The organism is Brevibacterium rongguiense, from assembly GCF_009857845.1.
GTDB lineage: Bacteria > Actinomycetota > Actinomycetes > Actinomycetales > Brevibacteriaceae > Brevibacterium > Brevibacterium rongguiense.
Window position 1 is genome coordinate 1 of record NZ_WWEQ01000016.1, and the last position, 54418, is coordinate 54418.

At 73.8% G+C, this 54418-nt stretch carries 38 protein-coding genes, 2 tRNA genes and 1 pseudogene; 16 read left to right on the forward strand and 25 right to left on the reverse strand.

Going from position 1 to position 54418, the window contains the following annotated elements; all coding sequences use genetic code 11:
• From GSY69_RS05355 to guaB1, 11 genes are all read right to left on the reverse strand, one after another.
• A partial coding sequence (locus GSY69_RS05355; protein WP_328698774.1) for a Rho termination factor N-terminal domain-containing protein occupies positions 1 to 224 on the reverse strand: 224 nt, incomplete at its 3' end.
• A 394-nt stretch (positions 225 to 618) separates the two neighbouring features.
• Positions 619 to 1569 carry a homoserine kinase gene (gene thrB / locus GSY69_RS05360; RefSeq protein WP_160952850.1) on the reverse strand — a complete coding sequence of 317 codons (951 nt, stop codon included), beginning with the start codon at positions 1567 to 1569 and terminating at the stop codon, positions 619 to 621.
• Positions 1569 to 2657 (reverse strand): threonine synthase, encoded by a 1089-nt coding sequence (thrC, locus tag GSY69_RS05365; RefSeq protein ID WP_160952851.1) that lies wholly within the window; start codon positions 2655 to 2657, stop codon positions 1569 to 1571. Before thrC ends, thrB begins: the two co-directional genes overlap by 1 nt.
• A 28-nt stretch (positions 2658 to 2685) precedes the next feature.
• Positions 2686 to 3996: a homoserine dehydrogenase gene (locus GSY69_RS05370; protein WP_160952852.1), complete on the reverse strand. Its 1311-nt coding sequence runs from the start codon at positions 3994 to 3996 to the stop codon at positions 2686 to 2688.
• Between the two features lie 41 nt (positions 3997 to 4037).
• Complete coding sequence (lysA, locus tag GSY69_RS05375; RefSeq protein WP_160952853.1) at positions 4038 to 5495, reverse strand: diaminopimelate decarboxylase; 1458 nt, start codon at positions 5493 to 5495, stop codon at positions 4038 to 4040.
• The gene (gene argS, locus GSY69_RS05380) at positions 5495 to 7135 is read right to left on the reverse strand and encodes an arginine--tRNA ligase (protein ID WP_160952854.1); all 1641 of its coding nucleotides are present in this window, start codon (positions 7133 to 7135) and stop codon (positions 5495 to 5497) included. Before argS ends, lysA begins: the two co-directional genes overlap by 1 nt.
• A gap of 109 nt (positions 7136 to 7244) precedes the next feature.
• A tRNA-Arg gene (locus GSY69_RS05385) sits at positions 7245 to 7317 on the reverse strand.
• Positions 7318 to 7393: 76 nt separating this feature from the next.
• Positions 7394 to 8368, reverse strand: a complete 975-nt coding sequence (locus GSY69_RS05390) for a M15 family metallopeptidase (RefSeq protein ID WP_160952855.1) — start codon at positions 8366 to 8368, stop codon at positions 7394 to 7396.
• Positions 8369 to 8538: 170 nt separating this feature from the next.
• On the reverse strand, positions 8539 to 9588 hold the full coding sequence (locus GSY69_RS05395) for a hemolysin family protein (RefSeq protein ID WP_160952856.1): 1050 nt from the start codon (positions 9586 to 9588) through the stop codon (positions 8539 to 8541).
• Positions 9581 to 10918 carry a hemolysin family protein gene (locus GSY69_RS05400; protein ID WP_160952857.1) on the reverse strand — a complete coding sequence of 446 codons (1338 nt, stop codon included), beginning with the start codon at positions 10916 to 10918 and terminating at the stop codon, positions 9581 to 9583. The genes GSY69_RS05395 and GSY69_RS05400 overlap by 8 nt, the downstream gene beginning before the upstream one ends.
• A gap of 179 nt (positions 10919 to 11097) precedes the next feature.
• Positions 11098 to 12552 carry a GMP reductase gene (gene guaB1 / locus GSY69_RS05405; RefSeq protein WP_160952858.1) on the reverse strand — a complete coding sequence of 485 codons (1455 nt, stop codon included), beginning with the start codon at positions 12550 to 12552 and terminating at the stop codon, positions 11098 to 11100.
• Positions 12553 to 12664: 112 nt separating this feature from the next.
• Between guaB1 and GSY69_RS05410 the strand changes: the two genes are divergently transcribed.
• The 3 genes from GSY69_RS05410 (at position 12665) to GSY69_RS15355 (ending at position 17321) form a co-directional block, all read left to right on the forward strand.
• Entirely contained in the window at positions 12665 to 16438 is a 3774-nt protein-coding gene (locus tag GSY69_RS05410) for a multifunctional oxoglutarate decarboxylase/oxoglutarate dehydrogenase thiamine pyrophosphate-binding subunit/dihydrolipoyllysine-residue succinyltransferase subunit (RefSeq protein ID WP_407925007.1), read from the forward strand.
• Positions 16435 to 17049 (forward strand): GDSL-type esterase/lipase family protein, encoded by a 615-nt coding sequence (locus GSY69_RS05415; protein WP_160952860.1) that lies wholly within the window; start codon positions 16435 to 16437, stop codon positions 17047 to 17049. The genes GSY69_RS05410 and GSY69_RS05415 overlap by 4 nt, the downstream gene beginning before the upstream one ends.
• A 197-nt stretch (positions 17050 to 17246) precedes the next feature.
• Positions 17247 to 17321 carry a 50S ribosomal protein bL37 gene (locus GSY69_RS15355; protein WP_407925008.1) on the forward strand — a complete coding sequence of 25 codons (75 nt, stop codon included), beginning with the start codon at positions 17247 to 17249 and terminating at the stop codon, positions 17319 to 17321.
• Positions 17322 to 17495: 174 nt separating this feature from the next.
• On the opposite strand, the gene rsrA is transcribed toward GSY69_RS15355, so the two are convergent.
• Positions 17496 to 17789 (reverse strand): mycothiol system anti-sigma-R factor, encoded by a 294-nt coding sequence (rsrA, locus tag GSY69_RS05420; protein WP_160952861.1) that lies wholly within the window; start codon positions 17787 to 17789, stop codon positions 17496 to 17498.
• A gap of 185 nt (positions 17790 to 17974) precedes the next feature.
• A pseudogene (locus GSY69_RS05425) lies at positions 17975 to 18577 on the reverse strand (sigma-70 family RNA polymerase sigma factor); the annotation flags it as partial.
• Positions 18578 to 18858: 281 nt separating this feature from the next.
• Between GSY69_RS05425 and GSY69_RS05430 the strand changes: the two are divergent.
• From GSY69_RS05430 to GSY69_RS05450, 5 genes are all read left to right on the forward strand, one after another.
• A complete protein-coding gene (locus GSY69_RS05430; protein ID WP_160952863.1) occupies positions 18859 to 19350 on the forward strand; it encodes a DoxX family membrane protein in 492 nt (163 codons plus the stop codon).
• 8 nt (positions 19351 to 19358) lie between these two features.
• The gene (gene aroA / locus GSY69_RS05435; RefSeq protein ID WP_328698776.1) at positions 19359 to 20675 is read left to right on the forward strand and encodes a 3-phosphoshikimate 1-carboxyvinyltransferase; all 1317 of its coding nucleotides are present in this window, start codon (positions 19359 to 19361) and stop codon (positions 20673 to 20675) included.
• Positions 20672 to 21688 carry a ribosome small subunit-dependent GTPase A gene (rsgA, locus tag GSY69_RS05440; RefSeq protein WP_160952864.1) on the forward strand — a complete coding sequence of 339 codons (1017 nt, stop codon included), beginning with the start codon at positions 20672 to 20674 and terminating at the stop codon, positions 21686 to 21688. The genes aroA and rsgA overlap by 4 nt, the downstream gene beginning before the upstream one ends.
• A 244-nt stretch (positions 21689 to 21932) precedes the next feature.
• Positions 21933 to 22697 carry a histidinol-phosphatase gene (hisN, locus tag GSY69_RS05445; protein WP_160952865.1) on the forward strand — a complete coding sequence of 255 codons (765 nt, stop codon included), beginning with the start codon at positions 21933 to 21935 and terminating at the stop codon, positions 22695 to 22697.
• A gap of 3 nt (positions 22698 to 22700) precedes the next feature.
• On the forward strand, positions 22701 to 23969 hold the full coding sequence (locus tag GSY69_RS05450) for an aminotransferase class I/II-fold pyridoxal phosphate-dependent enzyme (protein ID WP_160952866.1): 1269 nt from the start codon (positions 22701 to 22703) through the stop codon (positions 23967 to 23969).
• A 134-nt stretch (positions 23970 to 24103) separates the two neighbouring features.
• Here GSY69_RS05450 and GSY69_RS05455 read toward each other — a convergent pair whose 3' ends face one another.
• Both GSY69_RS05455 and ku read right to left on the reverse strand, forming a co-directional pair.
• Positions 24104 to 24655: a YceI family protein gene (locus tag GSY69_RS05455; RefSeq protein ID WP_160952867.1), complete on the reverse strand. Its 552-nt coding sequence runs from the start codon at positions 24653 to 24655 to the stop codon at positions 24104 to 24106.
• A gap of 164 nt (positions 24656 to 24819) precedes the next feature.
• Positions 24820 to 25953: a non-homologous end joining protein Ku gene (gene ku / locus GSY69_RS05460; RefSeq protein ID WP_407925006.1), complete on the reverse strand. Its 1134-nt coding sequence runs from the start codon at positions 25951 to 25953 to the stop codon at positions 24820 to 24822.
• 138 nt (positions 25954 to 26091) lie between these two features.
• Here ku and GSY69_RS05465 point away from each other — a divergent pair, with 138 nt between their 5' ends.
• Positions 26092 to 28935: an ATP-dependent DNA ligase gene (locus tag GSY69_RS05465; RefSeq protein ID WP_160952869.1), complete on the forward strand. Its 2844-nt coding sequence runs from the start codon at positions 26092 to 26094 to the stop codon at positions 28933 to 28935.
• Between the two features lie 171 nt (positions 28936 to 29106).
• Positions 29107 to 29610 carry a TspO/MBR family protein gene (locus tag GSY69_RS05470; RefSeq protein WP_235936312.1) on the forward strand — a complete coding sequence of 168 codons (504 nt, stop codon included), beginning with the start codon at positions 29107 to 29109 and terminating at the stop codon, positions 29608 to 29610.
• A 378-nt stretch (positions 29611 to 29988) separates the two neighbouring features.
• Here the strand turns inward: GSY69_RS05470 and GSY69_RS05475 are convergent.
• The 4 genes from GSY69_RS05475 to GSY69_RS05485 form a co-directional block, all read right to left on the reverse strand.
• Positions 29989 to 30062 (reverse strand) — tRNA-Met (locus GSY69_RS05475).
• A gap of 281 nt (positions 30063 to 30343) precedes the next feature.
• Positions 30344 to 32740: a UPF0182 family membrane protein gene (locus tag GSY69_RS05480; protein ID WP_328698777.1), complete on the reverse strand. Its 2397-nt coding sequence runs from the start codon at positions 32738 to 32740 to the stop codon at positions 30344 to 30346.
• Positions 32650 to 33264 (reverse strand): UPF0182 family protein, encoded by a 615-nt coding sequence (locus tag GSY69_RS15145; protein WP_328698778.1) that lies wholly within the window; start codon positions 33262 to 33264, stop codon positions 32650 to 32652. Before GSY69_RS15145 ends, GSY69_RS05480 begins: the two co-directional genes overlap by 91 nt.
• 108 nt (positions 33265 to 33372) lie before the next feature.
• Positions 33373 to 34521, reverse strand: coding sequence for a YlbL family protein (locus tag GSY69_RS05485; protein ID WP_328698779.1), 1149 nt, complete (start codon positions 34519 to 34521; stop codon positions 33373 to 33375).
• Between the two features lie 213 nt (positions 34522 to 34734).
• Between GSY69_RS05485 and GSY69_RS05490 the strand changes: the two genes are divergently transcribed.
• Both GSY69_RS05490 and GSY69_RS05495 read left to right on the forward strand, forming a co-directional pair.
• Complete coding sequence (locus GSY69_RS05490) at positions 34735 to 36264, forward strand: zinc-dependent metalloprotease (protein WP_160952871.1); 1530 nt, start codon at positions 34735 to 34737, stop codon at positions 36262 to 36264.
• Between the two features lie 149 nt (positions 36265 to 36413).
• On the forward strand, positions 36414 to 36833 hold the full coding sequence (locus tag GSY69_RS05495) for an NUDIX domain-containing protein (protein WP_160952872.1): 420 nt from the start codon (positions 36414 to 36416) through the stop codon (positions 36831 to 36833).
• Here GSY69_RS05495 and GSY69_RS05500 read toward each other — a convergent pair.
• Positions 36796 to 37338 carry a M48 metallopeptidase family protein gene (locus GSY69_RS05500; protein WP_160952873.1) on the reverse strand — a complete coding sequence of 181 codons (543 nt, stop codon included), beginning with the start codon at positions 37336 to 37338 and terminating at the stop codon, positions 36796 to 36798. The genes GSY69_RS05495 and GSY69_RS05500 overlap by 38 nt on opposite strands.
• 569 nt (positions 37339 to 37907) lie before the next feature.
• Here GSY69_RS05500 and GSY69_RS05505 point away from each other — a divergent pair.
• The gene (locus GSY69_RS05505; RefSeq protein WP_160952874.1) at positions 37908 to 38861 is read left to right on the forward strand and encodes a hypothetical protein; all 954 of its coding nucleotides are present in this window, start codon (positions 37908 to 37910) and stop codon (positions 38859 to 38861) included.
• 107 nt (positions 38862 to 38968) lie between these two features.
• Here the strand turns inward: GSY69_RS05505 and GSY69_RS05510 are convergent, their stop codons facing one another.
• Positions 38969 to 41080: an ATP-dependent DNA helicase UvrD2 gene (locus GSY69_RS05510; protein ID WP_160952875.1), complete on the reverse strand. Its 2112-nt coding sequence runs from the start codon at positions 41078 to 41080 to the stop codon at positions 38969 to 38971.
• Positions 41077 to 42177: an NAD(+) diphosphatase gene (gene nudC / locus GSY69_RS05515; protein ID WP_235936313.1), complete on the reverse strand. Its 1101-nt coding sequence runs from the start codon at positions 42175 to 42177 to the stop codon at positions 41077 to 41079. Before nudC ends, GSY69_RS05510 begins: the two co-directional genes overlap by 4 nt.
• Positions 42178 to 42276: 99 nt before the next feature.
• On the opposite strand from nudC, the gene GSY69_RS05520 reads away from it, so the two are divergent.
• Positions 42277 to 43863 carry a phosphotransferase gene (locus GSY69_RS05520; RefSeq protein WP_160952876.1) on the forward strand — a complete coding sequence of 529 codons (1587 nt, stop codon included), beginning with the start codon at positions 42277 to 42279 and terminating at the stop codon, positions 43861 to 43863.
• Positions 43864 to 43945: 82 nt separating this feature from the next.
• Here the strand turns inward: GSY69_RS05520 and GSY69_RS05525 are convergent, their stop codons facing one another.
• Positions 43946 to 47323 (reverse strand): ATP-dependent helicase, encoded by a 3378-nt coding sequence (locus tag GSY69_RS05525; RefSeq protein WP_160952877.1) that lies wholly within the window; start codon positions 47321 to 47323, stop codon positions 43946 to 43948.
• The gene (locus GSY69_RS05530) at positions 47320 to 50820 is read right to left on the reverse strand and encodes a UrvD/REP family ATP-dependent DNA helicase (protein WP_160952878.1); all 3501 of its coding nucleotides are present in this window, start codon (positions 50818 to 50820) and stop codon (positions 47320 to 47322) included. Before GSY69_RS05530 ends, GSY69_RS05525 begins: the two co-directional genes overlap by 4 nt.
• 836 nt (positions 50821 to 51656) lie before the next feature.
• On the opposite strand from GSY69_RS05530, the gene GSY69_RS05535 reads away from it, so the two are divergent.
• Positions 51657 to 51887 carry a DUF3107 domain-containing protein gene (locus GSY69_RS05535; RefSeq protein ID WP_160952879.1) on the forward strand — a complete coding sequence of 77 codons (231 nt, stop codon included), beginning with the start codon at positions 51657 to 51659 and terminating at the stop codon, positions 51885 to 51887.
• Positions 51888 to 52083: 196 nt separating this feature from the next.
• On the opposite strand, the gene GSY69_RS05540 is transcribed toward GSY69_RS05535, so the two are convergent.
• Positions 52084 to 52707, reverse strand: a complete 624-nt coding sequence (locus GSY69_RS05540) for a ferritin-like fold-containing protein (RefSeq protein WP_160952880.1) — start codon at positions 52705 to 52707, stop codon at positions 52084 to 52086.
• Between the two features lie 69 nt (positions 52708 to 52776).
• On the opposite strand from GSY69_RS05540, the gene GSY69_RS05545 reads away from it, so the two are divergent.
• The coding region (locus GSY69_RS05545) for a DEAD/DEAH box helicase (protein ID WP_202410834.1) at positions 52777 to 54418 on the forward strand (1642 nt) is incomplete at its 3' end.

Below are 54418 nucleotides of genomic sequence, written 5' to 3' on the forward strand. Positions count from 1 at the left end.
GCGGCGGCCTCGGGGGCCGCAGCGGCGGCCGGCGCCTGGCGCTGGGGTGCCGCCGCGGGGGCGGCGCCGGAGCCGGCGGACTGGATGGCGTCGATGAGCTCGCCCTTGCGCAGGCGGCGGTAGCCCTTGATGCCCAGGCCGGCGGCCATCTCCTGCAGCTGGGGCAGGCGGAGGCCGGTCAGGCTTCCCGAGCGCACGGTGTCGGGGGTGGTGGTTTCTGACACGAAGGTTTCCTTCTCCCTCGTTCGGCCGCCGCGCCGGGCCCGAGCGGACTCGGGACGGTGCGCGGCAGCGGACGTGCACGGCTGATGCGTGCTTCGGAATCGGTGTACGGGCGATCCCACTGGGGTTCCCGTACTCGTGATGTTCCCGGTGAGCGGGCGGTCCGCGCGCAGTGAGCGGGGAGCGCCCCGATGCGGCGGCCCCGGAGGGGGCTGAGTGCCGGTGGGAACACGGCCGATTCTACCCCTTCCCGGCGGCGGTTGGGAAATCGCATGGCGGCGATCCGCGCGGAGTCGAGGTGTCGCCACGGCCGCGGGGCCCCCTCACCGCGCAGCCGCCGCCGGCCCGACCCGGACCCGTGGGGCGGCAATGGTCAGATCGCGCGGGGCACGGGGCTCAGACCGCGCCGGGCGCGGGGCTCAGCGCGGTGGTCGTGGCCCCCGCCTCGCTGATCTGCGCGCCGCGCACGCGCGCATCGTCGCCGGGCAGGGCGGCGGCCGTGCGCTCGGCCAGGTCGCCGCCGGTGCCGAGCACGAGCACCGTCGGCCCGGCCCCGGAGACCACGGCGGCCAGTCCGGCCGCGCGCAGGGCGTCGACGCGCGCCAGCGCCTCCGGCATCGCCGGGCGGCGGAATTCCTGGTGGAGGCGGTCGGCGGTGGCATCGAAGAGCAGCTCCGGGGCGCTGCTGATCGCGTGGACGAACAGGCCCGCCACCGCGCTGTTGGCCGCCGCCTGCGCGTGCGGGACCGTCGCGGGGATGAGCGAGCGGGCCACCGCGGTGTCGAGGCGGGCCGAGGGGATGACGAGTGCCGCGCTCACGCGCGGATCGACCGGGATGGAGGCCGACTGCGGGCGGCCCTGCGCATCGGCATAGCTCACGGACACGCCCCCGTAGAGGGCGGGCGCGGCGTTGTCCGGGTGGCCCTCGAAGCGCGTGGCCCAGGCCAGCTTCTCCGCCGCCGGGGGCTCCGGCAGCCCGGCCCCGGCGCTCAGGGCATCGGCGATCGAGATCCCCGCCACCACGGCGGAGGCCGACGAGCCCATGCCGCGGGACTGCGGGATGCGGTTGAGGCAGTGGAGGAGCAGCCGGTCGGCGAGGTCTGCCAGGCCGCGCTCGGCGAGCACGGTCGAAGCGATCCGATGCACGAGGTGCGAGCGGTCGCCCGGCAGGCTCCCCTCCCCCTCCCCCTCGACCTCGACGCAGCGCACCGGGTCGACGGGCTCGACGCACAGCGAGGCGGTCACCTCGTCGCGCAGGTCGAGTGCGAGGCCGAACGAGTCGTAGCCCGCCCCGAGGTTCGCCGAGGTGGCCGGCACCGTGACCTCGAAGGCCGCCGCTGCGGGCATCACCCCTCCTCGAGGCCGAGCTCGCGGGCGGCGGAGACCGCGTCGACGGGCACCCGCGTGGGGGTGAGATCGCTGCCGTCGGCGGTCCGCAGGGCCCACTGGGGATCCTTGAGGCCGTGGCCGGTCACGGTGCACACGAGCGTGGCGCCCGCGGGCACGCGCCCCGCATCGGCCTGCTTGAGCAGGCCGGCGATCGAGGCGGCGGAGCCGGGCTCGACGAAGATGCCCTCCGTGGTCGACAGGAGCCGGTGGGCGGCGAGGATCTGCTCGTCGGTGACGGCGTCGATGAGGCCGCCCGATTCGTCGCGGGCGGCCTCGGCCTGGGTCCACGAGGCCGGGTTGCCGATCCGGATCGCGGTGGCCACGGTGTCCGGGTCGTCCACGGGGTGGCCCAACACGAGGGGCGCGGCGCCGGCGGCCTGGAAGCCCCACATCTGCGGGGCGGTCTCCGCGAGCCCCGCCTCGCGGTACTCGCGGTAGCCCTTCCAGTAGGCGGTGATGTTGCCCGCGTTGCCCACCGGGAGGAGGTGGAAGTCGGGTGCGCGGCCGAGCGCGTCGACGACCTCGAACGCCGCGGTCTTCTGGCCCTCGATGCGGTCCGGGTTGACGGAGTTGACGAGGTGGACGGGGTAGGCCTCGGAGAGCTTGCGGCACAGGGTGAGGCAGTCGTCGAAGTTGCCGTCGACCTCGAGCAGCTGGGCCCCGTGGGCGATGGCCTGGCTCATCTTGCCCACCGCGATCTTCCCGGCGGGCACGAGCACCGCGCAGGCCATCCCCGCCTTCGTCGCGTACGCCGCGGCCGAGGCGGAGGTGTTGCCCGTCGACGCGCAGATGACGGCCTTGGCACCGTGGGCCCGCGCCTGGGTGATGGCCATCGTCATCCCGCGGTCCTTGAACGAGCCGGTCGGGTTCATGCCCTCGTACTTCACGTAGACCTCGGCGCCCACCCGCTGCGAGAGCGCCTCGGCGGCGATGAGGGGCGTGCCGCCCTCGCCGAGCGTCACCGCCCGCGTGGACTCCGCGAGCCCCAGCAGGGGCCGGTATTCCTCGATGACTCCCTGCCACTGGTGGCGGTGCGCTAGGGCCATGGCTGTCCTCAGTCCTTCTTCCGGTCGTTCAGAGTCCCTCGATGCGCAGCACCGAGGTCAGGTCGTTGACTACGGAGAGCGCCGCGATGTCCGCGACGGTCTGGGCGAGCGCCTCGTCCGTGCCGGAGTGGGTGGCCACGACGAGCTTGGCGTGCCGCTCGGCGGCCTCCGAGGCGGGCAGCTGGGTCTGCTGGACGAGCTCGATCGACACACCGTGGGCGGCGAAGACCTCCGTGACGGCGTTGAGCACGCCCGGGCGGTCGAACACGTCGAGCGTGATCTGGTAGCGGGTGGTGATCGCGCTGATCGGCAGGACGGGCAGGGTGGCGGTGCTCGCGTGCTCGTACTGGCCGCGGCCGCCGAGCACCTTGCGGCGGGCCACCGAGACCACGTCGCCGAGCACCGCGGAGGCCGTGGGCGCCCCGCCGGCGCCCTGGCCGTAGAACATGAGCGAGCCCGCGGCCTCCGCCTCGACGAACACGGCGTTGAAGGCGCCGGAGACCTGCGCCAGGACGTGCTCGCGGGGCAGCAGCGCGGGGTAGACGCGCGCGGAGACGCCCGCCCGGCCCTCGCTGACGAGCTTCTCGCAGATCGCCAGCAGCTTGATCGCGAATCCCTGGGCGCGCGCCGTCTCGATCATGTCCGCGGTGACGGACGCGATGCCCTCGACGTGGACGTCGTCGATCGAGACCGGAGTGTGGAACGCGAGCGCGGCGAGGATGGCGGCCTTCGCGGCGGCGTCGTGGCCCCCCACATCGGCGGTTGGATCGGCCTCCGCGAAGCCCAGCTCCTGGGCCGTGGTGAGCGCGCGGTCGAAGTCCCAGCCCTCGCGGTCCATCTGGTCGAGGATGTAGTTCGTCGTGCCGTTGACGATGCCCATGACGCGGGTGATCTCATCGCCGGCCAGGGAGTCGCCCACGGGCCGGATGATGGGGATGGCACCGGCGACCGCGGCCTCGTGCTCGAGGCGCACCGCGGCGGAGTCGGCGGCCGCCATGAGCTCCCCGTAGTGGGCGGCCAGCAGCGCCTTGTTCGCGGTGACGACGGAGGCGCCGGAGTCGAGCGCGGCGAGGATGGCCCGCCGCGGCTCGTCGATGCCCCCCATGAGCTCGATGACGATGTCGGCTCCCGCCATCGCCTGGTCGACGTCGTCGGTGAGGAGCGCGGCGGGGATCCCGGGGCGCTCGCGCTGCGCATCGCGCACGGCGACCGCCGTGAGCTCGAGCGGGGCGCCCACGCGGCGCTCGAAGTCAGCAGCGCGGCCCAGGAGGCGGCGGGCGACCTCGGTGCCGACGACGCCGCCGCCCAGCAGGGCGACCTTGAGGGGTGAGGTTTCCATCGTTTCCTTCTCGTCGGGTGCGCTCAGGCGCACGGGCGGGGTCAGCGCGCGCGGCGCGGGGGCTCGGCGGGCTCGGGGGCCGTGGCGGCGAAGCCGGGATCGGCGGCGAGCATCGCCTCGTGCGTCTCCGGCAGGAGGATCCAGTGCGCGCGGCCGTCTTCGACCGCGACGATGCCGGGGCGGGGCACGAGGTTGTAGTTCGAGGCCAGCGGGCGGCAGTAGGCGCCGGTGCCGGGCACGGCGACGAGGTCGCCGGGGCCGATGTCGGCCGGCAGGTATTCGTCGCGCACGACGATGTCCCCGCTCTCGCAGTGCTTGCCCACGACGCGCACCACCGCCGGCTCGGCCTGCGAGTCCCGGGAGGCCAGCGAGCACGAGTAGTCCGCGTCGTAGAGGGCCGTGCGGATGTTGTCGCTCATCCCCCCGTCCACGGAGACGTAGGTGCGCACGCCCGCACCGGTCTCGACACGCTTGACGGTGCCCACGGTGTAGAGCGTGAACACCGCCGGGCCGATGAGGGCCCGGCCCGGTTCGAAGGACACGAGCGGCAGGGAGGTGCCCGCTTCGCGGCACGCGCGGGCGAGCACCTGCGCCAGTCCCTCGGCCAGCTCGGCGAACGCGGCGGGCGTGTCCTGGGAGGTGTAGCGGATGCCGAACCCGCCGCCCAGGTCGAGCTCCGGGACCTCAATGCCGTGGGCCGCCTGCAGCTGGGCGCGCAGCCCCACGAGGCGGCGCGCGGCGACCTCGAAGCCCTCCGCGTCGAAGATCTGCGAGCCGATGTGGCTGTGCAGGCCCACGAGGTCCAGGTGCTCGGCGGCGACGACCGCATCGGCGGCCGCGCGGGCCTGGCCCGTCGTCAGCGACAGGCCGAACTTCTGGTCCTCGTGCGCCGTGGCGATGAAGTCGTGCGTGTGCGCCTCGACGCCGACGGTGGTCCGCACCATGACCGGTGCGCGCACCCCGCGGGCGGCGGCGGCGGCCTCGAGCCGCTCGATCTCCGGCAGCGAGTCGATCACGATGCGCCCGATCCCCCAGTCGAGGGCGAGGGCGAGCTCGGCATCGGACTTGTTGTTGCCGTGCAGGCCGACGAGGGCGGGATCGACCCCGGCGCGGCGGGCCACGAGGAGCTCGCCCAGGCTGCACGCGTCGATGCCGAGCCCGGCCTCGGCCATCCAGCCGGCGATCGCGGTGGTGAGCAGCGCCTTGCCGGCGTAGAAGGCCCGCGCGCGCCCGCCCACTGCTGCGAATGCGGCGCCGAACGAGGATACGAAGCCCTCCGCCCGGGCGCGCAGGTCGGCCACGTCGAGGACGTAGAGGGGCGAGCCGAACTCGCGCGCCAGCCACGGCGCCGAGCAGCCGCCCACCGTGAGCACCCCGGCGTCGTCCTTGGCCACGCTCGCGCCCCACAGGCTGGGCATGAGCGCGTTGACGTCGGCGGGGTACGGCAGCCAGACCGGCGAGGGCCCGGCGTGCAGCACGCCGGAGACGTGAGCCGGCATTACATGCGCTCCGGCGCGCTCACGCCCATGAGCTCGAGGCCGTTGGCGAGCACCTGGGCGGTGGCGCGGTCGAGGACGAGGCGGGCGGAGTGGGTCGCGGTGACCTCCTCGTCGCCGCGCGGGGAGACGCGGCAGGCGTCGTACCACTTGTGGAACGCGGCCGCCAGCGATTCGAGGTAGCGGGCCACGCGGTGCGGCTCGCGCAGGCGGGCGGCCTGGGCGACCACGCGCGGGTAGTCCGCGAGCGCGGACAGCAGGACTGCCTCCGTGGGGTCGCTCAGCAGGGCGGGGTCGAAGTCCTCGGCCCCGACGCCGGCGGCCCGCGCGTTGCGCTCGACGCCCCGGGCGCGCGCGTGGGCGTACTGGACGTAGTAGACCGGGTTGTCCGCGCTCGCGCTGCGCAGCACCTCCGGGTCCAGGGTGAGCGGCGAGTCCGCGGGGATGCGGGCCAGCGAGTAGCGCAGCGCGTCCGCGCCGAGCCAGTCGATGAGGTCGCGCAGCTCGATGATGTTGCCGGCGCGCTTGGACAGCTTGGCGCCGTTGACCTTGATGAGCTGGCCGATGAGGATCTCGATGTTGGCCTCGGGGTCGTCGCCGGCGGCGGCCGCGATCGCCTTGAGGCGGCCCACGTAGCCGTGGTGATCGGCGCCGAGCAGGTAGACCTTGCGCTCGTAGCCGCGGTCGCGCTTATTGAGGTAGTAGGCGGCGTCCGAGGCGAAGTAGGTGGGGTTGCCATCGGCCCGGATGAGCACGCGGTCCTTGTCGTCGCCGAACGTCGTCGTGCGCAGCCACACCGCGCCGCCCTCGTCGTAGACGTGGCCCTGCTCGCGCAGCCGCTGCACGCTCGTGGCCAGCGCGTTGGAGTCGTAGAGGGACTGCTCGGAGAACCACACGTCGAAGGCGACCCCGAAGTCGTCGAGCGTCGAGCGGATGTCGGCCAGCTGCAGCTCGTAGGCCTCCGCGCGCACCTGAGCGCGGATCTCGTCCTCCGGAGCGTCCGACCACTGCGGGTGGCGCTCGAGCAGCGCCTGGGCGATGTCGGCGATGTACTGGCCCGGGTAGCCGCCCTCGGGGACGTCGCGGCCGTGCATGCGCGCGAGCACGGAATCGGCGAACGTCTCCATCTGGGAGCCGGCATCGTTGATGTAGTACTCGCTGGCGACGCTGCCGCCGGCCGCCCGGAGCACCCGGGCGATCGCATCGCCCAGGGCCGCCCAGCGGGTGTGGCCCAGGTGCAGGGGGCCCGTGGGGTTGGCGGAGACGAACTCCATGTTGATCGTCTCGCCGGCGAGCTCGTCGCTGCGGCCGTAGTCGCGCCCGGCCGCCACGATGTCCGCCGCCACGGCGCCGGCGGCGGCGGCCTCGAGAGTGATGTTGATGAAGCCCGGGCCCGCGACATCGGCGCGGGCGATGCCCTCGCGCGCGCTCAGCAGCGCCGCGAGGTCCGCGCCGAGCTCGCGCGGGCTCAGGCCCGCCCTCTTCGCCGACTGCAGCGCGACATTGGTCGACCAGTCGCCGTGCGCGCGGTTCTTGGGCCGCTCGACGACGAGCGACGCGGGGGCCTCAATGGACAGCCCGCGCTCCTCGTTCAGCTGGGAGATGGCGGCTGCGATGGCGTCTTTGAGTTCTTCCGGAGTCACAACACAAGCCTATTACGACGCGATTGCGGGCCGAAATCCGGGGCGCGGTCCGGTGGGAGGGGGTGTGCGAAGGGCCCCCCGGGCGGTACCGGGGGGCCCTGGCGTGCGGTGCCCGCGACAGGATTCGAACCTACGACCTTCTGCTCCGGAGGCAGACGCTCTATCCGCTGAGCTACGCGGGCGGACAACCGTGTCAGCATAGCACCGGTGGCGCGGCGGTCGAAACCGCCGCCCGCCGAGCCGCCGGCACGGCGGGGCTCAGTGGCCCTTGATCGTCTTGCGGGCGGGGACGTACTCCCAGTGCCAGGGCTCGTACTGGCCCCCCTTGGCCCAGTCCGGGTTCTCCCAGCCGTACTTCGCGGCGTTCTTCACGAGCCAGTCGTACTGGGTGCCGCTGGCCTCGGCGGAACCGCCGGCCATGTCGAGGGCGATGCCCCAGCCGTGCATCGAGGTGCCCGGCTTGGCGGCGAGGCCCGGCTTGCGCCCGGCGACCGAGATCTGCCCGTCGAGCGAGCGGTAGGAGTCCGTGACCGCCATCGAGGAGCCGGTGTCGGCCTTGAACGCCGCGTTCATCTTGGCGAAGGCGACGGCCGCGTCCGCGCGCAGCTTGTGGTCGCCCACGCCGATCTTGCACAGCGAATCGGCCGGGACCTGGCCGTTGGAGAACTCGCCCTTGGGCGGCTTGCCGGAGCAGCCGGGCAGCGCGGTGCGCTGGACGGAGCTGGCGGCCGCGGCCGCCTTCTTGTTGTTCGCGGTGGGCGCGCCGCCCGCGAAGTTGTGGGCGCCCGAGGACTTCGCGTCCTTGTCCGCGCTCGCCGCAGAGCCGTCGACGGCCTCGGGGGCGAGCTCAGCGCGGTCGAGCTCGGTCTGCTGCGCGACGTGGCCCTCGGCGGCCTGGACCTGGTCCCCGCCGCCCATGTTGCCGCCCACGAGCACCGCGGCGATCGCGATGCCGGCCGCGGAGACCGTGGTGAGCGCGGAGATCGTCGCGGTCCTGCGGCGCCGGTGGCGGCGCAGCGCGGAGCCGTCGGAGCCGCGCACCGCGCGGGCGGCCGCGGTCGCGGCGCTGCGCCCGGGACGCTCCGCGGTGGGCGCCGGCTCGGCGTCCGCGGCGGAGCTGAAGGTCCGGCGGTGCAGCGGCGACACGGCGTGGCGATCGGCCCGGCGGGCCGCCTCTTCCTGCTTGCGCAGGTCCCGACGGCGCACGACGGGCTCAAGACCAGACTGATCCACAGAATCTCCAAACAGACGGAAGTCATACTCGCGCGGCACGGCCGCGCGTTCGCATGTCACAGCACTATAACGAGAAATCGCGGGAAAGTCACAGAACTGTGACGCGAGTTTCCGGTCCCGCCATCACCCGAGGTCAGGACGCCGGCTCCCGCGACATTCCGCCCGGGCGCTCAGGGCCGCGGGCTGCGCTGCATCGCGTCGTGGACCTCGCCCACGAGCTCCTCGAGGACGTCCTCGAGGAACAGCACCCCCACCGCCTGCGCGCGGTCGTCGAGCACCCGGCCCACGTGATTGCCCGCGTCCTGCATCTGGGCCAGCGAGTCCTCGATCTCGTCGCCCGCGCGCAGGGTGACGAGCGGCCGGAAGCGCTTCGCCGGCACCGGCGCGCGGTAGTCGGCCTCGGTGTCCGCATAGAGGACATCCTTGATGTGCAGATAGCTCTCCGGCACCCCATCGGAGCCCAGCACGATGTAGCGGGAGTACCCCGTCCTGCCCACGAGGTGCTCGAGCTGGGCCGGCGTGACCTCCGCCGGGATCGTCACCACCTCATCGAGCGGGACCATGACGTCGCCGATCGTCTTGTCCGAGAACTCGAGCGCGCCCTTGAGCAGGCCCGTGTCATCGCTGAGCAGCCCCTCGCGCTGGGACTCGGCGACGATCGACTGGACCTCCTCGACCGTGTACGCGGCATTCACCTCGTCGCGGGGCACGACGCCCAGCAGGCGCAGCACGAGGTTGGCGAACGCGTTGAGCGGGCGGATGGCGAACCCGAACACCCGCGAGAGGAACACGAGCGGGGGCGTGAGCAGCAGCGCCGCCTGGCGGGCGGCCGCCAGCGAGATGTTCTTCGGGATCATCTCCCCCACCACCACGTGGAGGAAGGTCACGATGGCCAGCGCGAGCACGAACGCGATCGGCGCCGACAGCGCCTCGGGCGTTCCCAAGCGGTGCAGCGGCCCCTCGAGCAGGTGGTGGATCGCGGGCTCGGCGACGTTGCCCAGCAGCAGCGAGCACACGGTGATGCCCAGCTGGCAGATCGCGAGCATCGCGGAGACGTGCTCCATGCCGTACAGCGTGGTCTTGGCCGCGCGCGAGCCCTCCTCCGCCGCCGGCTCGATCTGGGAGCGCTTGGCGGAGACGACGCCGAACTCTGCCGCGACGAAGAAGGCATTGCCCAGCAGCAGCACGACGAGCCAGATCAGCCCGAGCCAGTCACTCATGGCGCTCCCCCGCCCCGCCCGGCTGGGCCGGATAGCCCGCGTAGTCCGGGATGAGGCGCAGCCGCTCGATGCGGTGGCCGTGCATCCGCTCGACGACGAGCTCGGCGTCGGCGAGGCGCACGCGCTCCCCGACGACGGGGATCCGCCCGAGCGCCAGCAGCACGCAGCCGGCCACGGTCTCGTAGTCCGGGTCCTCCGGGATCTCGATGCCGGTGACCGCCTCGACCTCATCGGGGCGCAGCCGGCCCGGCACGATCCACGAGCCGTCGCGGGCCGGGCGCACGCTCACGCGCATCCGGTCGTGCTCATCGGCGACCTCGCCCACGAGCTCCTCGACCACGTCCTCGAGCGTCACCACGCCGGCCGTGCCGCCGTACTCGTCGACGACGACGGCCATCTGGTTGCCGCGCTCGCGCAGGACGCGCAGCAGCGGGTCGAGCGGCAGCGTCTCCGGCACCTCGGAGACGTCCGTCATGAGGCCGCCGGCGAACGCGTCGCCGCGGTTGGGCAGGGGCACGGCGAACGCCTGCTTGACGTGGACGACGCCCAGGATCTCATCGCGCGAATCGCCGACGACGGGGAAGCGGGAGAAGCCGGTCTCGCGGGCGAGCTCCATGATCTCCGCCGCCGTCGTGGACTTGCGCACCGTCGACATCCGGGTGCGCGGGCTCATGACGTCCTCGGCGGTGCGCTCGGAGAACGCGAGGGTGCGGGTGAGCAGGTCCGCGGTCTGCTCGTCCATCGTGCCCTCCTCCGCGGAGTGGCGCACGAGGGCGGTGAGCTCATCGGCGGAGCGGCCGGCGGTGCTCTCCTCCTGGGGCTCGATGCCCATCGCCTCGAGGACCTTGTTCGCGGTGCCGTTGAGCACCGCGATGACCGGCTTGAAGGCCAGCGAGAACACGTACTGGATGGGCACCGCGATCCGCGCGGCCGCCAGGGGCGCGGCGATCGCGAGGTTCTTGGGCACGAGCTCGCCGATCACCATGGACAGCACGGTCGAGACGATGAGCGCGGCCGCCAGGGCCACCCCGTCGGCGAGCGCGACGGGCACGGGCAGCAGCTCGAGGACCGGGGCGAGGATCCGCCCGAGCGAGGGCTCCATGAGGTAGCCGGTGAGCAGGGTCGTGATCGTGATGCCCACCTGCGCGGCCGACAGCTGCGTCGACAGGTGGTGCATGCCGCGCTCGATGTAACGCGAGCCGCGCTCGCCGCGGGCCACCGCCTGCTCGACCGTGTGCTTGTCGAGCGTGAGGAGGGAGAACTCGCCGGCGACGAAGACGCCGGTGCCCAGGATGAGCAGGAGCGCGAGCGCGAGGAGCAGCCATTCCATCAGGCGCGGACCACCGCCGGGCGCGGCAGCGGCGGTGCCGGGCGGCGGTGCCGCGCGAACGCGCCCTGCCGGGGGCTGTGGGCCGGGCGGGCCACGGGGGCGTGAAGGGGGCCGGCGCAGCGCCGGCTCGGACTGTCACCGCTCATGGGGCGATCCTAGCCGAGTCGGGCGCCCGCCGATCACCAGCTGCGCTCGACTGGCCGGCCCTCGTCGTAGCCCGCGGCCGACTGCACGCCCACCAGGGCCCGCTGCGCGAACTCGGGCAGGCTCGCCGCGCCGGCGTACGTGCACGACGAGCGGACGCCGGCGGCGATCTGGTCGATGAGGTCCTCGACGCCCGGTCGGGCCGGGTCGACGTACATCCGCCCGCTCGAGATGCCCTCCTCGTAGAGGCCCTTGCGGGCCCGCTCGAAGGCGGAGTCGGTGCGCGTGCGGGCGGCCACGGCGCGCGCCGAGGCCATGCCGAAGCTCTCCTTGTACTGGCGGCCCTCCGGGTCGACGAGGAGGTCCCCCGGGCTCTCGAGGGTGCCGGCGAACCACGAGCCCACCATGACCTGCGAGGCGCCGGCGGCCAGGGCGAGCGCGATGTCGCGCGGGTGGCGCACGCCCCCGTCGGCCCACACGTGGCCCCCGGCCTCGCGCGCGGCCTGGGCGCACTCGACCACGGCGGAGAACTGCGGGCGACCGACGGCGGTCATCATGCGCGTCGTGCACATGGCACCGGGGCCCACCCCCACCTTGACGATGTCCGCGCCCGCCGCGAGGAGGTCCTGGGCGCCCTCGCCCGTGACGACGTTGCCGGCCACCACGGGCACGCCCGGGCCCAGCTGCGCGATCGTCGCCAGCGCTTCGAGCATCTTCTCCTGATGGCCGTGCGCGGTGTCGACGACGAGGACGTCCGCACCCGCCGCGGCGAGCTCCCGGGCGCGCGCCGCTACATCGCCGTTGACGCCGATCGCCGCGGCGACGCGCAGGCGCCCGCGCGCGTCGAGCGCGGGCGCGTAGACGGAGGAGCGCAGCACGGCCTGCGGGGTCAGCGCCCCCACGAGGCGCCCGGCGAAGACGACGGGCGCGAAGTCCACCCGGGCGCCGGCCATGTCGTCGTAGGCCGCCGCCAGCGCCGACCGGTCCGCCCCGGCGAGGTCCGCCGCCTCGAGCACGGTGACCGGCTCGGCCATGACCTCGCGCACCGCGCGGAAGCGGTCGATGCCCTCGAGCGAGCGGCGGGACACGACGCCCAGCACCTCGCGGTCGGGCCCGACGACGACCGCGTGGCCGTGGGCGCGCTTGGGCAGGAGGTGGAGGGCGGAGAGGGCCGTGTCGTCGGGGCCGATGCGCACCGGCGTCTCGTAGACCGGGTCGCGGTCCTTGACCCAGCGGATGGCCTCGCCCGCGACGGCCAGGGGGATGTCCTGCGGCAGCACGGCCAGTCCGCCGCGCCGGGCCAGCGTCTCCGCCATCCGCCGCCCGGAGACGGCGGTCATGTTCGCCGCGACGATCGGCAGCGTCGTGCCGGTGCCGTCGCCGGTGGCCAGGTCGACGTCGAAGCGCGAGGCCAGCGCCGAGCGGCGCGGGACCAGGAACACATCGGAATAGGTCAGGTCGGTGGCCGGGGGGTCGGTGATGAAGCGCATAGGCACATTGTCCACCCACTGGAACACCGCGGACCGAAACGGGCTTAAGCTTGCTAGACGACGTCGAAGCTCCGAGCTGAGGAAGAGGGCGATTCCCGCCGTGTCCGAAACACTGCCGGCCCAGACCGCTGAGGAATTCGGTTCCAACGAGTGGCTGGTCGAAGAACTCTACGAGCAGTACAAGGCCGATAAGAACTCCGTGGACTCCTCGTGGTGGCCATTCTTCGAGAAGTTCGAGGCCGAGGGCGGTGCCGGCGGCGATGCGCCCCAGCCCGCCGCGAAGTCCGCCCAGCAGGCCTCCAAGCCCGCCGCGGAGGCGCCGGCCCCGAATTCGGCGGGCGCCGACAGCGCGCAGCCGCGCGGCGCCTCGGGCCCGGAGCAGGGCAGCGACAAGCGCGCCGAGCCGAAGCCCGCCAAGGGCGTCGAGCCCTCGGTGACGGACTCGGAGACGCCCAAGGCGGAGTCCAAGGGCGTGCCGGAGAAGCAGAACTCCCCCGCGCCCAAGGCCAGCGCGCCGGCCCAGGACGCCGAGGACACCGTGATCAAGCTGCGCGGGCCGGCCAAGCTGCTCGCCCAGAACATGGACGACTCGGTCTCCCTGCCGACCGCCACCTCGGTGCGCGCGATGCCGGCCAAGGCCCTCATCGACAACCGCATCGTCATCAACTCCCACCTCAAGCGCACCCGCGGCGGCAAGGTCTCCTTCACCCACCTCATCGGGTTCGCGGTGATCCGGGCGCTCAAGGCTTTCCCCAGTCAGAACGTCTACTACGACGTCCGCGACGACAAGCCCGTCATGATCCAGCCGGGCCACATCAACTTCGGCCTCGCGATCGACGTGCCCAAGAAGGACGGCAGCCGCTCGCTGCTCGTGCCCAACGTCAAGAAGGCCGAGACGCTGACGTTCCGCGAGTTCGTCGACGCCTACGACGACCTCGTCGCCCGCGCCCGCGACGGCAAGCTCACCGCGGAGGACTTCGCCGGGACCACCGTGTCCCTGACGAACCCGGGCGGCATCGGCACCGTGCACTCGGTGCCGCGCCTGACCCGCGGGCAGGGCTGCATCATCGGCGTCGGCGCGCTCGACTACCCCGCCGAGTTCCAGGGCGCCAGCCAGGAGACGATCAACCGGCTGGCCATCTCCAAGGTCCTCACGATGACGTCGACCTATGACCACCGCGTCATCCAGGGCGCCGGCTCCGGCGAGTTCCTCAAGCTCATCCACGGCTACCTGCTGGGCGAGGACGGGTTCTACGACGAGGTCTTCGAGTCCCTGCGCCTGCCGTACGAGCCCGTGCGCTGGGTGCCCGACGTCGACACGAGCGACCAGGACGATGTGTCGAAGTCCGCGCGGGTCATCGAGCTCATCGACGCCTACCGCACCCGCGGCCACCTCATGGCCAACACGGACCCGCTCGTCTACCGCCAGCGCAGCCACCCCGACCTCGACATCAACTCCCACGGCCTGACGCTGTGGGACCTCGAGCGGGAGTTCCCCACCGGCGGCTTCGGCGGCAAGCCGATGATGTACCTGCGCGACATCCTGGGGCTGCTGCGCGACACGTACTGCCGCACGATCGGCTTCGAGTACATGCACATCGCCTCGCCGGAGCAGCGCCGCTGGTTCCAGGCCAAGCTCGAGGTGCCGATCACCGACCTCAGCCGCGAGGAGCAGGGCCACATCCTGGGCCGCCTCAACGCCGCGGAGGCGTTCGAGACGTTCCTGCAGACGAAGTACATCGGCCAGAAGCGCTTCAGCCTTGAGGGCGGCGAGTCGGCCATCGTCATGCTCGACGAGGTGCTCAACCGCGCCGCGGACAGCCAGATGCACGAGGTCACGATCGGCATGGCCCACCGCGGCCGGCTCAACGTGCTCACGAACATCGCCGGCAAGAGCTACGACCAGGTCTTCCGCGAGTTCGACGGCACGCAGGCCCCGGACAGCTTCCAGGGCTCGGGCGACGTCAAGTACCACCTGGGCACCTCCGGGTCGTTCACCTCGCCGGCGGGCAACACGACCGACGTCTACGTCGCCGCCAACCCGAGCCACCTCGAGACGGTCGACCCGGTCCTCGAGGGCATCGCCCGGGCCAAGCAGGACGTGCTCGACCAGGGCGAGGAGGGCTTCTCCGTCCTCCCCGTGCTCGTCCACGGCGATGCGGCCTTCGCGGGCCAGGGCGTCGTCTACGAGACGCTCAACCTCTCCGAGCTGCGCGGCTACCGCACGGGCGGCACGATCCACCTCGTCATCAACAACCAGGTGGGCTTCACGACGCCGCCGGCCTCGGCCCGGTCCTCGTTCTACAGCACGGACGTGGCGAAGGCGATCAGCGCGCCCATCCTCCACGTCAACGGCGATGACCCGGAGGCCGTCTACCGGGCCGCCCAGCTCGCCTTCGAGTACCGCATGGAGTTCAACCGCGATGTCGTCGTGGACCTCGTGTGCTACCGCCGCCGCGGCCACAACGAGGGCGACGATCCGTCGATGACCCAGCCGGTCATGTACTCGCTCATCGAGAAGAAGGGCTCGGTGCGCAAGCTCTACACCGAGTCGCTCGTGGGCCGCAAGTGCATCACCGACGACGAGGCCGCCGAGGTCGTCAAGGACTTCCAGTCCAAGCTCGAGCAGGCGTTCGCGGAGACGAAGGACGCGGAGTCCCGCGAGGGCTCCTCGACCGGGTTCCCCAAGCCCTACGAGCGCCCCGCCGACCTCGAGGCCGATGCCGACGTCTCGACCGCGGTCAGCCCCGAGGTCATCGAGGCGATCGGCGATTCGATGCTCAAGGTGCCCGAGGGCTTCTCGGTGCACAAGAAGCTGCGCGGCCTGCAGGAGAAGCGCTACGAGATGTCGCGCTCCGGCGGCATCGACTGGGGCTTCGCCGAGCTGCTGGCCTTCGGCTCGCTGCTCATGGAGGGCATCCCGGTGCGCCTGGCCGGCCAGGACTCGCGCCGCGGCACGTTCACCCAGCGCCACTCGGTCCTCATCGACCACGAGAACGGCAACGAGTGGACGCCGCTGTCGAACCTCAGCCCCGAGCAGGCGAAGTTCTGGGTCTACGACTCGCTGCTCAGCGAGTACGCGGCCGTCGGCTTCGAGTACGGCTACGCCGTCGAGCGGGCCGATGCGCTGGTCGCATGGGAGGCCCAGTTCGGCGACTTCGCGCAGGGCGCGCAGTCGATCATCGACGAGTTCATCTCCTCCTCCGAGCAGAAGTGGTCGCAGACCTCGGGCGTGGTCATGCTCCTGCCCCACGGCTATGAGGGCCAGGGTCCGGACCACTCCTCGGCGCGCATCGAGCGCTACCTGCAGATGTGCGCGGAGAACAACATGACGGTGGCCTACCCGTCGAACGGCGCCTCGTACTTCCACCTGCTGCGCCGCCATGCCCACGCGCCGGTCAAGCGCCCGCTCGTGGTGTTCACGCCCAAGTCCATGCTGCGGCTCAAGGCGGCGGCGTGCTCGGTCGACCAGTTCACGCACGGCACCTTCGAGCCGATCATCCCGGACACCGAGGTGGCCGCGGACAAGGTCGACCGGGTCGTGCTGGTCTCCGGCAAGCTGTACTGGGACCTCGTGGCGGCGCGGAAGAAGGCCGGCGACGAGAAGACCGCGATCGTGCGCGTCGAGCAGCTCTACCCGCTCGACGGCGACCTCATGAACGAGGTGCTGGGCCGCTACCCGTCGTCCGCCGAGCTCTACTGGGCCCAGGAGGAGCCGGCGAACCAGGGCGCGTGGCCGTTCATGGCGCTCAACCTCACGCCGCTGCTCGACGGGCGCCAGATGACGCTCGTGTCCCGCGGGGCCTCCGCCTCGCCCGCCACGGGCCTCAAGAAGGTCCACGACGCCGAGCAGTCCGGCCTGGTCGAGCGAGTCTTCGACCGGTGACCGGCACGAAGGACACGGCCATCGTCGTGGCCGGCGACGAGCTCGTCGCCGGCCACGGGGACGGCCGCGGCCTGGGCTGGACCGGGCGCGTGGCCGCGCGCACGCTGCCCGCGCTGCCCACCGCGCGCTTCTACCCACTGGGCGTGCCCGCGGAGGACAGCGCGGCCTTCGCCAAGCGCGCGCTCGCCGAGGCCGGGCTGCGGTTCACTCCGGAGTCGGAGAACCGCCTCGTGCTCGCGCCGGGCTCGCACGACATCGCCTCGGGCCTGTCGACTGCCCGCTCGCGGCTCAACCTCGCCAACGTCTTGGATGCGGCGCTGGCCGCGGAGGTCGCGACGTTCGTCGTGGGCCCCACCCCGGTGCTGCGCGCGGAGGACAACCGCCGGATCGGCGAGCTCAGCCAGGGCTACGCGGACGTGGCGCTGCGCCGCGGCGTGCCCTTCGTCGACGCGTTCACCCCGCTCGACGGGCACCCGGTGTGGCAGCGCGAGCTCGCGGCCTCCGCGGCGGGCCTGCCCTCCCAGGAGGGCTACGGCCTCATCGCGTGGCTCGTGCTCAACCGCGGCTGGTTCGACTGGCTGGGCGTCGAGGACGCGCTGGCCCGCGCCTGAGCGCTCAGCCCTGCAAGCCCCAGCCGCCGGCGCCGGACGCACGGGCGCGCGAGCGCGGGGAACGTGCGCAGGAGCGCTGGTGCCGGGGCCCGCGGGGCGCCGGGCGGTGCAGGATTGGCCCCGGGTGCACCGCCGCGCGTTGGCGGGCCCGCGGGCCGTATGGGAAGATGGTCCGGGTCAATGAGAAGGAGAGAGCTATGAGCAAGCGCGCACGCAAGCGCCGCGACCGCAAGCGCCGCGGCCCCAACCACGGCAAGCGCCCCAACGCATGAGCTGACGCTCTGACGTCGCAGCAGGGCCGAGGCGCCCCGGGATCTCCCGGGGCGCCTCGGCCCTGCTGGCGTCTGCGCTGCTGGTGGGTGCCGTGCTGGCCGGCGCTTGCCGGTGGGTGCCGCGCTGTCGGTGGTCGCTGTGCTGCCGGTGGCTGCTGGGCTGCCCGGAGCCGCTCAGCCGTTCCAGCGCGCGATGATCGTGCGCTGCTCGACGACGATGCGCGCGCGGATGCGCTCGCGCAGGCCGTCGGGCGCCTCGTCGGACTGACACGAGCGGCGCACGAGCTGCTTGAGCATCGCCTCGATCGCGTACTCGCTCTGGCATTCCGGGCACGTGGCCAGGTGGTGTTCGATCTCGCCGAGCTCGGAGGCGTCGAGTTCGCCGTCCAGGTAGTGGTAGATCCGCTCGAGGCTCGAGAGCCGCTCCGGTGAGAAGCGGGCGGTTTCGGGGGTGCGCTCCTCGCTCATCGCTGCTCTCCCTTCTGCGTGCTCGCGGCTTTCCTCTGGGGGCTTGCGGCCTTGCCTGCCGTGGGCTTCTGCCCGGACTTCTTCTGCGGCGCCGTCTGCTGGGCCGCCGGCTTCTTCCCGCCGGGCTTCTTCGCCGGGGCCTTCTTCGCCCCCGCCTGCTGCGGCGCGGCCTGCTGCCCGCCGGAGCGCGCGGCGCTGGGATCCGTGCCGAAGCCGCGGTCGGCCGCGTAGTCGGAGAGCATCTCGCGCAGCTGCCGGCGCCCGCGGTGCAGGCGCGACATCACGGTGCCGATGGGCGTCTCCATGATCTCCGCGATCTCCTTGTAGGGCAGCCCCTCGACGTCCGCGTAGTAGACGACCATGCGGAACTCCTCCGCGAGCCTGCCCAGGGCGTCCTTGACGTCGCTGTCGGGCAGGTGGTCGAGGGCCTCGAGCTCGGCCGAGCGCCCGTCCGAGGACGAGTGGCTGGCCGCCCGCGCGATCTGCCAGTCCTCGATGTTCTCCCCCGAGGACTCCTGGGGCTGGCGCTGCTTCTTGCGGTAGGTGTTGATGAACGTGTTCGTGAGGATGCGGTAGAGCCACGCCTTGAGGTTCGTGCCCGGCGTGTACTGGTGGAAGGCCGCGTAGGCCTTCGCGTAGGACTCCTGGACGAGGTCCTCCGCATCCGCGGGGTTGCGCGTCATCCTCAGCGCCGCCGCATAGAGCTGATTGACATACTCCATGGCGTCGCGCTCGAAGCGCTCCGTGCGCTCACGGTCGGTTTCCTCTGCGGGCGATTGCGCAGTCATCGAGTCACTCATCACCGTCAATCGTACGTCGGGCCGCTGCCGCGGCGCTCGGCGCTCATCCAACGCCTGCACGCGCATCACCTCTCAGCTGGAGAACAAGCGGACCTGCCGCCCGCCGGGGCACGCCCGCGCAGGCCCCTGGGGCGTCCGCGGCCGCTGCCGTCGTGGGTGCACAACGGGGTCCCCGGTGCGAATATTCCGCGCGCCGGGCCCCGGTGCGCCCCGGCCGCGGCGCGCTATGCTGGCGCTTGAGACAACAGCCGCAAGCGAAAGGCATCATCGTGTCCCTGGTCCGACTGCTCGCCCGCCCCATGCTCGCCTCCGCCTACATCGCCAACGGCATCGCGCGCGTGAAGAACCCGAAGGCCAGCGCGGGCTCGGTGGCTCCGCTGCTCAGCCTCGCGAAGAAGAACGTCGACATCCCGGTCGATGCGGAGACCGCGGCGCGGATCGCCGGCGGCGCTCAGGTCGCGGCCGGTGCGCTGCTGGCCATCGGCCGCTTCCCGCGCATCTCCTCCACCATCCTCATCGGCACCTACGTCCTCGACGTCGTGGGCGAGCAGATGTCGAAGGGCAAGCTCGATCCGAAGGAGGAGCTGGCCAACGGCTCGCTGCTGACGAAGACCTCGCTGCTCGGCGGAGCGCTCCTGGCAGCCGTCGACACGGCCGGCCGTCCCGGCCTCGTGTGGCGGGCCCAGCACGCCGCCGAGGAGCTGCGCGAGGCCGTCGAGCGCAACACCGCCAAGGCGATCGACGCGGTCTCCCCCAACTGAGGACCCCCGTGAGCTCCACGCCCTGGCCCGCACCGGAAGCACGCCATCCGGTGCGGGCCACTGTCGCCGTTCCCGGCTCGAAGTCGCTGACCAACCGCTACCTCGTGCTCGCCGCGCTGGCCGACGGCGATTCGCGCATCGCTAATCCGCTGCGCAGCCGCGATGCCGACCTCATGATCGGCGCGCTCTCCGCGCTCGGCGCCGAATTCAGTGAGCCCGAGCCCGGCGTCCTGCGGGTCCGTCCGGCCCCGGGGCCCGGCGCCCGGGCGCTCGCCGGGCAGGCGCGCATCGAGTGCGGGCTCGCGGGCACCGTCATGCGCTTCGTCCCGCCCCTGGCCGCCGCCCTGGGGCGCGCCGCGGCCTTCGACGGCGACGAGCAGGCGCGCGGTCGCCCGATGGGCACGATGCTGAGCGCACTGCGCGAGCTGGGCGTGGACGTGGACGGCGAGGCCCTGCCGTTCGCGCTGGCGCCCGCGCCCGGGGGCGTGCGCGGCGGCCACCTCGAGATCGACGCAAGCGCCTCGAGCCAGTTCGTCTCCGGCCTCCTGCTCGCCGCGTGCGCGTTCGACCTGGGCCTCGAGCTCGCCCACACGGGCACCGCGCTGCCCTCGCAGCCGCACATCGACATGACGCTCGAGGCGCTCGCGGACGCGGGCGTCATCGTCTCCGCGCCCCGGCCCGGGCGCTGGGTGGTCGAGCCCGGCCGCCCGCGCGGGCTCGAGGTGGCCGTGGAGCCGGACCTGTCCAACGCCGCCGCGTTCGTCGCGGCCGCAATCGCCACCGGCGGCACGGTCGACGTGCCGCTGTGGCCCTGCGCCACCACACAGGCCGGCGATGCGATCCGCGGCCTTGCGCATGACTTCGGCGCTCAGGTCGAGCTCTCCCGCGCGGGCCTGCGGGTGGAGGGGCCGCAGCGACTCGCCCCCATCGAGGCGGACCTGGGCGCGGTGGGCGAGCTCACCCCCGTCGTCGCCGCGGTCGCGGCGCTGGCGGACGGGACGTCGACGCTGCGCGGCATCGGCCACCTGCGCGGCCACGAGACGGACCGGCTGGCCGCACTGGCCGCCGAGCTCCAGGCCGTGGGCGCACGGGTGGAGGAGGGGCCCGACTACCTCCGGATCACCGGGCCCGCCGACCGCGGTGCTGTGTGGCACACGTACGCCGATCACCGCATGGTCATGGCCGGGGCAATCGTGGGCCTGCGCGTGCCCGGCGTGGTCATCGAGGACCCGGACACCGTCGCGAAGACGATGCCGGACTTCGCGGCCCGCTGGACGAAGATGCTCGAGCAGGCGCCCGGCACCGCCGCCGCGGAGCGCAGGTGAGCCCGCGCTACCGGGACTTCACCGAGGACGACTACCGGCCGCGGCCCAACCGCCGCGGCAGCCGCCCCCGCACGAAGGAGCGCCCCGCCTACGAATCCGCCGTCACCGGCATGATCACCGCCGTCGACCGCGGCCGCTACCGCGCCGTCGTCCTCGACGGCGCGGAGGACCGGACCGTCGCGGGGGTGCGCGCGGCGCGGCTGCGGCGCACGGCCCTGGTGCCCGGCGACCGGGTGGACCTCGTGGGCGACACGAGCGGGGCCGAGGGCTCGCTCGCCCGGATCGTCGGCCTCCAGCCGCGCTGCACGGTCCTGCGCCGCAGCGCCGACGACGCGGATGAGACCGAGCGGGTGATCGTCGCCAATGCCGATCAGCTCGTCATCGTCACCGCGACGGCGGACCCCGCCCCGTCGGAGGGCCTCATCGACCGCGCGATGGCCGCCGCCTTCGATGCGGGCATCGAGCCGCTGCTGGCCGTCACCAAGCTCGACCTCGCGCCGCTCGACGACATCGTCGAGCGCTTCGGCGCCACCGGCATCGACATCGTGCCCTGCGGGCTGGGCCCGGACGGCCGGGTGCGCACCGAGGAGCTCCGCCCCCGCCTGGAGCACCGCCTCAGCGTGCTGCTCGGCCACTCCGGGGTGGGCAAGTCGACGCTCATGAACGCCCTGCTCCCGCAGGCCGCGCGCGCCACCGGTGCGGTCAACGACGTCACCGGGCGCGGCCGCCACACCTCGTCCTCCGCCCTCGCACTGCCCGTGGGCGCCGACGGGTGGGTCGTCGACACCCCGGGTGTGCGCAGCTTCGGGCTCGCCCACGTCGATCCCGACAGCGTGGTGGCGGCGTTCGCCGACCTCGTGCCGGCCACCGCGGACTGCCCGAAGGGCTGCACCCACCTCGCGGACTCCCCCGGCTGCGCGCTCGATGCGTGGGTGGCGCAGGGCCGGGCCGGTGAGGCGGGCCCGGCGCGCCTGGCCTCCCTGCGCCGGCTGCTCGCGGGGCTGCGCGGCTGAGGGATTGCGCGGCTGAGGGGCTGCGCGACCAAAGCCCTGCGCGGCTGAGCGACCGCTTGATTCGGGGTCTGAGCGGTGAAGGGTCTGAGCGGTTCAGGGCCCGCGCGACTGAGGGCCGCACCGCCGCGGGCCAATGCGCGGACGGGCCTCCGCGGTGCCCGGGGCCACGCCGACGCCGCCGCACATGGCCCGCGGGCGGCGGGCGCCCGCCGTCCGCGGGCCGGCCGGCCGTAGTGTGGGGCGCATGGACGATCTCCGATTCGCACTCGACCTCGCCGACCGCGCCGACGCGATCTCGCTGCCCGCGTTCCGCTCCCACGACTTCGCCGTCGAGCAGAAGCCCGATCTCACCCCGGTCACGGACGCAGACCGCGCCGTCGAGGCCATGATCCGCGAGCGCCTCGCCGAGGCCCGGCCCGCCGACTCGCTGCTGGGCGAGGAGTTCGGCGAGCGCGGCGCGGCCGCCCGGCGCTGGATCGTCGATCCCATCGACGGGACGAAGAACTTCGTGCGCGGCGTGCCCGTCTTCGCCACCCTCATCGCCCTCTACGAGGAGCGCACGCCGCTGCTGGGCGTCGTGAGCGCCCCAGCTCTCGGGCTGCGCTGGTACGCCCAGCAGGGCCAGGGTGCCTGGCGCAGCATCGCCGGCGCCCCGGCCGAGCGCCTGCGCGCCTCGGGCGTCGCGCGACTGGCCGACGCCTCGCTGTCATACGCCTCGCTGGGCGGCTGGGCGCAGCGGGGCACCCGCGAGCGCTTCATCGAGCTGTGTGACACCGTGTGGCGCACCCGCGGCTACGGCGACTTCTGGTCCTATATGTTGGTCGCCGAGGGCAGCGCGGACATCGCGTGCGAGCCGGAGCTCGAGCTCTACGACATGGCGGCCCTCGTCCCCGTCGTCACGGAGGCGGGCGGCGCGTTCACGGATCTGGACGGCCGGCCCGGCCCCTTCGGCGGCAATGCCCTGGCCACGAACGGCCGCCTGCACGACCAAGCCCTGGAGTACTTCTAGATGATGCCTGCCGCCCGACCCTCCCTCGAGCGCGCGAACCTGTGGCACCGGGCCTCCGCGGCCGCCGGCCTCATCGATGCGCAGGGCAGGGTGGGCGGCACGGTCTACGCCGCGATGACGGAGCTCGCCGCCCGCACGGGGGCGGTCAACCTGGGCCAGGGCGCGCCCGGCACGGACCCGGACCCCCGGCTCGTCGAAGCGGCGGCACGAGCCATGCGGGCCGGTGCCAACCAGTACTCCCCCGCCCAGGGCCACCCGGACCTCATCGCGGCGGTCGCTCAGTACCGCAGCTCCCCCGCCGGCCGCATCGCCCCGGAGGAGGTGCTCATCACCGTGGGCGCCACGGAGGCCATCACCGCCTCCGTGCTGGCGCTCGTGCCGGCAGGGGGCGCGGTCATCGCGTTCGAGCCGTTCTACGACTCCTATGCCGCCGCCGCGGCGCTCGCCGGCGCCGAGCTGCTCACCGTGCCGCTGCTGCCCACGGCCGAGCGCGGCTTCGCCCCGGACTGGGCGGCACTCGACGCCGCCCTGGCATCGCCGCAGGCCGCGGTCGGCGCCGCGCTCATCGTCAACGACCCGCACAACCCCACCGGCACCGTGTTCTCCGCCGCGGAGCTGCTGCGCCTGCACGCGGCTGCGCAGGCGGCCGATGCGTGGCTCATCACCGATGAGGTCTACGAGTTCCTCACCTTCAACGGCCGGCCGCACGAGCGCCTCGCGCAGCTCGTGCCGGACTCGCAGCGGATCGTGAGCATCTCCTCGGCGGGCAAGACCTTCAACGTCACCGGCTGGAAGATCGGCTGGCTCACCGCGCCGGCGCCGGTGCGCCTCGCGATCCAGGCCGTCAAGCAGTACCTGACGTTCGTGGGCGGCGCGCCGTTCCAGCCGGCCATCGCGCAGGCCCTGGCCGATCCGTCGCTCGCAGCGGCCAACCGCGATTCGCTGGCGCGCCGGTGCGACGCGCTCACGGCGCCGCTGCGGGAGGTCGCGGGGCTCACCGTTCACGAGGCGCAGGCCGGCTACTTCGTCCTCGCCGACTTCTCCGCCCTCACGGACCTCGACGCGGCCGCGCTCAACGAGCGCCTCGCCGTGGACTGCGGGATCGTCGGCATCCCGGTGGCGGCGCTGTGCCGGCCCGGCAGCGCGGCGGCGCAGGCCTATCGCGGCACGCTGCGCTATTCGTTCTGCAAGGCACCCGAGGACGTCGCCGAGGCCGCGCGGCGGCTCTCCGGGCTGGGCGCCCAGCTCGCCGCGGGCCTCCACACCGCCTGAGCCTGCGCCTGCGCCTGTACCTGCGCCTGCGCCCCACAGCCGCCCGTGGTCCAGGGGCGAGTGTTCGCACACGCCGCAGGGGCGGGTGCGAGCACCCGCCCCTGCGATGCGCGCACCGGGGCGCGCGGGATCGCTCAGGCCTGCTTGACGGCTTCGATCTCGATGGCGAGCTGGATCTTGTCGGACACCAGCAGGTCGCCGCCGGGCAGCTTCGCATCGAAGCTCATGCCGAAGTCCTTGCGGCTGATGGCGGTCGTGGCGGAGAAGCCCGCGACGGTGTTGCCGTACGGGTCCTCGTTGGCGCCGTTGAACTCGGCCTTGAAGGACACGGGACGCTCGACGCCGCGCAGGGTCAGCGTGCCCTCGAGGGTGAATTCGGGGCCCTCGACACCCGTGATCGCGGTCGAGGCGAAGGTGATCTGCGGGTGCTCGGAGGCGAGGAAGAAGTCACCGGACTTCAGGTGCTCATCGCGCTGCTCGTTGGCGGTGGAGACGGTCGCGGCATCGGCCGAGGCGCGCACCGAGCTGGCGGTGAAGTCCTCGGCGATCTCGAGGACGCCCTCGATGCCGTAGATGTTGCCCCGGACCTTCGAGACGCCGGCGTGGCGGGCGGTGAAGGCGAAGTCGGAGTGCGCTCCGTCGATGTTCCAGGTGCCTGCGGTCAGTCCGGTGGGAAGGGTGCTCATGTGCTCTCCTTGGCGATTGCGGGCGGGCCTGCGGCTGCGCCCCGTGTTCTGTCAGTGTCCTGTCGAACCAGTCTAGTTTAAACATCAACCACTTGGTTGCGCTGGTGTAACCGGCTCCCACCGCCGATCATTCCCGCCCCGCGGAAAAACTTCCGCGCACCCGCTCAGCCCGCGGCCCGCTTCTTCGCGCCCTTCGACTGGTCAGCGCCCTGCTTCTTGGTGGGGCCCTGCTTCTTGCTGGTCCCCTGCTTCTTGTCGGTGCTCTGCTTCTTCACGGTGCTCTGCTTCTTGCTGGTCCCCTGCTTCTTGTCGGTGCTCTGCGTCTTGTCGGTGCTTTGCTTCTTGGCGTCCGCAGGCCCGGCGCCCTTGCTCGCAGCCCCGTTCCTCTTCGAGCTCTTCTTCGCGGTGCTCGTCGTGCCGGCGCCGTTCTTGCCGGCACCCTGTTTCGCGGCGCCCTTCTGCCCGGCGCTCGTCTTCTCGCGGCTCTTCGTACGATCCTTCTTCCCACCGCCCGCGCCCGGGCCCGGCTCCTGTGACCCGGAGCGACGAGCCGCCACGCTGCGCTTGAGGGCCTCCATGAGGTCGATGACCTCACCGCCGGAGTCATCGTCATCCTCCCCCAGCGTCACGGCGGTGTCGATCGATTCGCCGCGTCCCAGCTTGTCCTCGATGAGGGCGTCGAGCTCCTGCTGGTACTCGTCGTGGAACGCCTCCGGTTCGAAGTCGGCGGAGAACTCCTCGATGAGCGAGCGGGCCATCTTCTTCTCCTGCGCACTGGGCTTCGCATCCTGCGCGGCGGTGTCCAGATCGGCCGGCCGGACCTCGTCGGCCCACAGGAGCGACTGCAGCGCGATGACCTCTCCGCGCACCCGCAGTGCGCCCAGCCGGGTGCGCGAGCGCAGCGTGAACGTGACGATGGCGGTGCGCTCGGCCTCCGCGAGCGTCTCGCGCAGCAGGGCGTAGGCCTTGGCGGACTTCGCGTCCGGCTCCAGGTAGTAGGCGCGGTCGACCATGAGCGGGTCCACCTGGGCGGCGGGCACGAACTGGGCGATGCTGATCTCGCGGCCCGCCTCGGCGGGGAGCGCGTCCAGCTCCTCATCGGTGATGATGACCGTCTCGTCACCGTCGTCATAGGCCCGGTCGATGTCCTCGTAGGCCACCTTCTTGCCGCAGATCTCGCAGCGCCGCTCGTAGCGGATGCGGCCGCCGTCCTCGTCGTGGACCTGATGGAGCTCCACGTCGTGGGACTTCCGCGCCCCGTAGAGCCTGACCGGCACGCTCACGAGCCCAAAGGCCACCGTGCCACTCCAGATTGCCCGCATTGCCCGCACTCCCCTTCACCGCCGCAACCGTGCTGACTACGCTGAGCCTAGCGGTGCGGCCCACGCCCCGCCCGCGGCCGCGGCGCACGCGCAGAACCCGCAGGAGGCAGCGCCATGCCACGATCCGATCGCCCCCGCGGCGGTTCGCGCACCGCCTCCGCCCACGCGCGGACCGTCACGATCGACGGGCACCGGCTCAAGCTGACCCACCTGGACAAGGTCCTCTACCCCGCCGCGGGCTTCACGAAGGCCGACGTCCTCGACTACTACGCGGCGGTCGCCGAGGCGCTCATCCCCCTGGCCCGGGCGCGCCCGCTCACCCGCAAGCGCTGGCCGGACGGGGTCGGAACCGCGGCGCATCCCCTGCGGCCGTTCTTCCGCAAGGCCCTCGAGGCATCCGCGCCGGCCTGGATTCCGCGCGTGTCCCAGCACCACGCCGATCACACGAGCGTCTACCCGCTGCTGGACTCCCCCGCCGTCCTCGCGTGGCTCGGCCAGCTGGCCGCGCTCGAACTGCACGTCCCGCAGTGGCGCGTGTCCGCCGAGGGCAGCGCCCTGCCGCCCGACCGCATGGTCCTCGACCTGGATCCCGGACCCGGCGCCGGGCTGGCCGAGTGCGCCGAGGTCGCCCGGCTGTGCCGCGAGATCATGCACGGCATGGGCCTTGAGCCGCTGCCCGTGACCTCCGGTTCGAAGGGCATCCACCTGTACGCAGCGCTGCCCGGTGACACGGGCGCGGAGGAGGTCAAGGAGGTCGCGCACGAACTGGCGCGCTCCCTCGCCGCCGAGCGCCCGGAGCTCATCGTCAGCGAGATGGCCACCGCACTGCGCCGCGGCAAGGTGCTCATCGACTGGAGCCAGAACAGCGCGGCGAAGACCACCGCCTGCCCGTACTCCCTGCGCGGTGGCCCCGAGCCCACCGTGGCCGCGCCCCGGACCTGGGAGGAGCTCGACGACCCGGGGCTTGCGCAGCTGGGACCCGCCGAGGTCGTCGAGCGGCTGCGCTCCGGCCTGGAGCCGCTGGCCGCGCTGGCAGGCGGGGGCGGCGACCGCCTCGACGCCTACCGCGCCAAGCGCGACGGCAGCCTCACACCCGAGCCGGTCCCGGTGGCGGGCACGCTGAGCACCTCGGGCGGCTCCGCGGCCTCGGGCGGCTCTGACGCGCCGAACGGCTCCGGCGCATCGAATGGCTCTGGCGTATCGCATGGCTCTGACGTATCGCATGGCTCTGACGTATCGGATGGCTCCGACACATCGGCAGGCGCCGGCGCCTCGGCGCCCCGGAACGGCGGGGACGCGCGCAGCGGGCCCGGCGGCGGGCCGGGCCGGATCTTCGTCATCCAGGAGCACCACGCACGCGCACTGCACTTCGACACCCGCCTCGAGCACGACGGCGTGCTGGTCTCCTGGGCGGTGCCCAAGGGGCCGCCCCTGCGCCGGGGCGTCAACCGGCTGGCCGTGCAGACCGAGGACCACCCCATGGACTACGCGGACTTCTCCGGGACGATTCCCGCGGGGCAGTACGGCGCCGGCACAGTGAGCATCTGGGACACCGGCGCGCTGGAGGTGGAGAAGTGGCGCCCCGATGAGATCGTGGCGGTGCTCTTCGGCCGGCCCGACGGCGGGCTGGGCGGCGTGCCGCGGCGCTACGCCCTCATCCGCACGCGGGGCGAGGACTGGCTGCTGCAGCTCATGAAGGACCAGCCGCCGAAGGGCGCCCGGCCCCCGAGCGGACAGCCGCCGGCGGACGGACAGCCGCCGGCGAGCGCACCGTCGACGGCGAACCCACCGGACCGCGCGGACGCAGCGGACCGGGCGGACGCAGCGGACCGGGCGGTGGCACCGGGCCAGGTCGATGCACCGGACCGAGCGGGCGCGGCGGGTCATACCGCCGGTGAGGACGAGGCGGCCGGCGAGGACCGTCCCGGTGCCGCCGATTCCCGTGAAGCCCCCGCCGGGCACGCCGGGCACGCCGGGCACGCGGGGCCCGCGGTGCCCAGCGCTGGCGGCCTGCCCGCCCCCATGCTCGCCGTGGCGGAGCTCCCCGGCCCGCGCCTTGCCGCCGAACCGCGCGCCTGGGAGGCGAAGTGGGACGGCTACCGGGCCATCGCCCGGGTGGGTGAGCACGGGGTCGAGGTGCGCAGTCGCAGCGGGGCGGATCTCACCGAGCGCTTCCCCGAGCTCGCGACGCTTGCCGAGGCCGCCGCATCGGGCACGGTCGTCGACGGCGAGATCGTGGTGCTCGACTCCGACGGCCGCCCGGACTTCGCGCGCCTGCAGCGGCGGGCGGACCTCCCGGAGGCGCAGACCGCCCGGGCCGCGCAGTCGCAGCCCGTGTTCTACATGCTCTTCGATCTGCTCGCAGCCGCCGGGGAGGACCTGTGCGAACTGCCCTACGCGCAGCGCCGCGCACGGCTCGCGGACACCGTGGAGCCCGGTGGTCCCATCGCCGTCCCGGCGGGCCTGGGCGATGCCCTGCCCGCCGCGCTCGCCGCGAGCGCGGGACTGGGCCTCGAGGGCGTGGTGGGCAAGCTGCGCGAGAGCCCGTACCGGCCCGGGGTGCGCTCGCAGGACTGGGTGAAGATCAAGCACACGGCGGACCAGGCCGTGGTGATCATCGGCTGGCGGCCCGGCCGCGGCGGCCGCGCGGCCACGTTCGGCTCGCTGCTCGTCGCGGTGCACAGCGACGGCGAGCTGCGCTACGCCGGTCGTGTGGGCGCGGGCTTCGACGACCGGCAGCTGCGGACCCTGCGCACGCGCCTCGACCGCCTGCGGCGGGCCACCGCGCCGGCCACCGGCGTGCCCGCGGCGGTCGCCCGCGAGGCCGAGTGGGTCACTCCCCGGTTGGTGGGCGAGGTCCGCCACTCCGGGCGCACCGCCGGCGGCGCGCTGCGCCATCCCGTGTGGCGCGGGCTGCGCGAGGACGTGGCCCCCGACCAGGTGCAGTGGGAGATGTGATGGCCGCCCGCGCACCTCGGCGGGGCCCGCATGCCCACGGGTTTCCCAGCGGGGGCGCCTAGGCTGGGAGAGCGCCGGGGCGCGGCAGCCGCCGGGACCCGGCCATCCGAGCACCACGCACGCGCGGGGCTCCGCACAGGGACGCCCTGCCCGACCTCTCGAGGAGACCCCTTGTCCAGCGCCGCCGCCCCCGTCCACCGCTCCACGACCCCGCCCTCCGGCAGGAGCCTGCTGGCCCTCCTGGGATTCGGTGCCGCCGTGCTGGCCGCCGCCGTCATCGGCGGCCTCGCCTCCGGTGGCTCGCAGCAGGTCTACTCCTCGCTCGAGCTGCCCGCCTTCGCGCCCCCCGGCTGGCTCTTCGGCCCGGCCTGGGCGCTCTTCTACGCGCTCATCGCCCTTGCCGGCTGGCTGGTCTGGCGCCGCGCGGGCTTCGATTCCGCCCTGTGGGTGTGGACCGCCCAGCTCGTCCTCAACGCCGCCTGGACGCCCCTGTTCTTCGCGGCCGGAATCTACTGGCTGGCCTTCGCGGAGATCGCCCTGCTGTGGGTGGTCCTCCTCGTATGCATCGGCATGTTCTGGCGCCGCAGCCGCCCGGCCTCCCTGCTCATGCTCCCCTACCTCGCGTGGGTGACGTTCGCGGCCGCCCTCAACCTGGCGATCGCCGTCCTCAACTGATCCGCTGATCCGCGCCCGCTGGGCGTCTGGTCCCTTGGGCCCGTGCGCGGCCGGTTCGCCCGTGGGCGGCCGGCCGCACACGCATGTGTGAGGGAGGCGGCCGGCGGCGCCGGCACAGCCGGGCCGCACCTCGGGTCCGGAGGGATGCCGCGCCCCCGCCCGGGCCCCGTGGGCGCCTGACGATCCGAACGCCCCGCGGCCCCGTACGCACCTCGGTCCTGCACGGACCTCGGGTCCGAACTCCGCGCAGCCCGGCCGCAACGCTGGCCCCGCTCGGGTGAGGCCCGCCGTCCGCTGCCGACCGCCGTGCGCGAACTCGCTGCCGGTGAGCATGACGAAGGCCCCCGATCCTCATGAGGATCGGGGGCCTTCTTCTCGTGGCGGGGGAGGGATTTGAACCCTCGACCTCCGGGTTATGAGCCCGGCGAGCTACCGAACTGCTCCACCCCGCGATGCGTGTCCCACTATACGCACTCCCCGCTCGGGGGCCAAATCGAGGGGCTGTGACCTGCCCGACACCCCCCCGGCGGCCCCTCGGGAACGCGGGCCGGGGCTGGTGTGCACCCGAGCCGGCGTACGCAACCCGGCCCCTGCGCGCCGCGGGCGCGGCCTCGGCCTCACCCGCGGCGCAGCCCGCGCTCCGGGACCGGGCGCAGCCTGCGCGCCATGCCCGGCCTGCGCCTCGGGCCGCGCGCGCCCGGCCCCGGAACCGGGACCGGGCGCGCCCGGGCGCTCACCCCTCGGCCGACTCGGCCTTCTCGAGGGCCTCGCGCAGGCGCTTCTGGGCCTCGCCGTACTTCGTCCAGTCGCCGTCCTTCATGGCGGCGTCGGAGTCCTCCATCGCCTTCTTCGCATCGGCGAGGCTCTTCTTGTAGTCCGCGCTGCCCTGCGCGCCCGAGGAGGACTCGCTGGCCTCGGTGCCGCCGGCCGCATCCGAGTCCTTCTTCTTGCCGGCCTGGTTCGAGTCGCCCGCATTGGCCCCGGAGTTGCCCCCGAACACCTGGTCGAGCGCCTCGTCGAGCGTGGAGGCGTAGCCGATCTTCTCGCCGAAGGCCACGAGGACGCGCTGGAGCACCGGGTAGGACGTCTCCCCCGAGGAGCGCACGTAGACCGGCTGCACGTAGAGCAGCCCGCCGGCCACCGGCAGCGTGAGCAGGTTGCCGTTCTCCACCTTCGACGAGCCCAGGCGCAGCACGTTGAGGTTCGACTGCACCTTGGGCTGGGTGTTGAAGTTGTTCTGCGCCTGGCCCGGCCCGGGGAAGGTCGTGTTGCGCGGCAGCTGCAGCAGCCGCAGCTTGCCGTAGCCCTCGCCGCGCACCCCCTTCTTCGAGCCCGCGTCCGCGGAGGCGGAGAGGAAGCCGGTGAGGTTGTTGCGCGTCTGCCCCTCGATCTGGCGCGGGATGAACGACGACGTCAGCGAGAACGACGGCTGCTGCTGGCCCGGCATCTTGAGGGTGAGGTAGTACGGCGGCTGGGTGAGGTTGTCATCGCGGGCGACCGTCGGATCGAGCGGCGACGTCCAGAAGTCCTGCTTCGTGTAGAAGGAACCGGCGTCCTCGACGTGGTACTGCGTGAGCAGCGAGCGCTGGACCTTGAAGAGGTCCTCCGGGTAGCGCACGTGGCTCATGAGATCGCCGCTCATGGAGTCGACGGACTTGAACATGTCCGGGAAGACCTTCGACCACGACTGGAGGATGGGGTCGTCCTCGTCCCAGTCGTAGAGCTCGACCTTGCCGTCATAGGCGTCCACGGTGGCCTTGACGGAGTTGCGGATGTAGTTCGCCTGCTCCTTGGGCAGCGCCGCGTTCGCGCTGCCGCGCTGCGTGTTGGAGTCCTCCGTGGCGTCCTGGAGGACCTGCGGCTTGGAGTACGGGTACTGCGAGCTCGTCGTGTAGCCGTCGACGATCCACTTGATGCGCCCGTCCACCACGGCCGGGTACGGGTCGCCGTCGACCTGCAGGAACGGAGCGGCCTTCTCCACGCGCTCGCGCGGGCTGCGCTCGTAGAGGATCTGGGACTTCGAGTTCAGCGCGTCGGAGAGCAGGATCTGCTCGTCCTGGAACTTCACCGCGTACAGGAGGCGGTGGAAGAGGTTGCCCACGCTGGGGCCGCCCTCACCGGAGAACGTGTTGTAGACCTGCGCACCGCCGTCCTCCTTGTCCGCCGGGTAGTCGATCTCCTGGGGCTTCGCGCCGTCCTCGGCGCCCACGATCGAATAGCGCGGCGACTGCTCGCCGAAGTACACTCGCGGCTCGTACTCGCCCAGCTCGCCCGTGGGCGGGATGTTGGCCTCGGAGAACGCGGGCTGGCCGTCGGTGCCCTGGCGGTTGCCGTAGGCGGACACGACGCCGAAGCCGTGCGTGTAGACGACCGCCTGGTTGAGCCAGGAGGCATCGGACTGCGACTGCGGGTTGAGCTCGCGCACCGCGATGACGGTGTCCTGGCTCTGCCCGTCGATCGTGTAGCGGTCGACGTCGAGCTGGGAGGGGAACGAGTAGAAGGACCGCTGCTGCTGGAGCTGGCGGAAGGTATCGGAGACGAGGTTCGGGTCGAGCAGCCGGATCGAGGCCGCCGTCTGGGCATCCGAGCGCAGCGCGCCGGAGGGCGCATCCGTCTTGGGCGTGTAGGGCACCACGTCGACGTCGTCGATCCCGTAGGCCTTGCGCGTGGCGTCGATGTTGCGCTGGATGTAGTCGCGCTCGAGGTTCTGCTCGCTCGGCATCACCTGGAACTGCTGGACAGCGGCGGGCAGCGCGATGATCGACACCGCGCCCAGGACGAACAGCATGACGACCGCCACGACGGACAGCCGCCAGATGGGCCGGAACGCGTTGGCGGCCATGAGCACCGCAACCACGGCCGCGGCGATCGCGACGATGAGCATCGCCGGCAGCGTCACGTGGGCCGCCGTGTACGTGGCGCCGGTGACGAGCCCGCGCTCCGAGGTCAGGTCCGCGTAGCGCTGGACGAACAGGCGCGCGGCCTGGGCGAGGACGAGCACCGCCGCCGTGATGGCCAGGTGCACGCGGGCGGGCTTCGTCAGGTGGATTCCCCGCTCCTCCCCCGGGCGGATGCCGCCCATGAGGTAGTGGCCCACGACCGCGGCGATGAAGGACAGCAGCGCGGCCATCCCCAGGAAGCCCAGCGCGTCTGCAGCATGGGCAGGCCGAAGACGTAGAAGGAGATGTCGTGGCCGAACTGGGGGTCCGCCTGGCCGAACGAGGTGGGGTGGAGGAAGAGCTGCGCCTCTTTCCAGCTGGCCGCCAGGGCGGTGCCGCCCAGCAGGCCCACGACGATCGGCAGCGCGATCGTGAAGACGCGCCGCAGCGGCTCGACCGCCGCGCGGTAGCGGTCGAGGTTCTCCTGCCGCGGTGTCGTGGGCGCATAGACCGGCCGTTGGCGGTGCGAGAACCACAGCGGGAACCATACGGCCGCGCCCATGAGGACGAGCCCGATGGCGAAGAGCACCGCGCGGGTCAGCCACTGCGTCGTGAAGACCTGCAGGAAGCCCGCCTGGTCGAACCACAGCACGTCCGTGTAGACCTGCGCGAACACGACGAAGAGGATGAGGAGGATCACCACGGCGATGATCGTGAGGATGAGCGGCGAGGGCCCGCGCCGCTTCGTTCGGGTGTGCTGGGTCTGCGCTGTCACGCGAGTCCTTCCGCGGTCGGGTCCGCCCGGCGGGCCGGGCGGACCTGGGGGGCCGCTGCGCGGCCGCTCACTGCCATGGGGTCGTGGGGGCTGGGCGGGCGGAGGGCGTCACTGCGCCCCGCCCGAGGTGCAGGTGGGCAGGCTGTCGGTGTCGTGCTTGCCGATGCGCTCCACCGAGGTGCGCGCGGAGTGCAGCGTGTCGATCCGCACGACCGTGATGTCCTCGCCCTGGGCGGCCTCCTGGGCCTCCGCGCAGTTGTCCTTGGGGGCCAGGAAGTACTTCGCCCCGCGCTCGGCGGCGGCCGCGACCTTCTGGCGCGCGCCGCCGATGGGCGAGACGGTGCCGTCGGGGCTGATCTCGCCGGTGCCGGCGATCGGAACGCCCCCGGTCATGGCCCCGGGCGTGAGCTTGTCGACGATGGTGAGCGCGAAGATCGTGCCGGCCGAGGGCCCGCCGATCCCGCTGACGTTGTAGGTCACCCGCACGGGGAAGTCGTACTGCTGGGCGAGCCGCACGCCGATCGCCTTCTGCCCGTCCGCTTCACGGGGGGTGAGCGTGGCGCTGCCGCGCTCGGAGCCGCGCCGGTAGTCCACGGTGACCGTCGCGGAGGCGCGCACGGCGTCCTGCACGGCCTGCGCACCGGCATCGTCGCCGGTGATCTTCGTGCCGTTGACCGCCGTGATCCGGTCGCCGGCCCGCAGCTTGCCCACCGCTGGGGTGTCGGGGAGGACCTCGGAGACCGCGATCTGCGAGGTGTAGGGCTTCTTGAGCTCCGTCATCGCCGCTGCGGTGGCGGTGTCCTGCGAGCCGGCCATCTGGGCCGCGTTCTCCGAGGCCACCTCGTCGCGGGTGGTGGTCAGCGGGTAGTAGGACTCGGTCGGGATGACGGTCTGGGCGCGCTTGAGCACGGCGCCCAGCGCCTGCGAGGCGAAGACCGTGCGGCCGGGCCCGCCGGACACGCCCACGGTGAGCATGTCGAGCGAGCCCTGCGTGGGATAGGTCCGCGCCCCGCTGATGGCGATGACGTCCTTGCCGTCCTGGCTGCCGAACGTGTTGAGCACGGGGCCGGGCACCTCGATGAGATAGGGCACGGGCACAAGGGCCGCCGCGAGGACGAGTGCGTAGGTGAGCAGGCCGGAGACCATCCCGGAGTCGAGGCGCCCGCCCCGCCTGCGGCGCCGGCGGCGGACTGCGGGCGATGATCCGGCCGGGCGCGCCGGGGCGTCCGCGTGTGCGCGGGCGTCGTGGGTGCTCACCAACCGCATCCTTCCAAACCGGGGTCTGCCCGAGTCTAGTTCAGAGGCACCCGGTGCCGCGAATGCGGCGGGGCCTGCCGCGCCGCCCCACCGCCGCACGATCGCGCCCGGTTTCGCCCTCGACGAAACCGGGCGCGCGGCCCGCGGATTCGGAAGGTTTGACCAGGCGGCGTCGTTAGGGTGGGGAAAACGCCATCGACCCGGGGAGACGCCATGAGCGAGAACGACCGCGACAACGAGAAGCCGGATGAGAACGATCCGCTCGGCAACCTGTTCGGCATGATCTTCGGCCAGGGCGGGATGCCCGGCCAGTCGGGTGCGGGCCAGCAGTCCGGCCAGGGCGGGATGCCCGGCATGTCCGGGATGAATATCGACCCCGCAATGCTCGGCGGCATCATGTCGCAGCTCCAGGGGATGTTCTCCGGAGCGGGGGGCGGTGTGAAGACCGCCGCCGTGCGCGCCGCCGAGGCCAAGCTGCCCACGCCCGACCCGCAGCCGGGTGAGGAGGCCAAGCGCACCAGCGCGGATGCCTTCCGCGTGGCCGAGCTGTGGCTGGGCAGCGTCACCGAGGAGCCCGCAGGGGTGCCCGCCGGCCGCCCGCTCAGCCGCAAGCAGTGGGTCGAGGACTCCGCCGAGGGCTGGCTGGAGCTCGTGGGCCCCATCCGGGAGAACATGAGCGAGGCGCTGCTCGGCTCGCTCGGCGAGCAGGTGCCCGAGGAGATGAAGCCCATGCTCGCTCACGCCGGGCAGATGCTCGGGTCGATGACGGACATGATGTTCGGCGCGCAGCTGGGCGAGCTGCTCGGAGCGCTCTCCGGCAGCGTCCTCACCGGCACCGAGTTCGGGCCCTCCGTCATGCGCGGCGGCGAGCCCGTGCTCGTCGAGTCGAACATCGCGGGCCAGGCCGCCGAGAGCGGGCTCGACACCGCCGAGCTGCGCATCTACCTCGCCGCCACCGAGCTCGCCCACCTGTGGCTGTTCGCCCGCGTGCCGTGGCTGGCCGGCCACGTGCGCACCGCGCTGGCGAAGTACGCCGACGGGATCGAGGTCGACACCGAGCGCATCCAGGGGATGGCCGCCGGAGGCCTCGACCCCAGCCAGCTCGAGCAGATGGGCGAGGAGCTGCGCCAGGGCATGTTCCGCCCGCAGCCCACCGCTGACCAGCGCGAGGCGCTCGAGACCCTGCAGACCGTGCTGTCCGTCATCGCGGGCTGGGCCGACGTCGTCGCCTACGCCGCGTGCGCGCAGCTCGAGCAGCGCGAGGAGATCCGCACGGCGCTGCGCGAGCGGGCCGCGGCGCAGAGCCCCGCCGATGTCGCACTGTCCGACTTCATCGGCCTCAACCTGCAGCCGGCCCGCCTGCGCGAGGCGATCAGCCTGTTCGCCTACCTCGAATCGACGAAGGGCGCCGAGGCCCGCGACGACGTCTTCCGCCACCCCGACATGCTGCCCACCGCCGCCGACCTCGACGATCCGCTGGGCTACTACGAGCGCCGCAGCGCCGAGTGGTCCGCCGACTCGTCGATGGACGAGGCCCTCGAGCGGCTCCTCAGCGAGGAGTCCGGCACGGGTGCCGGTGCGGCGGGGACCGCGGATTCGGGTCCTGCGGAGTCCGGACGGGCCGAATCGGAGGGAGCCGAGGAGTCCGCGGCAGCGGAGCACTCGACGGACGAGGGCACCGGGCGCACGGACCGGGACGGCCGCGCGGGCGACGGGGGCGACGAGCGGGACGAGGACCGCTGAGCGGTCCCGCCCGGGCAGTCCGCACCGAGCTGCGCGAGGCCGCGGACGGCCTCGGGGCCACCGACCCGCAGACCGCGCGGGCATGTCGTGCCCTGGCCGCGGAGCTCGCGGCCGGGCTGGGTGTCGAGCGGGAGTCCGGGCCCGCGCACGTGACGGCCAGCTGCGCCGTCTTCTCCCCGAGCTTCGACGCCGTCCTCCTCCATCTGCACCGCAAGGCGGGGGTCTGGCTGCAGTTCGGGGGCCACATCGAGCGCACGGACGCGGGCGCCCGGGCCGCCGCGCGGCGCGAGACCCGCGAGGAATCCGGGCTGACCGAGCTCACGTGGCTCTCCCCGCTGCCCGTCGACGTCCACCGCCACGCCCTCGCCGGGCGCTTCGGCTCCTGTGCCGAGCACACGGACATCGTCTTCGCCGCCACGGCGGACCCTGCCGCCGCGACGCGGCGCTCGGCGGAATCGGCGGGCCTGGCCTGGAGCGCCCTGGCCGAGCTGCCGGACGGCATCGCAGCCGACCTGCCGGACCGCCTGCCGGCTATCGCCGCGCGCGCTCGACGGCTCGCCCGTGGCTGAACCCCGCGAGGTAGATGTCCGCCTCGGCCGTGCGCTTGTAGCGCGCGACGAGGGCCTTGAACGCGGGTGAGTGGTTGGGCTCGCGCAGATGGGCGAGCTCGTGGACGAGCACCGCGTCGATGACCCACTGGGGCGCCTCCCGCAGCTGAGCTGAGATCCGGATGGCGCCCGTGGCCGTCGTGGTCGAGCCGAAGCGCTCGAGCTGCTGCTGGGACCACACGACCGAGGCCGGCGCCAGGCCGTCGTCGAAGACGCGGGCGTTGAGCAGCGCGGCCCGCTCGGCCAGCGCCGCATCGGGTGCCGGACCGCGCGCCGCCCGCCGCTCCATGCGCGTGATGAGCTGCGCGATCTGCGCGCTGTGGCGCCGGGGGTCGTAGGACTGCGGGACCGCCAGGTGCCAGCGCTCGCCCCGGCGGGTCAGCGAGATCGTCTTGCGCCGCCGCGCCGAACGGCTGATGGAGATCTCATCCGCCGCGAGCAGCGCCCGCACCTCCTGTGCATCCATGGCGCCACCGTAGCCCCCGGCGCCCTGCCATCGGACACGGCACGTCCGCCCTGTGGCCGGTGCGTCCGACATGCGGGCCCGGCAGAAAAAATTTTGCGCTCCCGTGCATCCCGGGCGCGTCGCACGTCCCCGGGGCCGCCCGCGCGCACCGCGCGGCCCGCAACGGCGGGCTCCGGCCGGCCGGTGCACGGCGGCCGGGTCCGGGCGCGGAGCGCGTGCTCCACAGCACTGTCCACAGCCCAGGGGCGGCCCTGCACACCTTGTCCACACGCCATCCACAGTTCTACGGTCGTGCGGCTTTGACGGGAGCGGCGCGCCCGCATAGTTTGAGCAGTTAGATCCGCGGAAAACCCGGAGTTCATGGGCAAGGGGAAGGCTCATGAACAGCCGCGAGCGCCTGTGGATCGTCCGCGGACGGAGGCGGTCGCAAGCCCCCCGGTACCTCGATGCCGGAGAGCCGAGCGCCTCCGTCCGCTCTGTGCGTCCACAGTTTTTCCACAGCGCTTCCACGCGGGTGGCCGCCGGCGCCGCGCCTTCCTAGAGTGAGCCTCCCGAACAAGGGAGGCCCCGTGTACACCATCTACCGCTGCGTGCCGCTCGTATGGCGCTCCCCCGGCTGCGTCCAGTTCGGCGCCGATGACCCCGTGCTCATCGATGGGCTGAGCCCCGCGGACGCCGATCTGCTCAACCTGCTGCGGATGGGCGTCTCCGCCGCCGGGCTCTACGACGCCGCGGCGCGCTGCGGGGTGGAGCGCACCCGGGCGGCCTCGCTGCTGGCCCTGCTCGACGAGGCCGGTGTCCTCGTGCCCGTCGGGCCCCCTGCGCTCACCAGCGCACAGCCCGGCGCCGAGGCGCTGGCGGCTCACCTGCACGCGGCACCGGCCCGCGTGGCCGAGGCACTCGCCGCCCGCCGGGTGCGCGTCACCGGTCCGCTTGCCGAGCCGCTGGTCGCTGCCCTGCTGCGGGCCGGCCTGAGCGCGCAGGCGGTCGGCAGCGCCGAGGAGGCGGCCGCGGATCCGGACGCCCTCACCGTGCTCACGGCCGTGTGGGCCGCCGACCTGCTGGGCGCGGGCCTCCTGAGCGAGGCGGGGGCAAGCCACGCCCACGTCGTCATCGGCGAGGGCCTGGCGCGCGTCGAGCACCCCGTTGTCCCCGGCTGCACCCCGTGCACGGGCTGCCGGGTGGGCGCGCTGAGCCGGGAGGACCCCGGCTGGCTCGATGCCTGGCGGGCGCTGCGCGCCCTGCGCGCCTCGGCCGAGCGGGCGGACCCGGCCCTCGTCGCGCTGGCGCTCGCACTCGCCGCAGCGCGCCTGCGCTCGTTCCTCGTCGCCGAGCGCCTGGACCCGGCCGATGTCACGATCGCCCTCGATGGGTCCACCACGACCGCAGCGCCCGCCTTCCACCCGGCGTGCGACTGCCGCCTGCCGCTGGCCGCGCCCGGCGCACCGGCCGCGCACCCGGCTGCTCGGGAACCGCTCCCGGCGGCCACCGGCACGAACCGGGCTGCGGAGCGCGCGGGCTGAGCCGGCGCGGGATGCACGGCAGGCACCGGCACCGGGAGCTCGCACCGGGAGGCGCCGGCACCGCGGGCGGGCTCCGGGACCTCGCAGCGGGCGCTACGAGACGAGGACTACGGGGCGGGGCTGCCGTGCACGGCGGAGGCGACGACGGCCACGACCTCGGCGCCGAACTGGCCGAGCTTGACCGGCCCCATGCCCGGCACCCGCTCGAGGTCGGCGGGCGTCTGGGGCACCACCTCGGCGATGGCCGCGAGCGTGGCGGTGGTGAAGACCATGTAGGCGGGCACGCGCAGCCGCGCGGCGGTCTCCTCCCGCCAGGCCGTGAGCGCCTCGAGCACCCGCGCATCGGCGGCCTGCGCGCAGTGCGAGCAGCGGCCCATCCGCCGCTCGGCCGCCCCGTCGAGCGGACGCGCGCAGCGCGCGCACTGCTGCTCGCGCAGCCGCGCGCCGGCCGCACCCGGGCGCCGGGCGCCCGAGCGGGCAGACTGCGCCGCGGCGGCCCCCTGGGCCTTCCCCCGCAGCTCGCCGACGAAGCGGGAGACCCGGCGCTGGACACGGCTGCCGGACTGGCGGGCCAGCGACCAGCTGAGCGTGAGCTCGTCGCGGGCCCGGGTGAGTGCCACGTAGAACAGGCGCCGCTCCTCCGCGATCTGGGCCGGCGTGGTCGCGTAGGAGATGGGCAGGAGCCCCTCCGAGAGGCCCACGATGTGCACGCTGTCCCATTCGAGGCCCTTCGCCGCGTGGACGCTGGCCAGCGTCACCCCGTCCACCGGCGGTGCGAACTGGTGCTCCCGACGGTCCTCGAGCTCAGCGACGAACTCAGCGAGCGGGACCGGCAGCTCACGGTCGGACTGCAGCCGGCGGGCGAGCTCCACGAGCGCGCTCAGCGATTCCCACCGTTCGCGCAGCGCACCGCCCCGCGCGGGGCCGGCGGCGGTCCAACCCAGCGAGGCCAGCACCTCGGCGACGGCGTCCGGCAGCGGCTGGGGGGCGCGCGCCGAGCGCGCCGCGCGCAGCATCGCCATGGCCTCCTTGACCTCGCGGCGGGCGAAGTAGCGCTCCCCGCCGCGCAGCACGTAGGCGATGCCGGCATTCGCCAGCGCCTCCTCGAGCGCGCGGGACTGGCCGTTCGTGCGGAAGAGCACCGCGATGTCCGAGGCGCGCCGGCCGGCAGTGAGCTGGGCGGCGATGCGCTGGGCGATGCCCTGCGCCTCCGCCTCGTCGTCGGGGAACTCGAGGAGCGCCGGCGGCTGGCCACCCGTGCGCGTGGGCTGGAGGACGAGCGGGCTGCGGCCAGTGTGGGCCAGCACCCGGTTCGCCGCGTCGACGATGGGGGCCCGCGAGCGGTAGTTGCGCACCAGTGAGATCGTCGCCGCGTCCTCGAAGCGCTGGGGCAGGCCCAGCAGGAACGAGTCGGTGGCGCCGGCGAACGTGTAGATCGTCTGCGCGGGATCGCCCACGACGCACAGCGAGCTGCGCCGGCCCAGCCAGCGGGAGAGCAGGTCGAACTGGACCGGGGAGACGTCCTGGAACTCGTCGACGACGAAGTGGCGGTACTGCGAGTGGACCTGCGCGGCGATGTCCTCGCGGGTGGCGAGCACCCCGGTGAGGACGAGGAGGACGTCTTCGAAGTCGAGCATCCGGCCGCGGGTCTTGAGCTCCCCGTAGGCGGTCATGATGCGCACCATGGCCGCGGGGTCGATGCCCTCGGGCAGCTCCCGGTCCGCGGCCATGCCCGCGTACTCCTCCGTGCCGATCATCGACACGGCGGCGAACTCGATCTCCGCGGCGACGTCGCGCACCGTCTCCCGCTCCACCTCGAAGCCGGTCTCGGCCAGCGCGCGGGCGACGGCGCCGGCCTTCTGCGCGATGAGCTCGGGAAACGGCCCCTCCGCGAACGCCGGCCAGAAGAACCGCAGCTGCCGCAGCGCCGCGGAGTGGAACGTGCGGGCCTGGACACCGGGCACCCCCAGGCCGCGCAGGCGCGCGCGCATCTCCCCCGCCGCCTTGGCCGTGAACGTGAGGGCGAGCACCTGCTGGGGCTCCAGGGCGCCGGTAGCCGCGGCGTAGGCGATGCGGTGGGTCATGGCGCGGGTCTTGCCGGTGCCGGCGCCGGCCAGCACGACGAGCGGGCCGATCGGGTGCTCGACGACGCGGCGCTGCTCGGGATCGAGGGCGGCCAGCAGGGCCTGTGCGTCCTTGCCGCCGGGGGCTGCGCTCATGCGCCGCCGGTCAGCCAGGCGGCGATGATCTGACCCGCGATGGAGACCTCACCGGGGATGAGGACGTCTTCGGCCGCCACCGCCGCGCGCAGCTCACGGCGGGTGAACCAGCGCACCTCGGACATCTCGTCGCCGTCCGGCTGCAGGTCCGCGCTGCGCGCCTCCGCGGTGAAGCCGAGCATGAGGGAGCACGGGAACGGCCATGGCTGCGAGCCCACGTAGCGCGGATTGTCGCAGTGCACACCGGCCTCTTCGAAGACCTCGCGCTGCACGGCGCGCTCGAGGGTCTCGCCCGGCTCCACGAATCCCGCGAGGATCGAGAAGCGGCGCTGCGGCCAGGCCGCGTTGCGGCCGAGCAGGATCCGCTCCTCGCCGTCCGGATCCGTGTGGACGACGGCCATGATGACGGCGGGGTCGGTGCGGGGGAAGTGCTCGGCGCCCGTGGTGGGGTCCCTGCGCACCCAGCCGCCTGCCGCGGGCTCGGTGGGCTCGCCCGTGCGCGGCGAGCGCGGGTGGGCCGCATGCCAGTTGCCCAGGGCGACGAGCGTGCAGGCCAGGCCGGCGTCGAGGTCGCTGAGCGCCAGGGCGAGCGCGCGCAGGTCGAACCACGTGGGCGCCGCGACGTCGAGGCCGGTGGCGGGCGCGTCCAGCAGGTCCTCGGCCTGGGCGCCCTGGGCGCGGGCGAGCGCCTCGTCGACCCGGGAGCGGGAGGCGTCGTCGAGGAGGAGGCCCACGCAGTCCGTGCCGTCGGCGGCCCGGCCCAGGTAGATGCGGGTGCCGCCGAGGGCGCCCAGCTCGGTGGTGAGCGGACCCGGCCCGGGGGCGGGCTCAGCAGTCGGCTGGGCGGGCTCCGCACCGGGTTGGGCGGGCGTCCCCTCGCGAGAGGCGGCCGCCGCCGCGCCCGTGGGCTCCTGGAGCCGCAGGCGGTGGAGCTGGCCGCGCGAGACGAGGAGGCTGCCGCGGTGGGCGAGGACGATGACCGTGCCGGGGCGCGCGAGCACCTCGTCCAGCGCTGCGTCGGAGCCCCGATCCAGGTGGTTGCGCAGCGCCGCGCTGCGGGCGAGGCTGGCGGGGGCGAGGACGGGCAGCGGCAACATGGGGACCACGATAGCGAAGGGCGCTGACGCGGCCCGCCCGCCCAGACACGCACCGCGCGGGCGGGCCGGCCGGGTGCCCTGTCCGGGTAGATTGGGCGTGTGGATACTCTCGCCCTTCGCATCGCAGCGGCCAGCGCCCAGCTCGTCGAGGACTTCGAGCCCAGCGGCTTCGCGCCGCTGAGCGATCCGCGGGGACCCCGCCTCCTCCTCAGCGACGGGCAGCGCAGCGTCGTCGCTGCCCTGCTGGGCCCAGCGCAGGCACTCGAGGCCGCGGCCGAGCAGGTGGCCGCCGCCGTGCTGCGGGCCATCCTGCCCGACTCCCCCGTGGCATTCCCCACGGTCCTCGCCCGCCAGCCGATGCCCCGGGGCTTCGTGCCGGACGAGGAAGTCGTCCTGCAGGTCAGCGAGCCGCTGCCGGGGGCGCCGGTGTCCACGCTGGACTTCCGGGAGTCGGCGCTCGCCCCCTCCCTGGCCCGCTTCCTCGCGGCGCTGCACTCCGCGGACGCCGGCGGGGTCGCCGATGCCGGCCTCGTCGCGCAGGAGTCGCAGGAGATCCGCGAGGCGCTGCTGGGCGAGCTCGATCGCGGTGCCGAGACGGGCGAGGTGCCCGGTGGGCTGCTGGGCCGCTGGGAGGAGGCGCTCGAGACCGTCTCCCTGTGGCGGTTCCTGCCCGCCCCCGTCCACGGGGACCTCAGCCTCGAGGCGCTGCGCGCGCAGGACGGTGAGCTGAGCGCGGTCTCCGAGCTGGCGCGCCTGCGGGTGGGCGATCCGGCCGCCGATCTCGCCGCCGTCTCCGGGCTGCTCGATCCCGATGACTTCGATGCGTTCCTCGCCGCCTATGCCGCGGCCCGCCCGGCCGAGGACGCCGGGCTGTCCGAGCGCATCGATTTCATGAGCGAGTTCGCGGTGCTCCAGTGGTTCCTCGCCGCGGTGGACGCCGGCGACGCCGAGGCGCGGGCCGAGGCCGTGGCCCTGCTGTGGCAGCTCGCCGAGCTCACCGGCGGCACGGCCGCCTCCGGCGCGCCGGCGCGGGCCGGGGCTGCCGGAGCTGCCGAAGCTGCCGAAGCTGCCGAAGCTGCCGAAGCAGAGCGAACGTCGGACGAGCATCCGTCAGCGGAGCCGTCCACGGCGGACGACCCGGGCGCAGCCGCAGCCGGGGCGCCCAGTGCTTCCGGTGCTTCCGCGGCCGGCGCGGACGGTCGAATCGACGGCACCGGCCGCGGCGCGGAGGACGGGCGAGACGGTCACGGTGAATCGCCGGCGCGGACGGGCGCCGAACCGGCGGCCTCCCACGTCACCGAGGACATCGACCGCGACCGCGCGGCGTTCCGACCGGCAGCGCCGGTGCGCCCGGCTCGCGCGGGCCGGCAGGAGGCCGGGGGCTCACACGCCGCCGGGCACGGCGCGGCGGCGCCGGGCACGTCACCCCAGGGCGCCTCGCCTCAGGGCACCGCAGCCCAGGGCACGGCTGGGCGGGGCGGGATCCCCGAGGACCCAGCCGAGGCGGAGACGGGCAGGATCGCCGGCCCGGACGAGCTCGAGCGCATCGGCTCGCCCACTGACTCCGCTGACTCCGGTGACCCCGGCGACGCGCGAACCCGTTCGTCTCTCGTGGACACCCAGCGCACCGAGCTGGGCGAGGACTTCGCAGCGGGCGACGACACGGCGCCCGTCGAGCGCCCCTGACCGGGCGAACGATTCCCCGCGAGCGGGCGGCCCCGCCCCTGACCGGGCGCGCCCGTCTCCGCCTTCGCCCGCCGCTGACCCGTCAGGGGCCGCTGCCGCGCAGCAGCTCGGCGAGCTCGGTGGGGCCGAGGAGCCGCTCGGGACGCACAAGCCGGTCGTCGGCGACGAAGTAGAACGCGCCTCCCACCTCGCGGCCGGAGAACCGGTCCATCTTCTCCACCGCCAGCGCATAGACGGACAGCTGGACGGTCATGGCGGCCAGCCGCTCGTCGTCGGGCACGCCGCCGGTCTTCCAGTCGATGACCTCGATGCCCTCGCCGCGGTCGAAGACGGCATCGATCTTGCCGGGGATGTGGACCCCGCCCAGATCGAGCTCGAAGGGCAGCTCGATCGCCAGCGGCTCGCGCTGGGCGAACTCGGAGGCCTCGAATGTCCGGCACAGGTGGTCGAATCGGTCCTCGAGCTCGGCCGGCAGCCGGCGCCGCTCCGCCTCGTCGGCCAGGCCCTCGAGGGCGGCCTGCCCGTAGCGCTGCTCGACCCAGGCATGGAACGCGGTGCCGAGCGCGGCGGCCGGGGCCGGGCCCTGCGGCATGGGCCGGGCGAGGTCGGTGAGGAACGCGCTGCGGTCGGCGCGCAGCGCCACGATGCTCGTGGTCGAGAGCCGTTCGGGCAGCGCACCGCGGAACTCGCGGGGCGCCCGGTCGGCCAGGAGGTCGAGCGCGCGGCGGGCGTAGGGGGCTGCGGGCCCGTCCGCGAGTGCGTCGAGCGCGACGGCGGGGGTCGCGGCCAGCTGCCGCAGGACCGCGGTGCGCAGCGCGAGCTCCGCCGCCGGCGGCTCGACGGGCCAGGGCACCGGCGGGGCATCCCCGGCCTCCACCTCCGCGTCCTCGGCGGGCAGCTCCACCTCGGCGCCGAGGGCCTCGATCGCCTCGAGGAGGAACGGGGAGAACTCGCTGCGCCTGGTGCGCCGGGGCGAGTGGGCCGCGGCGCCGAGCCACAGCTGGGTGCGGGCCCGGGTGATCGCGACGTAGGCCAGGCGGCGCTCCTCCGCGAGGCTCTGCTCGCTGAGCGCGGGGCCGAGGGTGCCCTTCAGCCAGTCGGCGAGCTCCTTCTGCGAGGCGAACGAGGTCGCCGTGAGGTCGAAGCGGGGCAGCTTGTCCCGGTCGCCGCGCAGCGGGTAGGGCAGCCGGCCCAGCGAGAGCCAGCCGCGCCCATCGCGGGGTGTGCTGGGCAGATCCCCCACGACGAGGTTGGGAATCGCCACCGCGTCGAACTCGAGGCCCTTCGAGGCGTGGACGGTCATGACGACGACGCTGCGGTCGGCGGGATCGGACCCGTCGGGCAGGGCTGCCTCGGCCACGGCGAGCGCCGCGGACTCCTCGGCCAGGGCGAGCCACGCGAGCAGGTCTTCGGCCCGCACCGCGGGGTCGGTGGCCACGTAGCCCGCCACCGTCGACAGCAGGGCGTCGATCGCGGCCCGGTGCTCGGCCGCCCGCGCCGGCGCTAGCGCCTCGATCTCCGCGTCGATGCGCAGCTCGCGCACGGCCTCGCGCACAAGCCCCGTCACCGTCGTCTGGGCCGCGCGCAGCCGGCGCAGGCTGCGGGCCAGCCGGCCGGCGCGCTCGCGGGCGTCCCCGCTCAGGCCAGCCGCGGCGATGTCGTCGCTCAGCTGCGGGCCCGGCTGCTGCGCGGCCAGGTCATCGAGGCACTCGGCCAGCCCGATCGGCTCGACATCGTCCGCGCTCGCGCCGAGGGCGACCTCGAGGCGCCGCTGGCGCAGCCGGCGCAGGCGGCCCAGCGCCGCGACGTCGGCCGCACCGAGGGCGCACGAGGCACCGGTGAGCAGGCGCATGAGGTGCTCGCCGGCTCCCGGGTCGACGACGACGTTGAGCGCGGCGAAGACGTCGGCCACGTAGGGATCGTCGAGGCCTCCGGCGCTCCCGGCCATGATGACTTCGAGGCCCGCCTGCTCGAGCGCCGCGGCGACGGAGGCGAAGTCCGCCCGCTTGCGGCACAGGACCGCGCGGGTGCCGTGGGTGCCGGCCATCCAGGTGGCGAGGGAGGCGAGCTGATCGGTGCCGTAGTCGGCGTCGGCGTGGCCCACCGTCACGGCGAGGGCCACATCGCCGTCCTGTGCCGTGGGCGCGGCGGTCAGCTGGGCGGCGGGGTCGATGTCCGGCAGCTGCGCGGCGATGCGGTTGGCCACCGCTAGCACCCGCCGGCTGTTGCGCCAGCTCGTCGTCAGGCCCAGCGTGCGCCCGGGCCCGCCGTCCGGGCCGGGGAAGTCGAGCGGGAACTGCCCGATGTTGCCGGCGCTGGCTCCGCGCCAGGCGTAGATCGACTGCCGCGGATCGCCCACCGCCATGACCGGCAGGCCCGCGAACATGAGCTGCAGGAGCTTCGCCTGGCTGTCCGAGGTGTCCTGGTATTCGTCGAGGAGGATGAGCTGCCAGCGCGAGCGCTCGATCTCGAGCGCCTGGGCGTCCTCGGCCATGATGCGGTGGGCGAACGCAACCTGGTCGGAGAACTGCATGGCGTGGCGGGCGCGCTTGAGGCTGCGGAAGCGCTCGACGAGGCCCGCGAGGCGGCGCTTGGCCTCGAGGGCGGCGACGTCGCTCGACAGGTCGTTTGCGCAGATGAAGTCCACGAGCTCGGCGCGGGTCGCCGCCGACCACAGCTTCGGCGGCGCCCCGCCCGTCGCGCCGATGATGCCCGCGAGCCGCGCGCGCAGCTCGGCCTTGTCCTCGGTCGGCATCTTCTTCCTGCCGATCGTCGCGTCGAGGGCCGCGAGGTAGTCCGGATTGAGCAGCGCGGCGAGGCTTGCGTCGATGTGCTCGACGACTCGGGCGGGGGTGCTCAGGTGCTCGTCGATCTGCCCTGCGAGTTCGAGCACGGCGGTGACGATCGTGCTGCGGGCCCTGCCCGCGGGCACCTCGGCTGGTCCCGCCGCGTCGACGATGCGGCCGGCGAGCAGGGTGGCGGAGGCGTCGTCGAGCAGGACCGTGTCCGGTTCGACGCCGATGGCCATGCCGTAGTCGCGCACGAGCCCGGCGGCGTAGGCGTTGTACGTCTGAACGCTGGGCACATCGAGGCCGTCGAGCGGGCGCGGCGCAGGGGCGCGGCCCGGCGCGCCGGCCGTGCCGCTCTGGCGCTGCCAGTGGCGCAGCGCCGCGAGGCCGCGCCGGATGCGGTGGCCGAGCTCCCCCACCGCCTTGCGGGTGAATGTGAGGCCCAGGATGGCGCTCGGCTCGATGAGCCCATTGGCGACGAGGTAGACGATGCGCTGGGCGAGCACCGTCGTCTTGCCCGACCCGGCGCCCGCGATGACGACGGTGGGGCCGAGTCCCGCCTCGATGACCGCCTCCTGTTCTGCGGTGGGCGGCGGTGAGCCCATGATCTGGGCGACCTCTCGCGCGCTCAGCCGCGCGACCGGGGCCGCTCCCGCAGTCGCAGCGCTCACGGCGCCTCCTCTTCTCCGGCACCGGGGACCATGGCGGGGCAGGAGCTGCGCACGGGGCAGGTGCGGCAGACCGTGGTCGAGGGGGTGGCAGGGAACACCGCGCTTCGCATGCCCTCCGCGGTGCGCTCGATGAGCCGCAGCGCCCAGCCGGGATCGTCCGCCTCGGCCAGGGGCGGCTGGATCCGCCGGTTCGGCGCTGAGGCGCCGCTCTTGTGCGCCTTGCGCGGGTAGACGAGCTCGGCACCGCCCGCCGCCGTGCCGCCGAGCTGCTCGGCGCTTCGGCTGCCATCGGCCCCGGTGAGGGTGGCACCCGGAGTTTCGAGCGCCGCCTGGTAGGTGCCGAGCTGCGCGTGCTCGGCCATCTGCGCCTGGGTTGCCGGGACCTTGGCCGTCTTGAAATCTACGACGTGGAGCCGGCCCTGCGCATCGCGCTCGAGGCGGTCGATCCGCCCGCGGATGCGCCAGGGGCCCGCGCGCTCCGGGTCGTCCGTGGCGGCGAGGACCTCCTCCTCGACCCCGAGGAGCTCGTAGCCCTCACCGCGCCGGGAGACGAGGAAGTCGTTGAGGTTCGTCACCATCCCCAGGCCCGCCTCGCGATCGGCCTCGCGCTGCCACGCAGAGGCGTAGGGCAGCTGCGCGAAGGCCTCCTCGAACTCGCGGCGCATGGCGTTCAGGCCCCCGTGCGGATGGTGCTCGGCAAGCGCGTGGATGAGCGTGCCGAGGGACTGCGCGGCGGTTTGGCCCGCCTGCCCGCCGCTGTCGGTGAGGAACCAACGCAGCCGGCACTCGGCGAACGACTCGACGCGCGAGGGCGAGATCGGCACGGTGTCGTGCTCGCCGAGCACGGGGTCCGTGGAGCTGATGCGCTGCCAGTTCAGCCACGTGGCCGGGCGGGCTTCGGGGACCCCGGCGGCCTCGAGGGCGCGCAGCAGCAGCGCCCAGTCCTGTCCGGCGGGGTCCGCACCGACCGCGGCACCGGCCTGCGCATCGGCGGTGCGGGCGTGCTCCTCGCGCAGCCGGCGGCGGGCGTGGGCGGCCACGCCGCGCAGGCTGAGGGGAAGGTCATCTTCACCCGTGTTGCCCGGTGCACCGGGCGCCCCGGCCGCGCCCCCGGGAGCCCCGCGGTGCTCGGCGGGGCCGAAGAGCTCCTCGCACAGGCGGAAGAACACGCCGGGGGTCTGCTCGCCGTCGTCGATGCTGGCGAGCACGAGTTCGGTGCGCGCCCGCCCGATGCCGCACAGCAGGAGGCGCCCCTCCTCGTCCACCGTGGCCCGCTGGCGCCGGCGGTATTCGGCGGGGTCGAGACCGGGCGGGGGCGTGCCCTCCATGGCGCTCGCGAGGCCCGCGAGGTCGAACACGGTGCCGCGGACCCGCGGGTTGGGCCACGTCCCCTCTTCGAGGTCGACGATGCACACGCGCTCGAACTGCGTGTGCGCCACCGCAGCGGGCGGGGCCACGGTGACGATGTCGCCGTCGGCGCCCTGCGCGAGCGAGTCCTGCGCGAAGTGCTGATCGGCCACGAGCTCGGCGAAACCGGCGGCGTCGAGGTTGCCGCGCTCGGCGAGCTTCTCCGCGAGGGCCATGAGGCGCACGACGGCATCGAGGCGGTCGTTGTGGGGGCTGGTAGGGCTGGCGAGGGCCCGCCGGCGCCAGTCCTCGGCGACGCCCGCCGCGGTCCACAGCCGCCACAGCGCGGTGTGCGGATCGAGTGCGGCGGACTCCACCGCGGCGTCGAGGATGCGGTGCACGGTGCGCAGCGGGCCCGGCAGCCGATCACTCGGCAGCTCCCGCAGCGCGCGGTCGATGAAGCCGTCGCGTCCGCCGGGCGCGTCGGCGGCGCCGGGCGCGTCAGCGGCGCCGGGTTCCGCCGCCGGGGCTTCCATTCCATCCCCCGGTGCCTCAGTTTCCTCCCTCGGGGTGCTGGGCTGCTCCGCCGGGTCGCCGTGCGTCTCCCCCAGGTCCGCGGCACGGTCTGGGGGGCCGGCGCCCTCGGCGGGCCCGAGGTCGCCGGCGAGTTCGCGCTCGAGGCCGCGCAGGGCGATGGCGTCCAGCCCCACGTACGGCCCGGTGAGCAGCTCGCGGGCCAGCGCCCCCAGCCCCGCGCGGTCGCCCGGGTCGAGGGTGAGCGCGCGCAGCAGCGGTGCGGTGGCACGGTCCACACCGAACGGCAACTGGGTGTGGGCGACGGGGATGCCGAGGTATTCGAGCTGCTGGGCCAGCGCCGCGGCGGTTCCCGCCGTGCGCGTGAGCAGCGCGCAGTCGGCCCACGGCACGCCCTCGTCGTGGTGCCAGCCGCGCAGCAGTGCGGCCAGCGACCGCGTCTGCGCGGCAGCGCCCTCGAAGGTGCGCAGGCGCACGGTGGAGGGCCCTGCGGGATCCTCGGCCGCGGTGGCCGGGACGTGGCGCAGCGCCAGCGCGGCGGAGACCGTACGAGCGAGCTCCCGATAGCAGCGCAGGATCTCCCCACGTCCGCGGGCGGGCTCGCGCAGCACGAGCGGGCCCCGCCCGCCGCCCGCCTCGAGCGCCCAGCGCAGCACGGCGCCGCGCGCCCCGCGGAACGATTGGCTCGCCGTGTCCGGCGAGGCGAAGACGACGATGCGCGTGCCCAGTTCCCGCAGCCGGGCGAGCATGGGAACCGCCGCGTCGGGGACGTCCTGCGCCGCGTCCAGGAGCAGGTAGCGGGGCGCCGGCTCGGAGGAGAAGCTCCACGGCTGCCCGGCGGCGGTGCCGGCGGCCACCTCGCCGGCGATCGCTGCCGCCGCCTCGACGAACACTGCCGCGGTGTCGACGCCGCCGAAGTTCGGCACCGCGAGGAGGTCCGCGTAGTCCTGCAGCACCTGGGCGACGACGAGCCACTCGCCGCGCCCGAACCGCTGGGCGGCCGCGGCGATCTCGCTCTGGGCCCAGTCGCGGCCCATGACCTCGTTGAGGGCCTCGCGCAGGTGGTCGCGGAAGCCCGCGGTCGCTCGCAGCTCCGGGGACAAGCGCGCGGTCCACGTGGGCGGGGCCTGCCGCCCGGCGTCGTAGCCGGCGAGCAGCTCGGCCAGCAGCGCGTCCTGATCGGCGCCGGAGACGAACGACACGGGCGATCCGAACGCGGTCTGGGCGTGCGCGGAGACCAGCCCGAACGCGAACGAGTGCACGCTGCGCGCCGGGGGGCCCTGCCGGAGCCCGGCGGCACCCGCGCCCAGTTCGTCGCGCAGCGCATCGGCTCCCTCGCGGCTGGGGGTGAGCACCGCGATCTCCTCGGGGCGCACGCCGCGGGCGCCCAGCGCCGCGTGCAGCCGGCGCAGCAGGGCGGTCTTGCCCGTGCCGGCCCCGCCCACCACCGGGACGACCTGCGCTGCCGCAAGCGCCTCCACCAGCTCCGCCTGCACTGCCTCGAGGCTCGCCGAGAGCCCGGCGCCGGTGCCGGTGCCGCTCGCGGACTCCCCCGCCGCCTCGCGTGCACCGCCGGCCGCGGGCTGCGGCTGCGGGGTGGGCTCTGCTGTGCTCATGGGCCCATTCCACCACGCACCACGGACACGGCGCCGCGCCGGGCCGCGCGGCCCCATATCTACCCGTGATATCTACCCGTGCGTCCCTCCATCCGGCACGGCCGACGCCCCCAGCGGACCCCTCTGGCCCGGGCGGTGCGGGGCCGGGGTGAGAACGGGCAGCGTCGGCGGGAGGCGCCACGGGCACCGCGTATCCGGCACGGGCTCGGGAAAAGTCCAAGGCAGGGGGCACGGGAAGACGCGGGCTGCGCGCACCGCTGTCCCGGCAGGGCGCCCAGCGGTCCCGGTGCCGGGCACTGTTGCCCGGCAGCGCTGCGCTGCCCCGGTGCTGCACTGCTGTCGTCAGGTTCCCGGCGCTGCGCTGCGCTGTGCTTCCGGTGCTGCGCTGTGCTTCCGGCGCTGCGCTGTGCCCGGTGTTCGCGCTGCCGGCGCTCGCACTCCCGCTGCCGCCACCGCTGCTCGCCCTGCCGCTGCCGACACTGTGCTGCGCTCCCGGCACTGCACTGTGCTGTCGGCACTGCGCTGTGCTCCCGGCGTCCCGCTCTACTCCCGGCACTGCGCCGTGCTCCCGGCGTTGCGGCCTACTCCCGCCGCTGCGCTGCGCTCCCGGAATTGCGCTGCCGCGCCCGGTGTTGCGCTGTGGACGAAACCCGGCGGGGAGCAGCGCTGGCGGCCGTACAGTGGGGTCGTCGGCGGCGCGGCGCGGACTCGCCGCGGCCACCGCGCCGGATCCGCGGTGCTCACCTGGGCCGCGCGGTGCTCACCCGGCCCGCGCCTCGGGCCCGGGCAGCATTCGGCCCCGCCGCCCCGCACCACCTGCAGAAGAGGAGAACAGCATGGAGATCAAGATCGGCATCCGCCAGTCCAACCGCGAGGTCGTCGTCGAAAGCGACCTGAGCGCCGATGAGCTCGCCGAGCGCGTGTCCGCCGCCCTCGCGGCCGAGGGCGTGCTCTCCCTCGAGGACGCGAAGACCAAGGGCCGCCGCGTGCTCATCCCCGCCGAGCAGCTCGCCTACGTCGAGACCGGCGCGGAGCACCAGGCCCGCGTGGGCTTCGGCATCGCCTGAGCGAGCCACCCCCACCGGGCCCGCCGAGCCCGTGCGCACCGCAGCCGAGGCGCCCACGCGAGGGCGCCTCGGCTGCGGTGCTGCTGCGGCCAGGCAAACCCAGCGCCCGCTCCCGCCCGGTCAGCCGTGCACGGGGCCGACCTACCAACGGGGCTGAGCACGCAGCCGGCCGGCAGGGCCGAGCGCCGGGCGGCGCTCAGGCGACGAGGCCGAGGGCGGACATCCGCCGCGAGTGCTCGGACAGCGCGTGCTGCGTGAGCTCCGCGGAATCGACGCTCGCGCGCGGGAACTGCTCGGTGAGCTCGCGGACCCGGTGGAGCGTCTCCGCCACGAGCTTGCGGCCCCACAGGGCCAGACGCGAGGCCAGCACCGGATCGCCGGCCACGGCGGCGGCCAGGCGCTCGCGGAGGTAGTCGGCCTGCCGTGTATCATTCAAGGCGGTGACGGCGACCTCGTGGCTCGCCTCATCGAGCTCGCCCAGGGCCGCTCGGCTGAAGTCCTTCATGATCCCGTCGTAGACGTAGCCCTTCATGAGGCTCTCGTACCAGTCCTTGGGCTTCGTCCGCTCGCGAAACGCCGTGAACGACGGCTCGGCCTCCGCCAGGAGGCGGGGCAGGTCTCCACCGAGATCCTCGATGCGGTCCGTGAGCGCCTCGAAGTGCGCCAGCGACCGCCCGGCGATCCGGGACAGGTCGATCGAATCGCGCACGGTGGGCGCGTACTGCGCATCCGTGGCCATCCGGTGGAACGCGGAGAGCTCGCTCAACGACAGGATCGCAAGCGTCGTCACCGAAGCGTCGGAGGAATCGGGCGAGGGCATGGCCCCACCCTATCCCGCCGGCGAGATGACAGCGTGCTCCCGCGGGAGCACCGTGAGGAGTGAAGAAACATGTCAGCAGATCCCAACGCGGCGACCGCCGCGCAGCCGGCCGACGAGCAGTCCGCCCCGCCCGCCGTGCTCGTGGCCGATGCCGCGCCCACAGGCGAGACCGCGCCCGCCGCCGAGGCGGAGCTCGGCGAGGCCGACCTCGTCGCCGCCCGCCCCGGCTCGGAGCCCACCGAGCAGACGTTCGCCGACTTCGGCGTCGCCGAGCCCATCGTCGAGGCGCTGGCCGAGGACGGCATCGTCCACCCGTTCCCCATCCAGGCGCTCACCCTCCCGGTGGCGCTGACCGGTGCGGACATCATCGGCCAGGCCAAGACCGGCACCGGCAAGACCCTGGGCTTCGGCATCCCACTGCTCCAGCGCTGCGTCGCCCCCGACGAAGACGGCGCCGAGCCCGCCGAGGGGCGCGCCCCTCAGGCGCTCGTCGTCGCGCCCACCCGCGAGCTCGCCAACCAGGTCGCCGAGGACCTGCGCACCGCCTCGACGAAGCGCAGCCTGTCGATCGTGACGATCTACGGCGGCAAGGACTTCGATCCGCAGATCAAGGCCCTCAAGGACGGCGTCGACGTGGTCGTCGGCACCCCGGGCCGCCTGCTCGACCTCTACGGCCGCCGCGTGCTGCGCCTGGACCGCGTGCGCACCGTCGTCCTCGACGAGGCAGACGAGATGCTCGACCTGGGCTTCCTGCCCGATGTCGAGCGCATCATCGCCGCGCTGCCCGCCAGCCGGCAGACGATGCTGTTCTCTGCGACGATGCCGGGTGCGGTCATCTCCATGGCCCGCCGCTACATGAGCCGGCCCACCCACATCCGCTCGCAGGAGGTGGGCGACGACTCGCAGACGGCGCGCAACACCGTCCAGCACGTCTACCGGGCCCACTCGATGGACAAGGCGGAGATGGTCGCGCGCCTGCTCCAGGCCGAGGGCCGCGGGCGCACGATCATCTTCGCCCGCACCAAGCGCACGGCGGACAAGCTCGCCGAGGAGCTCGCCGACCGCGGCTTCGATGCGCGCCCGCTGCACGGCGACCTCAACCAGGGCATGCGCGAGAAGGCCCTCAAGGCCTTCCGCGAGGGCAAGTCCGATGTGCTCGTGGCCACCGACGTGGCGGCCCGCGGCATCGACATCGACGATGTCACCCACGTCGTGAACTACCAGTGCCCGGACGACGAGAAGACCTACATCCACCGGATCGGCCGGACGGGCCGCGCCGGCCACTCGGGCATCGCCGTCACGCTCGTGGACTGGGACGACATCCCGCGCTGGAAGCTCATCAACCGGGCGCTCGGCCTCGACTTCGACGAGCCGGCGGAGACCTACTCGACCTCCCCGCACTTCTACGAGCAGCTGGGCATCCCGCAGGGCACGAAGGGCCGGCTCAAGCGCCGCCGCCCGGCCGCCGGCGAGGTCGTCGAGGACCGGCCCGGCGACGATGCGCCCGCCCGTCGCTCCGAGCGCTCGCGCGGCGAGTCGCGCTCGAACGGCCGCAGCGAGTCGCGCTCCGAGGGCCGCTCGCGCTCGCGTCGGCGCACGCGCTCCGGCTCCGAGAATGCCCAGGGGGCGCAGAACGCCCAGGGCGCCCAGGACTCCGCCGCTCCCGCGGGCGCGCAGCACGGCGCGGGAGCCGAGGCGGGGACCGGGGATG

Excerpts from the sequence above, each read along its gene's own strand:
- nudC (WP_235936313.1), bottom strand. The coding sequence starts at position 42,177 with ATGTTGCCGCTGCCCGTCCTCGCCCCCGCCAGCCTCGCCCGCAGCGCG.
- GSY69_RS05395 (WP_160952856.1), bottom strand. The coding sequence starts at position 9,588 with ATGAGTGACTGGCTCGGGCTGATCTGGCTCGTCGTGCTGCTGCTGGGC.
- GSY69_RS05500 (WP_160952873.1), bottom strand. The coding sequence starts at position 37,338 with ATGGATGCACAGGAGGTGCGGGCGCTGCTCGCGGCGGATGAGATCTCC.
- GSY69_RS05465 (WP_160952869.1), top strand. The coding sequence starts at position 26,092 with ATGCCACGATCCGATCGCCCCCGCGGCGGTTCGCGCACCGCCTCCGCC.
- guaB1 (WP_160952858.1), bottom strand. The coding sequence starts at position 12,552 with ATGCGCTTCATCACCGACCCCCCGGCCACCGACCTGACCTATTCCGAT.
- GSY69_RS05370 (WP_160952852.1), bottom strand. The coding sequence starts at position 3,996 with ATGGAAACCTCACCCCTCAAGGTCGCCCTGCTGGGCGGCGGCGTCGTC.
- thrC (WP_160952851.1), bottom strand. The coding sequence starts at position 2,657 with ATGGCCCTAGCGCACCGCCACCAGTGGCAGGGAGTCATCGAGGAATAC.
- thrB (WP_160952850.1), bottom strand. The coding sequence starts at position 1,569 with ATGCCCGCAGCGGCGGCCTTCGAGGTCACGGTGCCGGCCACCTCGGCG.
- GSY69_RS05455 (WP_160952867.1), bottom strand. The coding sequence starts at position 24,655 with ATGAGCACCCTTCCCACCGGACTGACCGCAGGCACCTGGAACATCGAC.
- lysA (WP_160952853.1), bottom strand. The coding sequence starts at position 5,495 with ATGCCGGCTCACGTCTCCGGCGTGCTGCACGCCGGGCCCTCGCCGGTC.
- GSY69_RS05535 (WP_160952879.1), top strand. The coding sequence starts at position 51,657 with ATGGAGATCAAGATCGGCATCCGCCAGTCCAACCGCGAGGTCGTCGTC.
- rsrA (WP_160952861.1), bottom strand. The coding sequence starts at position 17,789 with ATGAGCGAGGAGCGCACCCCCGAAACCGCCCGCTTCTCACCGGAGCGG.
- GSY69_RS05450 (WP_160952866.1), top strand. The coding sequence starts at position 22,701 with ATGCCTGCCGCCCGACCCTCCCTCGAGCGCGCGAACCTGTGGCACCGG.
- GSY69_RS05480 (WP_328698777.1), bottom strand. The coding sequence starts at position 32,740 with ATGGCCGCGCTGCTGTCCTTCATCGCCGCGGTCGTGGGCCACTACCTC.
- GSY69_RS05400 (WP_160952857.1), bottom strand. The coding sequence starts at position 10,918 with ATGGAATGGCTGCTCCTCGCGCTCGCGCTCCTGCTCATCCTGGGCACC.
- hisN (WP_160952865.1), top strand. The coding sequence starts at position 21,933 with ATGGACGATCTCCGATTCGCACTCGACCTCGCCGACCGCGCCGACGCG.
- GSY69_RS05510 (WP_160952875.1), bottom strand. The coding sequence starts at position 41,080 with ATGAGCGCAGCCCCCGGCGGCAAGGACGCACAGGCCCTGCTGGCCGCC.
- GSY69_RS05540 (WP_160952880.1), bottom strand. The coding sequence starts at position 52,707 with ATGCCCTCGCCCGATTCCTCCGACGCTTCGGTGACGACGCTTGCGATC.
- GSY69_RS05530 (WP_160952878.1), bottom strand. The coding sequence starts at position 50,820 with ATGAGCACAGCAGAGCCCACCCCGCAGCCGCAGCCCGCGGCCGGCGGT.
- GSY69_RS05490 (WP_160952871.1), top strand. The coding sequence starts at position 34,735 with ATGAGCGAGAACGACCGCGACAACGAGAAGCCGGATGAGAACGATCCG.